Below are 54,658 nucleotides of genomic sequence, written 5' to 3' on the forward strand. Positions count from 1 at the left end.
GCTCGGCGAAGTGATCCTCGAGCCATTGCTGGATCTGCAGGATCTTCGGATCCTGATGCTGCTTCTGGCCGCCGAAGCCGATACGCCCCGGTGTGTAGTTGCGGCGCACTTCATAGAGGATGTCGCGGGCTACGCTCTGGGCTACGCTGGTGCCGCAGAAGCGTTCGATCAGGTAAATGTACAGGTCACAGGCCGAGGTCGGGCCGGCCACGCAGTAGAGGTTGTCGGCGTCGGTGAGGTGCTTGTCCTGATTGAGGATGACCGCCGGGAAGCGCTTGGCGAACTCGCCGAAGAACCGCCAGCAGGTGGTCGCCTCCTTGCCATCGAGGAGCCCGCTGGCGGCCATCCAGAACACTCCGTTGGCTTCCCCGCACAGGCTGGCGCCTGCTGCGTGGCGCTCGCGCAGCCAGTCGAACACGTGCGGGTAGCGGCTGCACAGTGCATCGTAATCGTCCCAGAACGCCGGTAGGATGATCAACTCCGACTCATTGTCGAGCGGGCCGTCCACGGGGAGCTGAACGTCGCTGAAACTGCGCACCGGCAAGCCGTCCGGGCTGACCAGGCGAACCTCGAAGGTCGGCACCAGACCCAGGCCCTGCTGCTTGCCGTGACGCAGGCCGGCCATATGAAAGAAATCTCTGGCTTGCATGAGGGTCGAAGCGAATACGCCGGGCGTGGCGAGGATGCTCACGCGAGTGAGCGAGGATGGCAGGCTGGGCATGGCTGTTGTTCTTATTCGAGTGATTGGGTCAGCCTGATGGTAAAGCCGTCAGGCCATGGCTGAATCGTCTTCTTTTATCCCGGCTGCGTCCAGTCCGGTCTTGTAACCTTTGCCTTGGGAGCCGTCGCCATGATCGCCTTTTCCGAACTCGCCGCCTCGCCGTTTGCCGACTGGGATGGCACTCCGGCCGCAGCGAGAATCCTGCAGAAGCAACTGGCCGAGCAGGTACGCCTGGAGGATGACTATCCACCACTGCGGCTGCTGGCGGGCGTCGATGTCGGCTTCGAGGAGGGCGGCGACATCACCCGCGCTGCGGCGATATTGCTCGATGCCGAGACCTTGCAGCCGATAGCCGAGTGCGTGGCACGAATTCCCACCAGCATGCCGTATGTGCCAGGTCTGTTGTCGTTTCGCGAGTTGCCGGCCTTGATCGACGCGCTGGCGGGGTTGCCACAGGAGCCGGATCTGATCGTGGTCGATGGCCACGGAATTGCGCACCCGCGGGGACTGGGTATCGCTGCGCATCTCGGTGTGGTCAGCGGTCGGCCGACCATCGGTGTGGCGAAGAAGATTCTTACCGGTCATCACGCCGAACTGGGGGAAGAGCGGGGCGACAAGGTCGAGTTGTTCGATCGTCAGGGGCGGCAGATTGGCTGGGTGCTGCGCAGCAAGCGCAAGGTGCGACCGCTGATCGTGTCGCCGGGCCACAGGGTGAGCATGGATCGCGCGGCAGAGCTGGTGTTGAGTTGGGGGAACGGCTATCGGCTACCGGAGCCGACGCGGCTGGCCGACCGACTGGCATCACGGCGTGATACCAAGGGGGCGAAGCTTCTTTAGGCAGGTTTGTATGGCGTGCGGATTTGGTGGGCTGAGGCCCGCCCTACAACGTGTGAGGTTGTAGATACCGTCTTGCCCGTTACCTCGCAAGCGCCAATTCGGCATCAAAAGGCATTCTCGATTTCATTGAGGGTGGACGACGCTTGCCTGCGCGGCCCGATCCGTCCACCGATCCGTAACCGTGGTGGTGGATGAAAACAGCGTCATCCACCCTACCTGACTGCGTTTTCGCATTGCACATTGGTTGGTGGGCGGGGCGGCGATCCGCTTCAGCCCACCGCTCGTCCGGAAAAACCGGTTGCCGTCAGGGCGCCGGATTTGGCTGGGTCTTGTGAATCGCTTCGATACCTTCCAGCACCGCATCGCTGAGTTTCAGCTCGCTGCTCGCCAGGTTGGATTCCAACTGCTGCAGCGAGGTGGCGCCGATGATGTTACTGGTCACGAACGGACGGCTGGTGACGAACGCCAGGGCCATCTGTGCCGGATCCAGCCCATGCTCGCGCGCCAATGCCACGTAGCGCGAGCAGGCCGCCTCGGCCTCCGGATTGCTGTAACGGGCGAAGCGGCTGAACAGGCTCAGGCGAGCGTTTTCCGGGCGGGCGCCGCCTTCGTACTTGCCGGAGAGCATGCCGAACGCCAAGGGCGAGTAGGCCAGCAGGCCGCACTGCTCGCGAATCGCCACCTCCGCCAGACCCACCTCGAAGCTGCGGTTGAGCAGGTTGTAGGGGTTCTGGATGGAAACCACGCGGGACATGCCGCGGCTTTCGGCCAGTTGCAGAAACTTCATGGCGCCCCACGGGGTTTCGTTGGAAAGGCCGATATGGCGGATCTTGCCGGCTTTGACCTGCTCATCCAGCGCGTCGAGGATTTCTTCCACGGGCGTGAAGTCGCTGTCCTGATGGTTGTAGCCGAGTTGGCCGAAGAAATTGGTCGGCCGCTCCGGCCAGTGCAGCTGGTAGAGGTCGATCCAGTCGGTCTGCAGGCGCTCGAGGCTGGCGTCCAGGGCGGCCACGATGTGCTGGCGGTTATGCTTGAGCTGGCCGTCGCGGATATGGGTGATGCCATTGCCGGGGCCAGCGATCTTGCTGGCCAGGATCCAGTCGGCACGGTCACCGCGTTGCCTGAAGTATTCACCGATGATCTGTTCGGTCTTGCTGTAGGTCTCTGCCCGTGGCGGTACCGGGTACATCTCCGCAGTGTCGATGAAATTGATGCCGTAGGCCTTGGCGCGATCGATCTGCGCGAACGCCTCGGGAGCGTCGTTCTGTTCGCCCCAGGTCATGGTTCCAAGACACAAGGCGCTGACATTGAGATCGGTTCGGCCGAGCTGGCGGTATTCCATTGGAGAGTCCTCTGACAAAAAGCGCATACAAGCAGGTTGAAATTTTTTTCGCAATCGGCATAATTCGGCACCTCTTTCTGCGGTGGAAGTGATGCGCCGCCTGCCGAAGAATCTTGCCGTACGCGGACGCGCTGACCCGAGCCCCCGATAGCGCCCGCATCCGGCTGCCTTTGACTTGTCAAAGTACGCACTATTCAGTAAGATCCGCCGTCTAATTTTGCAGGGCGGCCCCTGAGGCTATAAAGAATGAAAACTTTTACCGCTAAACCAGAAACAGTAAAGCGCGACTGGTTTGTGATCGACGCTGCTGGCCAGACCCTGGGTCGTCTGGCTACTGAAATCGCTAGCCGCCTGCGTGGCAAGCACAAGCCCGAGTACACCCCTCACGTTGACACCGGCGACTACATCGTCGTCATCAACGCCGAGCAGGTTCGTGTGACCGGTGCCAAGACCACCGACAAAATGTACTACTCGCACTCCGGTTTCCCGGGCGGCATCAAGTCGATCAGCTTCGACAAGCTGATCGCCAAGGCGCCTGAGCGCGTGATCGAGACCGCGGTTAAAGGCATGCTGCCGAAAAACCCGCTGGGTCGCGACATGTACCGTAAGCTGAAAGTCTATGCGGGCGCTGCTCACCCTCATACTGCTCAGCAGCCCCAAGAACTGAAGATTTAACGGAATAGTTCATTATGTCGGCGACTCAAAATTACGGCACTGGCCGTCGCAAGACTGCAACCGCACGCGTTTTCCTGCGTCCGGGCACTGGCAAGATCTCCATCAACAACCGCACCCTGGACACCTTCTTCGGTCGTGAAACTGCCCGCATGGTAGTTCGCCAGCCGCTGGAGCTGACCGAGACTGTCGAGAAATTCGACATCTACGTTACCGTTATCGGTGGCGGTGTGAGCGGTCAAGCTGGTGCGATCCGCCATGGTATCACCCGCGCTCTGATGGACTACGACGAGACTCTGCGTCCGGCTCTGCGTAAAGCAGGCTACGTGACCCGCGATGCTCGTGAAGTCGAGCGTAAGAAAGTTGGTCTGCGTAAAGCGCGTAAGCGTCCTCAGTACTCCAAGCGTTAATTCGCTGCGGTACTCGAAAACGCCCAGTTTCCTCACGGAGCTGGGCGTTTTTCATTTCTGCTTCAGGCCACGCCTATTCCTGTCTGCTCCGCTCGAGCACCGGCGTTTCAGCCTACTCATCGCTTCGTTGATGCGCGTCATGAGTCGCCCCGCCAGCCTGTGCGAATCTCGCGCCGGATTGCAGCCAAGCTGATCTGGATGCACGAGCATCGGGGGCTTCTGTCCATCAATCCCCTTGGGCGACGCGGCAGGTAATAACCTGCTCCGGCCGTCGGGCTGTGGGAATGGATTAAAGTCCTTGATGAACGTCGAATCGATTGCGGCCCTGTACCGCAGCGTTGCAGCTCACGCTCTGCAAGGGTTTCGAACATCCTTCTCGAAAGGTTTTTCATGACCATCTGGCCGCTTTTCCGCGCGACCAACACTTACTTATTAGAGGCCTGAACAACAGGCCGGAAAGCCGATGGGAGACGACTGAATGAGCAATGACGGCGTGAATGCGGGCCGGCGTCGCTTTCTGGTGGCAGCCACTTCAGTGGTTGGGGCTGCTGGAGCGGTGGGGGCTGCAATTCCGTTTGTGGGGTCGTGGTACCCGAGCGCCAAGGCCAAGGCCGCAGGTGCTCCGGTCAAGGTGAATGTCGGCAAGATCGAACCCGGGCAGCAGATGGTCGCCGAGTGGCGCGGGCAGCCGGTGTTCATCATGCGGCGCACCGAGGCGATCCTGAGCGACCTCGCCAGGATCGAAGGGCAATTGGCCGACGCGAATTCCAAGAACTCCGTACAGCCGGCCTACGTCGACCCCAAGACTCGCTCGATCAAACCCGAGATTCTGCTGCTGGTTGGGCTCTGCACCCACCTGGGGTGCGCGCCGTCGTTCCGCCCCGAAGTGGCACCTGCCGATCTCGGCGAGAGCTGGGTCGGCGGCTATTTCTGTCCGTGTCACGGTTCGCGTTACGACCTCGCCGGCCGGGTCTACAAGTCGCAGCCGGCACCGCTGAACCTGCCGGTGCCGCCGCACACCTACGAGTCGGCTGACGTGATCATCATCGGCGTGGATCAGGAGCAAGCATGATGAGCAAATTCATGGAGTGGGTGGATGCACGTTTTCCCGCCACCAAGATGTGGAACGACCATCTGGCCAAGTACTACGCACCGAAGAACTTCAATTTCCTGTACTTCTTCGGCTCCCTGGCCCTGCTGGTACTGGTCAACCAGTTGCTCACCGGCGTCTGGCTGACCATGAGCTACACACCTACGGCCGAAGGCGCCTTCGCCTCGGTCGAAGGCATCATGCGCGACGTGCGCACTGGCGATACGCCCCACGGCGCGATCCTGCGCTACATGCACTCGACCGGCGCGTCGGCGTTCTTCATCGTCGTCTATCTGCACATGTTTCGCGGCTTGCTCTACGGTTCGTACCAGAAGCCCCGCGAGCTGGTGTGGATCTTTGGCATGCTGATCTACCTGATGCTGATGGCCGAAGCCTTCATGGGTTATCTGCTGCCGTGGGGGCAGATGTCCTACTGGGGCGCCCAGGTGATCATCTCGCTGTTCGGCGCCATCCCGTTCATCGGCGATGCGCTGACCGAGTGGATTCGTGGCGACTACCTGATTTCCGGTATCACCCTCAACCGTTTCTTCGCCCTGCATGTGGTGGCCTTGCCGATCGTCATTCTCGGCCTGGTGGTGCTGCACATCCTGGCGCTGCACGAGGTCGGTTCGAACAACCCGGACGGCATCGACATCAAGAAGCACAAGGACGAGAACGGCATTCCGCTCGACGGCATTCCCTTCCACCCGTACTACACGGTGAAGGATATCGTCGGCGTGGTGGTGTTCCTCTTCGTGTTCTGCTTCGTGGTGTTCTTCTTTCCGGAAATGGGCGGCTACTTCCTGGAGAAGCCCAACTTCGAACAGGCCAACCCGTTCAAGACGCCCGAGCATATCGCGCCGGTCTGGTACTTCACGCCCTTCTACGCGATCTTGCGGGCTATCCCGGACAAGCTCATGGGGGTGATCGCCATGGGCGGCGCCATCGCCGTGCTGTTCGTGCTGCCCTGGCTGGATCGCAGCCCGGTTCGCTCGATGCGTTACAAAGGCTGGCTGAGCAAGATCTGGTTGCTGGTGTTCTGCGTGTCCTTCGTCATCCTCGGCGTGCTGGGTGTCTTGCCGCCGACCCCGGGCCGTACGTTGCTGTCGCAGGTGTGCACCTTCCTGTACTTCGCGTACTTCATCCTGATGCCTTTCTACACCAGGATGGAAAAGACCAAACCGGTTCCTGAAAGGGTGACAGGCTGATGAGAAAGCTATTTGCTGCATGGGTAGTCGCATTGCTGCCTGCTCTGTCCCTGGCGGCCGGTGGTCATGGCGTGGCGCTGGACAAGGCCGATATCGACCTGACCGACAAGGCGGCGCTGCAGGATGGCGCGCGTACCTTCGCCAACTATTGCATGGGTTGCCACAGTGCCAAGTTCCAGCGCTACGAACGGGTCGCCGCGGATATCGGCGTTTCCGAAGAGCAGATGATGGAAAACCTGGTGCTCACCGATGCCAAGATCGGCGATCACATGAACATCGGCATGACCCCCGAAGATGCCAAACGCTGGTTCGGTGCCGCGCCGCCCGATTTGACCCTGGTCGCCCGGGTGCGTGGCAACGACTGGCTGTACACCTACCTGCGTACCTTCTACGACGATCCGGCGCGGCCATTGGGCGCCAACAACCTGGTATTCCCCAACGTCGGCATGCCCAACGTGCTGGGCGGCCTGCAAGGACGTCAGTACATGGGTTGCAAGCAGGTACAGGTGGTGGAGAACGGCAAGAAGCAGTACGACCCACTGACCGGCACGCCACTCACCCACGAAGCTTGTGACCAACTGATGCTCGAGCCCAACAGCGGAAAGCTCAGCCCGCAGGCGTTCGATGACAAGGTGCGTAACCTGGTGACCTTCCTCGCCTACTCGGCGGATCCGAACAAGCTGCATATGCGGCGCATCGGCACCTATGTGTTGTTGTACCTGGCGTTCTTCTTCGTGTTCGCCTATCTGCTCAAGCGCGAGTACTGGAAAGACGTGCACTGACCGCATCCGGTATCATGGCCGACCTGCGCGCTTCCTTGGGGGCGCGCAGGTTTTTTTGTGGCCTGCCATCCCTGGCGGCCACCCTTCGGGCCGTCGCGAGCGACGTCAAAAATCGCTCCTGGCGATTTTTTGTGGCCTGCCATCCCTGGCGGTCGCCCTTACGGGCCGTCGCGAGCGACGTCAACAAGCGCTCCCGGCGATTTTTTGTGCTCTAAGAATCTGGAGGATCGCCTTGGCTGCGACCAATAGGTTGGCCTGTTATTCCGACCCCGCCGACCACTATTCCCACCGCGTACGCATCGTGCTCGCTGAAAAGAGCGTCGTCGCGGAGATCATCAGCGTCGAGCAGGGCCGCTCTCCAACCAAGTTGCTGGAGGCCAATCCTTACGCGAGCCTGCCGACCCTGGTCGACCGTGACCTGGCGCTGTACGAGCCGACGGTGATCATGGAGTACCTGGAGGAGCGTTATCCCCACCCTCCGCTGATGCCGGTGTATCCGGTGGCACGCGGCAACACGCGCCTGCTGATGCACCGTATTCAGCGCGACTGGTGTTCGCTGGTCGACCTGATCCTCGATCCACGCAGCAAGGAGGCCGCTCGCGTCCAGGCGCGCAAGGAGCTGCGCGAGAGTCTGACCGGCGTTTCGCCGCTGTTTTCCGAAAAGGCATTTTTTCTCAGCGACGAGCTGAGCTTGGTAGACTGCTGCCTGTTGCCGATTCTCTGGCGCCTGCCGGTGCTGGGGATCGAATTGCCAAAACCGGCCAAACCGCTGCTCGACTACATGGATCGGCAGTTCGCTCGCGAGAGCTTTCGCCAGAGCCTGTCCGACGTCGAACGTGACATGCGTTAACCCATTCCCGTGCGCGCCGCAGGCGGCGTGTCCAAGCCCAGGAGGTTTGATGAACTCCAGTCGTCCCTATCTGATTCGTGCACTCTACGAGTGGATCGTCGACAACGATTGCACACCCCATCTGCTGGTCAACGCCGAGTACCCGGGCGTCAAGGTACCGCCGGGTTTCGTCAGCGACGGGCAAATCGTGCTCAACGTATCGCCCAGCGCCGTGCGCGAGTTGGCCATCAATAACGATGCGGTGAGCTTCGAGGGGCGTTTCGGTGGCGTCGCGCACAGCCTGTTCGTGCCATCGCCTGCCGTGCTGGCTATCTATGCGAGGGAGAATGGCCAGGGCATGGTCTTCGACCTGGAGCCGCCGGTCGCGCAGAGCGACATCGAGGAGGTAGAAGAAGAGCAGAGCCCGCCTGACGACGAACCACCGCGGCCGAGCGGACGACCCAGCCTCAAGGTCGTCAAATAAGCCGCTGCCTCTGGTCGCGAATCGAAATGCCGGTCAATTGACCGGCATTTTTTATGGCCTGCCATCCCTGGCGGCTCCTTGGCCGTCGCAAGCGACGTTAAAAATGGCTCCCGGCCATTTTTTTATGTTTGCGGCAGACTATTCGCAAGGCCGGCAATTGCTTTAGGGATTTCGTGCAATCTGCCTGAGGCATTTCTCTTCAACATGCAGTTTGCACGGAAAACAGTATTGGGTTTATTTTTAACTTATTGATTTGTATGAGTAATTTATCATTCAAAAACCTGGCACAGCGCTTGCGATAGTAAGGGGGAAGCCACTGCTTACCAGTGTCGGTGGCTCCTTCGAATTAACAGGAGTGATACCCATGAAACAGCCAATCAATAAGTTCGCCTTTGCCGCTATCACTGCGACCGCCCTGAGCTTGTCCGTGGCGGGTACCGCTTTCGCTGACAGTTACAGCAGCACCCAGCCGACCATGCTGGCTGCCAACACCATGGACAAAGCTGAAGAAGCCGTGTCCGACACCTGGATCACCAGCAAAGTGAAGTCTACCTTCCTGGCAGACGATGGCCTCAGCGCCCTGGACATCAAGGTCGAAACCAACAAGGGTGTAGTTGCCCTGTCTGGTGTGGTGGCTACTGAAGCCGAGCGTGATCTCGCTGTCGCCAAAGCCAAAGAAATCAAAGGTGTACAAGCAGTCTCCGCTGATGGCCTGAAAACTGCCGACTGATCATGTTTCCGGGCAGGCTCCATGAGCCTGCTTTCTTCCCTGTGTACAGGAGAGCTGAATCATGAATTCCGACATTATCAAAGGTAAGTGGAAGCAGCTCAGCGGTGATATCAAAGCCCGCTGGGGCAAGCTGACCAACGACGACCTGGATGTCGCCGAAGGCCATAGCGAATACCTGGCTGGCAAGCTGCAAGAGCGTTACGGCTGGACCAAGGAAAAGGCAGAAGATGAGTTGCGCGATTTCCGCAGCAAGTACTGACTTGCCGCTGGCGCTTGATACGCCACCGTTTTCACAAAAAGCCCCGGCCGCGATGCTGGGGTTTTTTGTTTTCAGGCGTCATGGCCGGTAACGCCCGGTTGCACCGCAGGTTCAAGTTTGTCTTCAATGAGCCGATTACATGGGCACATTCGTCAGGCACAGGACGTAGCATGTCGACTATCACGCCCACCACCACGGCGCCCGTCAAGACCTCGCCCGCTCGTGCCCGCGGTGACGCATCCGCGGCAACGTCGAGCGCTGCCAGCGAGCCTGAACAGCAGCGGCCCTCGGTCACCGTTACCCTCAGCGACTACGCGCAAAAGCGCATGAAGACCATGCGCGAAGCGTCGGCCAAGTTGCGCGCCATGCAGGCTAACCAGCAGGAGTCCCGCAAGGATGCCGCCCGCCAGCGCCTGGAAGACATCAAAAAACGCATCGAGATGCTCAAGCAGTTGGTCATGGCCCTAGGGCCGAGCGCTGCGAAGGGGGCACTGCGACAGATCAAGCAGCTGGCTCAGGAGCTTGGCCAGGCGGCCTCAGTGCTTAAAGAGCCTTCCGGCGGCAGCACTGCCAGCGTGAACGCTGGCGCCGCTCAGGCATCGAGCGGTACTCGCGAAGGCGCTCAGGCAACCGAAACGGCCATTGTGGTCTATGCGGCCAGCGAGGTACTGCCGGATGTCGAGGCCGACCCCGAAACCGAAACTGCGATGGGTAGCGCCGTTGCAACGGAAGAACCGTCTACCGAGGATGGCGATGCCGAGGGTGAAGGCGACGGCGATGAGCGGGCGCAACTCCCCATGGAGCGAACCCGTAATAACCGCGACGACCAGCAACGCCGCGCCGATGCCGAAGAACTGAAAAAGGTCGCTCGCCAGCTCAAGCAACTGCTAGCCATGGTCAAGGCGCAGCTCAGCGCCTCGCCGGACGAGGAGAGCAAGAAGCTGATCGGCGATATCCACAAGCAGCTAGCCGACATCGAGCTACCGGTTGGCTATATAGGGCACCTCTAAAAACTCAGTTCTGAACCGGTTACAAGACGTTCAGAGGTGATCAGCGTAAACAGTGCGGGACTGGCCTTGTCGCGACGGGGGCAATGCAGGCCGGAGAAGTCGGCTTGCTACCAGCATCACGCCATTTCCAGCAGGCTCGACATCCGCTTCAGTGCAAAGGGCGAGACACGGCCGCGACAGGTATTGAATGCTCCTTGGTTTTTGCCATGAAGCTGGCCAGCGCCGTGGTGACATACGCGTCTCGTCGGCGAATCAGCACGGTATCGACCAGCCCTTCATTGCCTTTGAGCCTGTGCACCGCCACCCTCCCAGCCTGAACCAGGGTTTCGACGATGGCCACAGGAAGCAGGGTGATCGCCAGCCCCGCCTGCACGCAGCCCAGAATGCCATCAAGGGTGCCCAGCTCCATGCGTTGAATGGTATGGACGCCGTTCTGGATCAGTTGCACTTCCAGCCGCTCGCGATACGCACAGCCGTTGCGGAAGATAGCGATCTTGACGTTGGTGGTGCTCGGCAGCCACGCAGGCCGGTCTTCGACACGTCGCACCCAGGGAGCGGTGACGATGACCAACTCCTCTGTCAGCACCGTTTCAGCGATCAGCTCTTCATGCTCCACGGAGCCTGCAACAAAGGCGACGTCCATGCGTCGCTCGAGCACATCCTCGATCAGACTTCGGGTCGTGCCTGTATTAAGGGAAAGATTCACCGCCGGAAAATGCCCGCTGTAATCTACCAACAGCGGTGGCAATCGGAAGGCCGCTGTCGTCTCCATCGAGCCAATACGCAACTGGCCCGTGGGCGTGGCATCATCGAGGATGACCCGACGCGCTTCGTCGAGCATCTGATCGATCTGATTGGCGTAGGGCAGCAACTGAACCCCGGCGGGCGTCAGGGTTACACCTCTGCCGTGGCGGTGGAACAGCGGAATACCCAGTTCAGCTTCGAGGCGCCGGATGCGTTGCGTCACATTGGACTGCACCGTGTCCAGACGAGCCGCCGCTTTGGAAATACTGCCCACCTTCGCAACTGTTGCAAAAAATTGAAGGTCAGCAGAATCCATCGTGAAGTCCTCGGTCGGGTGACTAATCCCTACGCAAAGAACACGCCAACCCATTACGTCATGATTTCGGGAGTTTCTGAACGATAAAATACCGCAGCTGAATTGTTTTGGTGCAAGTTGCCCTTTATTGGTGCGAATAAAGAGGTGGGCGATGGTATCGTTGAACTCGCTTATATTAGCGCTCAGCAATAAACCCGTGTTTTCAGTTCAATTCAGACTCCGCTATCACAACCACCGATAACAGCTATCTCCAGCACAGCGCGCTGGCATCTTTGGCGCGACACCTGCACTTGCTCCCTCATGCAAAACAATCCTCTGACACCGGAGGCCATTTCATTTGCGGAGGCGACAATGTCAAAACGTGCTGTAACTCATACGGCCGACACGGAAAACCTGAAGTTGGGTATTTACCTGGCAGGTATTCAAATATCAGTGTTTTTCACATTCGTTATTTATTGTGTGTTCCCCACTTACCCAACCCCACTGAGTCTGGATAACGGCATCCCGGCACCCTTCCTGTTCGGGTTGTTCGTCATTGCCTGCGGCACTGCGCTCACGATCCTGTATGTACAACTCACCAATCGCCAGGAGAACCGTGATGTCTGACAAGCGCCTTCTACTGCTGGCGGCGCTACTACCGCTGCCAGCCATGGCCCAAGCGCCCGGCAGCACGGGAGTCTCCAGCATATCGATCACGTGTTTTCTAGCTGTCATCGCCCTGACGCTGGTCATTACTTACTGGGCCGCCCGGCGAACCAAAAGCACCAGTGATTTCTATAATGCGGGCGGGCAGATTTCAGGGTTTCAAAATGGCCTGGCCATTGCCGGCGATGCCATGTCCGCCGGTGCGTTACTGGGTTTGACTGCGCTGGTGTTCAACTCAGGGTTTGACGGTCTGGTGTATGCGATCGGTTATACAACCGGTTTGCCTATCGTGGTCTTTCTCATGGCGGGCAAGATGCGTCGGCTGGGTAAATACACCTTTGTCGATGTGGTGTGTTCGCGACTGCAAGGAAAGTCCATCCGCGTATTTTCCGCGTTCGCGTCATTAAGTATTGTGCTGTTCTAGCTAGTTGCGCAAATGGTTGGCGCCGGTCAGCTCATACAGTTGCTGTTCGGCATTGATTACCTTTATGCGATTATTCTGGTGGGAATACTAATGGTGTTGTATGTCGCGTTCGGCGGCATGATGGCGACCACCTGGGTGCAGATCATCAAGGCCGTATTAATGATCTCGACCTGCCTGCTCATGAGTTTTCTGGTATTGCAGAGCGTGGGCTTCAGTTTCCATCAATTGCTAGTGGAGGCCGTGGGTGTGCATCCCAATGGCGTCGGTATTCTCGCGCCTATCAGCCTGCCCAGTAACCCCGTCTCCGGGATTTCCCTCGGCATTGCCCTGATGCTCGGGACAGCTGGCCTGCCCCACGTGCTGATGCGCTTTTTCACCGTCCGCGATGCCAGAGCGGCGCGCACCTCCGTGCTCTGGGCGACGATCGTGATGAACGCGTTTTACGCCATGGTCTTCATTCTCGGTTTTGGCGCTCTGTACCTGTTGAGAAAGGACGGCAGCTTTTTCGATGCCGCCGGTAACCTGGTGGGTGGCGGCAATACGGCGGCTTTGCACCTGGCTTACGTCCTGGGTGGCGAGCCGTTGTTCGGCCTCCTGTCGGCGGTCGCATTCGCGACGATTCTGGCCGTGGTCTCGGGCTTGACCATTTCCGGCGCCTCGGCCATCAGCCATGACGTGTACGGTGCACTGGCACCCAAACATCGCGACAGCGAAAAACAAGAAATGCGCATCATGAAAGTGGCGGTACTGGCCCTCGGCGCCCTCGCCATCGTGCTGGGGCTGGTGTTCAAGAACCAGAACATCGCCTACATGATCAGCCTCGCGTTTTCGATTTCTTGCTCATCGACCTTTCCGGTGCTGATCCTGGCCATGTACTGGGATCGCCTGACAGCGCGCGGCGCGGTATGGGGCGGTAGCGTCGGCCTGTTGTCCTCTCTGATTCTCACGGTTCTGGGGCCTTCTGTCTGGGTCAAGACACTGGGTTTCGCCAGCCCCATCATCACCCTCGACCCCCCGGCATTGATCACGGTACCTCTGGCGTTTCTGGTCTGCGTGGCGGCTTCGCTGTTGAGCAGGCAGGAAGTCCCGGCCCTGCAAAAATCATTTGGTTGAAAGGCACAGGTTTATCTTTATGAGTACACACGATCTGCACAGCGTTCTCTCCAGCATCGGTTTCAAAGAGCTGATGGATATCCGCAACGGCCCTGCTCTCTCTGATGATGAAGTGACCATCACCGGGGCTGATCCGTTGTACACATCGCCCTTTCGCATCGGCGAGACCGCTGCCGCCGCACTGGCTGCGAGAGGCGTGGCGGCGAACGATTTATGGGCGATGCGCAACGGCTATCGACAGACCGTCAGCGTCGACGTCAAAGCCGCTGCCGCCACCTCACTGTACGGCGGCGACATGACCCAACGCCTCAACGAACAGGGCCTTTACCAACCCATTCCTTACTCCGATGCCATGAAACATATGGTGTCAATGACACAGCCATGGCGCACCAAAGACGACCGCTGGTTGCTGCCCCACACCAATCTTGCGCATCTGGAACGGCGAATTCTGGACGTGATCAACTGCGAGAGCAGCGTCGCCTCGATTCGTGACGGCATCGGCATGCGCGATGCCGCCGAACTGGAGGACGCCATCGCCGAGGCCTACGCGTGTGGCGGGCAGGTGCGCACTCCCGAGGAGTGGCTCATGCATCCCCATGGCGCCTACCTTGCCAGCCGCCCGGTGGTGGAAATTACGCGGATCAACGACGCCCCGCCGGAATCCATGCCACCCGCAGCAGCGCCGCTGTCCGGTATTCGCGTACTCGACCTGACGCGCATTCTTGCAGGCCCCACCGCAGGCTTGGGCATGGCCGAGCACGGAGCCGACGTGTTGATGGTCACCGCGCCACACCTGCCGCAGGTGCCTTCCTTCGTCCGCGACACCAGCCATGGAAAGCGCAGTTGCTATCTGGACATCGGCAAAGCCGACGAGGCAGAGCGCCTGTACGAGCTGGTCAAGGAAAGCGATGTGTTCATCGACGGCTACAGGCCCAACCGGCTGGAGGCCTATGGCTTCGGCGCCAATGAGCTGATCGCACTCAGGCCCGGGCTTGTGCATGTCACGGTCAACTGCTTCGGCTCTGGCGGGCCTTTCGCATCCCGCGCCGGCTGGGATCAGGTAGCACAGGCGGTGACTGGCATCTGCCACACCCAGGGCCAGGCATTGGGCGCCGGGCAGCCGAAACTCACCCCCGTCTTCATGTGCGACTTTCTCACCGGTTTTCTCGCGACCTTTGGCGCGATGGTGGCCTTGGCGAGGCGAGCACGAGAAGGCGGCAGTTATCGCGTGCAAGTCTCGTTGTGTCAGTCGGCGATGTTTCTTCAGCGTCAGGGACTGATCGACAACTTCCAGGATGCGCCCAACAGGCTCAGCCCAGAAGAGTTCGAACCTCTGGCGGTGCTTGATAACGGCACGGTGTATGGCGACCTGAAAACGCTGGGCCCTGTGTTAAAAATGTCGGAGACGCCGTGCGTCTGGTCAGGAACGACGCCTGCACTCGGCAGCAGCGAGGCCGTCTGGTTGCCAAGATGATTCGGGCACGCCGCATCTCAACATGCGTCGCCCTAAATCGGCGGTTTGCGGCGTTTACTCACCCTTGATCACGATTAAGTCGACCCCGGAACCGATCCCCCGCTTGCCCCAGAGTGGTTTTGCAGCGAAGCCCAGCCCTATCCGTCGGCCGCCCTTTGCGGCCGACGCTGTTCCCGCCGTCGATTGTGCAGCCGAGAATCGGCGTCAAAAAGCAGTGCGCCTGAAGACCGTTTAGCTGGGATGCAGGGCATCGCCGGAGTCAGCAGCAAGGCCCTGCAGCGCAACAGCCATGCTGCTCAAGAACACCACCACGGCGATGCCCTACATTCCAACGCCATATAAGCCGATCACGCCCCTGCAGACCGTATCCTATGAAATCTGCCAAGTAGGTTGAGCTGCATGATAGGCAGAAAATTCGCGGGCATATAAATCAGCAGGGCCGTCAGTAGAGCTGGCTCCACTGTGGGTTACGCCAGAATCGAGGCCAGCGCTGCGCGGTCGATATTGGCACCGCTGAGCACAACAGCCGCGCGCTCGCCCTGATTGACCTCGCGTTCCTGGATCAACGCCGCCAGGGCCGCGGCGCCAGCGCCTTCGGCGAGGTTATGGGTGTCTTCGTGGAGGGCGCGAATGGCCTGGCGGATCTCGTCGTCATCGACCCGCACAATACGTGCAGCACCGGCACGGATGATCTCCAGCGCCTCGGGCTGCGGCACGCGGCAGGCCATGCCATCGGCGATGGTGTCGGCGCTGTCGGTACAGATGACTCGCCCGGCGGCGAAGCTCTGCGCGTAGGCATCGGCAGCACTCGATACCACGCCGATCACCTCGGTATCCAGGCCGAGCAGGTCGCGAGTGCGGATCACCCCGCAGATACCCGAGCCCAGGCCAATGGGCACGTAGATGCGTTTCAGCGGCGGTGTCGCCTCGAACAGTTCCAGGGCATAGGTGGCCACGCCGCGAATCAGATCCGGGTGCAGCGAGGGTACGAAATGCAGGCCGCGCCGCTCTGCCAGCTCGGCGGCTCTGGCGCGAGCTTCGTCGAAGTCGCGGCCGTATTCGATCACTTCGGCGCCCAGCGTGGCCATGGCGGCATTCTTCTCACGGGCGTTACCCAGCGGCACCACGATGCTGATCGGCAGCCCGGCCTTGCGTGCGGCCAGTGCCATGCTCTGCCCGTGGTTGCCGCGGGTGGCCGAGACCAGGCCGACGGTGTTCGGCTCGTGGCGCATCAACGCATCCACATAGACCAGGCCACCGCGCACCTTGAAGGCCCCCGTCGGCGTGTGGTTCTCGTGTTTGACCCACACTTCGCAGCCCAGTCGTTCGGCCAGCAGCGGCCAGGCGAACTGTGGCGTCGCCGGGATGCTCGGGCGAATCAGAGTGGCGGCTTGGCGTAGCGCGGCAAGGTCGAACATTTTGGGGGCTCCCGAGTGGCTTTGACCTGATGCTACGGCCCTGTCATTGTATGGGTAAATCTTTATATTGCATGGCAAGCAATGTGGTTACCTGATCTGCAAGGCAGTTCGTTGCCCACCTACCTGGCGCTGGTCGAGGCGATTTCCAGTGCCATCGGCAAGGGCGAGCTCAAGCCCGGTGAGCGCCTGCCACCACAGCGCCGGCTCGCCTGGACGCTGGGCATCAACCCGAGCACGGTGATGCAGGCGTACCGGGAAGCCGCCCGCCGGCACCTGGTGTCCGGCGAGGTCGGCCGCGGCACCTATGTGCTGGCGGATAGCCACGAAGCCAGCCTGTTTCACCTCAAGCAGCCCGGTCAGCCGGCGCAGGGCAGCGACCTGTCGACCAATGTGCCGGTGCATGATGGCGACAGCGATGACCTGTCGCGTACCCTGCAGCGGCTGATCGAGGAGGGCCGCCTCGATGCGTTGCAGGCCTACGCGCCGGCCGAGCTGGAAATGCGTGGGAGACTGGCCGGTAGTCTGTGGCTGCAGCAGCGCGGCCTGCACGCTCCGCCGTCGCGGGTACTGCTCTGCGCCGGTGCCCAGCAGGGTGTTTCCGCCGCGCTGCTGGCGCTGTGCGAGCCGGGCGATCCGGTTTTGGTCGAAGCCTTCACCGCGCCGGGTATCAAGGCCGCAGCACGGCAGTTGCGTTTGCCGCTGCATGCTGTGGCGATGGATGGGCGCGGCATCCTCCCCCAGGATCTCGACCGTCAGGTGCGTGCCACCGGCGCGCGGGTGCTGGTGCTCACTCCTTGCCTGCAGAACCCCACGGGCAGCAGCATGGATGCCGAACGTCGCCAGCGCATCGCCGAGCTGGTGGAGCGCCATGGGCTGTGGCTGATCGAGGATGACGTCTATGGCGCGCTGGGCAGTCAGGCGCCGCTCGCCGCGTCGGTGCCGGCGCATAGTCTGCTGGTCACCAGCCTGTCGAAAACCGTCGCACCAGGGCTGCGGTTGGGCTTCGTGCACGGGCCGGAGGCGCTGCTCAAACGCATCGATCCGCAAGGGCACGCCACCGGTTGGGCGGTTTCGCCACTCTGTCTGGCCCTCGCTTGCGAGTGGATCGAGGACGGTACCGCGGCGCGCAAGCTGGCCTGGCAACGCGACGAATTGCAGCAGCGCTGGCGCCTTGCCACGCGGGTGCTCGGGGCGCGTATGCCCCAGGGCCGTGAGGTTGCGCCGCACCTGTGGCTGGAGGCCGCGGATAGCAGTGACCTGGCTGCTGAATGCCGAACCGCCGGTGTCGAAGTGGTGCCGGCCGAGGTGTTCGCCGTTGGCCCAGCGTCGGCCAGTGCGATCCGCATCAGCCTGGCCGCCGCCCGCAGTCGCGCGGAACTCAAGCAGGCGCTGGAGCGCATCGTTGTCGCCTGGCCGTAATGATCGGCGCACTTGCACCCAGGCTGTAATGCGTGTCAGCTATGTTCCGTGAATTCCACGATAAGGATCCGTGCATGTCACTTTCCATAGACGGCGCTTTTATCGTCGTCAACTCTGCCGAAGAAGCCGTCGAACGTCTGGCCGCGCTGCACCAGCGCGCCACCGAAGGCCTGAGCCAGGCCCTCAAGCGCTACCTCAAGGATCGTATTCGCCCGGATGCCGAGCAGCACGAACTGTTCCGCTACCCCGAACTGCGTCTGACCTACCTGTGCCAGGGGGAGGTACCGACCACGGTGCGCGCCTACGCCAAGGTGCAGGTGCCCGGCACCTACAGCATCACCATCACCCACCCGGCCGCGTTCCGCAAATACCTGCTGGAGCAGCTGCAACCGCTGATGGCGGACTTCACCCTGACGGTCGAAGTCGGCGTCAGCCAGCAGTACATCCCCTATCCGTACGTGGTGGAGCAGGGCGATGAGCTGGCCGGTTCCGGTGTGACGGCGGCAGAACTGGCGCGGGTATTCCCCAGCACCGACCTGTCGGCCGCCACCGATGGCACCGCCGATGGCCTGTACGACTGGGAAAATACCGATCCGCTGCCGCTGGCGCTGTTCGACGCCGCCCGCGTGGATTTCTCCCTGCGTCGCCTGGTGCATTACACCGGCAGCGACTGGCGCCACGTGCAGCCGTGGATTCTGCTGACCAACTATCACCGCTATGTCGACCAGTTCATCCGTAACGGGCTGGATATGCTCAATGGCGAGTCGCGCTTCGAGCGCATGGTGCTGCCGGGCAACGTGGTCATCGAACGCGGTATGCCCGAAGGCGAGATGCAGGCGATCATCGAGACCGTGGTCTGGCACCGCTACCAGATGCCGGCCTACCACCTGCAGGCCGCCGATGGCGATGGCATCACCCTGGTCAACATCGGCGTCGGCCCGTCCAACGCCAAGAACATCACCGACCACCTGGCCGTGCTGCGCCCGCATTGCTGGCTGATGATCGGCCACTGCGGTGGCCTGCGTCAGTCGCAGACCATCGGCGACTACGTGTTGGCCCACGCCTACATGCGCCGCGACGGTATCCTCGACCGGGTACTGCCGCCGCACATTCCGCTGCCGGCCCTGGCCGAGGTGCAGCAGGCGCTGCAGGATGCCGCCGCCCAGGTCACCGGCGAGCGCGGCGACGATCTCAAACGTCGTCTTCGCACCGGCACCGTACTGACCTACGACGACCGTAACTGGGAACTGCGCTGGGCTCAGGAGCGTCCGCTGATCAACCTGTCACGGGCTGTCGCGGTGGACATGGAAAGCGGCACTATCGCCGCCCAGGGCTATCGCCTGCGGGTGCCTTACGGCACCTTGCTATGCGTATCGGACAAACCGTTGCACAGCGAGATCAAGCTGCCGGGCGCGGCGGGGGCCTTCTACGAGCGGGCGGTGACCCAGCACCTGCACATCGGTATCGCCGCCCTGGATCTGCTGCGCGGGCAACTCAACTCGCTGCACTCGCGCAAGCTGCGCAGCTTCGATGAGCCGCCATTTCGCTAGGGTCTGTTGCCGTTTCACGCACGGCCGCGCCGGAGCCCGTTTTGCCGCGAGGCAAGGCACGAGCCGCGAAGTTTAGCGGGCTAAATGAGCCGGCGAGAAACGCAGCATCGCGGCAAAACGGGCCCGGCCCTACGGGTTGCGCGGGAAATCTCGCCATGCGTCGTTGGAGGACTTGAAAAGGGAATGCCATTCCCTGCGTCCTCCGCCTAACCTGGCGAGATTTCTCGCGGCAACGCGGCTCGCGTTGAAACGGCAACAGACCCTAGGGCAGCGGCAAGCCTCAAGCTGCAAGCCCCAAGTAAGAGCAAAAGCCTGACGATGATCTGAGGGTCGCGCCAAGCTAGCTTGCAGCTACTTCTTCGGCTTGCCGAACATCATCCGCCAGCGGTTTCGGTTGAGCAGCACGTAACCGGTGAGTTGCATGCCCGCAGCCACGACCAGGCTGCGGGTCAGATCCGGATCAGCGGGGCGTGGCCCGCTGTAGATGGCGTACAGCGCATACACGACGCCGATCAGGCCGAGGATGAAGAACACCAGGCCGAGAATGGTCAGGCGATGAAGGTTGCGTGGGAACATGGCGGAAATCGTCGTGGATAACGGGGCGGCCAAACTAACCCGGAATCCGCGGTTTCGCCAGTCGCTGTCGTCGCCCGTCAGTCGCTCATTTGCCCACTTGATGCAGCGGCAGTGCCGTGGTCGATTTGATCCGTTCCATGGCGAAGCTGGAACTGATATCGGCAATGCCCGGAATCTCGATCAGGCGTTTGTACACGGCGTCGTAACCTTCGATGTCCGGCACCACCAGGCGCAGCAGATAATCTGTCACCCCCGCCATGCGATAGAAATCGACCACTTCGTCGATCTCGGCCACCTGTCTGTGGAAGTGCTTCAGCCAGTCGGCGTTGTGCTGATTGGTGCGCACGAACGCGAAAACCGTCACTGGCACACCGACCTGTCGTGGATCGAGCAGAGCGACCCGCGCGCCGATCACGCCACTTTCCTCGAGTTTCTGAATGCGCCGCCAACAGGCCGTGTTACTCAAGCCGATGCGTTCGGCGATCTCGCCCAGCGGTTGGGTGCAGTCCTGCTGTAGCAGCGCGAGGAGGGCTCGGTCGAACTTGTCCACGGTCGGGAAAACTCCTGATAAGACGATTGAGGAATATCGTCAGTATGAAACGGGCTAAGTGTGGAAAATAATTTCGATTACTTTAGGAAGTCAGGAAATCTATTCCGTTTCATGGGCCTGCGAACAGCGAAATATCAAAGTTTTTCACGTTCTGCTCTCGTAGCATGTCTTCCCGGACAACGCCGTCTACGCGGCGCCTTTTACCTCCTGCTACGGCCGTTACCCTATGCCAGAACTTTATTTCGATTACGCCGCTACCACCCCCATCGACGACGCGGTCATTCGGGACATGCTGGCATGCATGGGCCGTGATGTGGTTTTCGGCAATCCAGCTTCCTCCTCCCACTCCTTCGGTCAGCGTGCCCGTCTCGCCGTCGAGAAGGCGCGCAAGCAGGTGGCGGCTCTGGTAGGGACGAGCGTGGATCGTCTGGTCTGGACGTCCGGTGCGACCGAATCGAACAACCTGGCGCTCAAGGGCGTTGCCGCGGTTGCCGATACCCGCCGGCATATCATCACCAGCCGCCTGGAGCACAAGGCCGTTCTGGATACCGCCGGGCAACTGGAGCGAGAGGGTTTCGAGGTGACCTGGCTGCAGCCCGATAGCGCCGGCATCATTCAGCCGCAGGCTGTCGCGGCTGCCTTGCGGGACGACACTCTGCTGGTCTCGCTGATGCTGATCAACAACGAACTCGGCACGCTGACCGATATCGCCGCGATAGGCGAGCTGGTTCGCCAGCGAGGGGCGCTGTTCCATGTGGACGCCGCCCAGGCCACCGGCAAGGTGGTGATCGACCTGTCCACGTTGTCGGTGGATCTGATGTCCTTTTCCGCCCACAAGACCTACGGCCCCAAAGGTATTGGCGCGCTATACGTCGGTGAGCGCGCACGTCCGCTGATCCAGGCGCAGATCCACGGCGGTGGACACGAGCAGGGGCTGCGTTCCGGTACTCTGGCCACTCACCAGATCGTTGGTATGGGCAGCGCGTTCGCCCTCGCTGGCGAGCTCATGGCCGAAGAGAACGAGCGCATCGCTCACCTCTGCGCGCAGTTGCGCGAAGGCCTGCTGGCGCTGCCCGGCGTGCGCCTCAACGGCTGTGCCGAGAAGCGTGTGCCGCATACCCTCAACCTGTGCATCGACCACCCCTGGTTCGATGCCGAGAACCTGCTGGGGACGCTGGCGTTCTCGTCCACTTCGGCCTGCAACTCGGCCAGCAGTGCACCGTCCCATGTGTTGCTGGCGCTCGGGCTCGACGACACCCAGGCTTATCGCAGCATCCGCCTGAGCCTCGGCCGCTATACCACGCTCGCCGATGTCGAGCAGGCCATCGATGCCATTCGCCGTTGTCTGCCTGAGTGACGAGTCAGTGATGGCTCGATGAGCATTGTGCGAGAGGGGGCACTGCAGGTCGAAAGCTTCTTCGACCCACAGACATCGACGTTCAGCCATCTTGTCCATGCTGGCGTTGGCAGCGCCTGTGCGGTGATAGATCCGGTGCTCGGCTATGACACCGAGTCTGGTCTGCTCGATAGCGCTCCGGCGGATGCCTTGTTGAGGGCGATAGAGGCCAAGCGATTACAGGTGCAGTGGATCCTGGAAAGCCATATCCATGCCGACCACCTCACCGCCGCGGCTTATCTGCGTGATCGTAGCGGCGGCAGGATCGCTGCCGGCCGGAGTATCCGCGAGGTGCAACGTACCTTTCAGGTGCGCTTCGATCTGCCTGAGGATTACTGCCAGGCGAGCGGGCAGTTCGACCACCTGCTCGCCCCCGGCGAACACTTCACCATCGGCTCGTTGTCGGCCAGGGCGTTGCACGTGCCAGGTCATACACCGGCTGACACGGCCTTCCTGATAGGTGAACGGCAGGCGTTCATCGGTGACACCCTGTTCCAGCCAGATATTGGAACGGCGCGCTGCGATTTTCCTGGCGGCAGCGCTGCTCAGCTTTATCGCTCCATTCGACGTTTGCTCGAGCTGCCGGGCGATACTCGCTTGTTCATGTGCCACGACTATCCGCAGGATCGAGCGCCACAGGCTTGGTGCTCCGTGGAGGAGCAGCGTGTGCATAACCAGCACATGCATGAAGGTGTCAGTGCAGCGCAATTCATCGAATGGCGAGAAGAGCGGGATGCAGGCCTGGAGCCACCCAGATTATTGATCCCCGCCCTGCTATGGAATCTTCGTGCAGGCGTCCTGCCTGCAGGAGAGGTGGCTGGGGTGCGCTATCGCTGGGCATTGCAGGCTTGCTGAGCGGTTTGCGCCATCGTTCGCCGCCGACTTGCCCGCTGTGAAAGAAAAGGCCCCTGATGCTCGATGAGCACCAGGGGCAGGGAGTCAGCAGCATTACTCGGCGGTACGTGCCAGTTCCTTTTCGCCTACGTGGTTGTCAGCACAGGGATGTGCGCACCTTACTCACCTGCTCGGAGACACCGCGGGCAACCCATATCGATACAGCGAGTGACGTCGCGATCAGTCATGCCAGTGAGCGGCGATCACTGCTCGCCAGCGTTTCGTACCGCATTGAGAATCACCTCGGCGACCTCTTCAGGTTTCGACTGCTGTGGAACATGGCTTGTGCGCAGCTCAGTCAAGGTAGCGCCGATACGCTTGGCGGCGGTTCGCTGAACCTCGGGGTGGATCATTCGATCGTCGGTGGCGAGTACGTACCAGGAAGGCTTGGTCTTCCAGGCCGCGACCGTCGTTCTGTCATCGAAGGCGGATGCCTTGATGGGGCCTTGCGTCGCGGCCATGACGGCGGTCTGCTCAGCCGGGAGATCCTGGGCGAAGTCCTTGGCCATGCCTTCCGGGGTCAGATAGAGGAAACCGTTGCCGTCTGCCTTGATCTGACTGATGCCCGGAGGTGTAGGCGCGCCCTTGCCCTGTTCGCCGCTGGCCTGTCCGGCATCGGGCGCGAACGCTGCGACGTACACCAGAGCGCTCACTTTCTCGTGGCTGCCGGCCTCGCTGATCACGGTGCCGCCCCACGAATGCCCGACCAGCACTACTTGGCCCGGCTGGTTGTCCAGCGCTCTTTGCGTAGCGGCCACGTCGTCGGCAAGAGAGGTGAGCGGGTTCTGTACTACCGTTACCGCAACCCCTTCGGCCTGAAGAAACGGCACTACCTTGGCCCAGTCGGAGCCGTCGGCGAATGCCCCATGTACGATCACCACGGAGGGCGTTGCATCTTCGGCCTGACTGACACTGACTACCAGCAGGCTTGCCAGCGCGAAGACGGCGGTGACGATTTGCGATCTGAATGTTTTCATTGGGTAAGCTCCTGTGTAGGGAGCTCAAATTTTGCTGACAGGCCTGCTCAGCGGGTATCGGTCATTTATCCGACCCTGGGGTTTTTCCATGGATAACGCGAAGCGACTCGACATCTCATTAAGCGGAGCGCTGGGGGCTATCTCCCAGGTCGGGGATCTCAGCATGGGGCAACCTCTCGGGCATTCCCGACGCGTTGCCAGGTTGGCGCGAATGCTGGCGCAAGCCGGGCACGGCAAGGGCGACCACCTGGAGGTAGCGGAGCAGGTCGCATTGCTGCGTTGGTCCGGCTGCACCGCTAACGCCGAAGGGTTCGCTCATCTGCTGGGTGACGATGTCGAAGGACGCCGCGCGATGCTCGACCAGACTCTGGGCGCTGACGATATGAACGCGGTGCACCAGGCGACTTCGCTCGCCGTCGTACACTGCGAGGTGTCTGGCGAAATTGCGAAAACGCTGGAGCTCGGTGCCGCTGTCGAGTCAGGGTTGTGTCGGGTGTTCGAAACCTATGACGGAACCGGCCGGCCGTTGGGGTTGGCGCATGAAAGCATTCCGGAAGTGGCCTACCAGGTGGTACTTGCCGGGGATCTGGACATTCTCAGCCGGACACATGGCCTGGACGCGGCGCTGAGCTGGATCGGCAATCAGTCTGATCGACGTTATCCCGCCTCCCTCGTCTCGTTGCTCGTACGAAATGCGGAAGAGTGGTTGGCGGATCTTGAGAGCGCTTCCGAGGGGGCGGACGACGCCAAGGCCGAACGCCCAGTGTCGCTGACACTGGTGGGGGATGTGATCGATCTGAAATTGCCCTGGTTGGCAGGCCATTCCAGGCAGGTGGCGCATGTCGCCACCGAGGCGGCACGTTTGTGGGGGCTGCCCGAGCCAGCCCTGACGGAAATTGGCAAAGCAGCCCTCATTCACGGTCTCGGGCGGGCAGCCGTATCCAATCATCTCTGGAATACCGCAGGGCCGCTGCCATACGGGGCAGCGGAGCGAATACACCTCGTTCCCTACTGGACGCAGAAAGCGTCGAGACAAATCAGCGAGCTGGCCACGTCTGGAGAGATCGCCGCCCATGCTTACGAACGGCTCGACGGCAGTGGTTACTTTCGAGGTGCGTCAGCAGATTCCCAGTGCTCCGAGTATCGGTTGCTCGCCACCACCGTAGCCTGGGTCGCGTTAAGGGGAGCCAGGCCCTGGCGGCCGGCCTACAGCGAAGCGGAGGCGGCGAGGCTGCTCAAGCAGGACGCCAGCCGCGGATTGTTCGACGGTGAAATCTGCGAAGCGGTGATCGCCGCTGCGCGTGGTGAGCGCAGGCGCCCTCAACCCAAGAATCCGTTACTCACCTCGCGCGAGTGTCACATTCTCCTGGAGATCAGCCGTGGTGCCAGCAACAAGGAAGTGGCGCGGCGGCTGGATATCAGCCCGAGTACTGTTCGTACCCACGTGGAAAGCATTTTTCGCAAGCTGGGTTGCTCCACGCGAGCGGCGGCCACATTGAAGGCGCTGACGTCAGGTCTGATCGCCTGATAGCTGTCCTCTGGGCAGCGGATTGCTTTCGGGCCGCTCGTGCAGAACTACGCGGATGGCCGGATGAGTTATGCGAGTCCGCCTTGGCTGCACAGATTGGCGCGGGCCAGGGTTGTAAACGCCTTGAGCGCAGCGGAGGGGTTGCGTCGGTTCGGGTAGTACAGGCACAGGTCATCTCTGGGAGGTGTCCAGCCCTGCAGTACTCGCTCGAACTGTCCGGTCTCGATTTCGCTCTGAACGTCCTGTTCCATGAAAAAGCCGAGCCCCATGCCTTCCTGCACCACAGCCTTGGCGACACTGGGCTCGTCAAGCGTGAGCTGCCCGGCCACGTCAAGCCTGGTCACTTCTCCCGCTCGCTCGAAATGCCAGGGGTAAATTGCGCCATTCGGTAGGCGGATACGTATGCACTGATGGTGGAGGAGGTCGGGTGGCGTAAGGGGCCGGCCGTATTTTTCGAAGTACGCTGGCGTACCGACCACGGCGTAACGTTGCGGCTGGCCAAGGGAGATCACGATCATGTCACTGGGCACGAGATTCGCGGAGCGTACACCGAGATCGAAACCGTCAGCGACTATGTCTACCAAACGGCCTTCGGTCACGAGGTCGATGTGTACCTTCGGGTAACGTCGCAGAAACTCCAGAATCAATGGCAGCAGGGCTGTTCGGGCGGCACTCGCGAACGCATTGATGCGCAGAACGCCCGAGGGCCCGGCGTTGTGGGATCGCACCGCTTCGAGCCCGGCGCGTACATCATGCAAGGCCGGGCCAACCTGCTCCAGAAACATCTTGCCCGACTCGGTCAGAGACACGCTGCGTGTCGTGCGATTGAACAGCCGCGTTTCGAGATTCGCCTCCAGTTTGGCAATGGTATTACTCAAGGCGGTGGTTGATACATCCAGATCGATAGCGGCCTGTCGAAACGAGGCCCTGCGCGCCACGGCCATTACCGCTTCCAGCTCATTGAGGCCAAGGCGAGAGTCAGGCATTCGATTATCCTGATTTTAGGGATTGGTCATTAATGTCTATCCCAGTTGAGCAAATTATCAATTGGGCGGCAAGATCACAGTCGTGAACCCAACCAACTGTGAGAGAGGAGATCAGACTCATGAGTCTTCAACTGCCTGACGCCGTGGAGACATACTTCGCTATCAGCAATGGCGGCGACGTGTCACGCCTGGCGAGCTGTTTCTGCGCGGATGCCACGGTGTTCGACGAAAACAAAACGCATGAGGGAATTGAGTCCATCAAATCCTGGCAGCATGAGGCACAGCAGGCGTTCACCTACCATGTCCAGCCTCTGGAGGCCCTGCACGAAGAGGGCAGGCTGACCGTCATTGCGCGTATTACCGGCAATTTTCCCGGCAGCCCGGTCAAGCTGAGCCATGTGTTTGTGCTGAAGGATGATCGGATCCGCTCGCTGGAGATTACGCCATGATGGATCTCGGCCTGGCCGGCAAGCGGGTGCTGGTCACCGGTGGCACCAAAGGCGTCGGGAGCGCTGTCGTCAAGCTGTTCCGTGCAGAGGGCGCGCAAGTGCTCACCTCGGCCCGGCAGGCGAACACCGACATGCCGGATGCCCTGTTCGTTGCGGCCGATCTCACGACCCTGGAAGGTTGCGAAACACTGCTGGCCGCGACTAAACGGCTCTTGGGCAGTGTGGACATAATCGTCCACGTCCTCGGTGGTTCGTCCGCGCCCGGCGGTGGATTCGCTGCGTTGAGCGAAGAACAGTGGCAACGCGAGCTCGATCTGAACCTGTTTCCTGCCGTACGCCTCGATCGCGCATTGCTACCGGATATGCTGGCGCGAAGGGACGGCGTCATCATCCATGTGACCTCCATTCAAAGTCGGCTGCCTCTGCCTGAGGCTACAACTGCCTACGCGGCTGCCAAGGCTGCGCTTTCGACCTACAGCAAAAGTCTGTCGAAAGAAGTCTCGCCAAAAGGTGTGCGTGTTGTCCGGGTTTCGCCGGGCTGGATTGCAACCGAGGCGGCGGTCGCATTGGCTGAGAGACTGGCTCAGGAAGCAGGTACTGACTACGAAGGCGGCAAGCGGATAATCATGGATGCACTGGGTGGCATTCCGCTCGGCCGCCCTTCGACACCGCCAGAAGTGGCCAGCCTCATTGCGTTCCTGGCTTCGTCCGGCGCGGCATCCATCACGGGGAGCGAATTTGTCATCGATGGTGGAACGATTCCGACAGCCTAGCTGCGGCTGCCTTACTTGAACGCGGCAACCACATACGGCGACGATTGGCGTTTGACTGTATTCGAGCTGAGGTGGACATCAAGCGTTGTCCGCTTCTGACCGGATCCTCCCGCATCACGCTATGCGTTCAGTCCAATCCAGCCATGCACGCCTACATAGATGCCGACCGCGATTATCAACAAGCTGGAAAGATAAGGCGCACGACGCACCACCACGTTCAGCCACGGCCAGCGATTGGATGCCTGTCTGGATGCAAGTGCTGCAGCAGCACCAACGGTCACCAGAGTAATGGCTAGGCCAATGCTGAAACATAGAACCAGAATCGCGCCCAGAGTGACCTCCTTCACCTGAAGGCATAACAGCAATACGGTAATCGCTGCCGGGCAAGGGATAAGGCCGCCCGTTAGACCAAAGAGGATGATCTGCCCGGTGGTCACACTGCGGTTACTGAAGCGTTTGCGAATGTCGTTGGCATGCGTCCGTTCATGAGCATCCTGATAGCCTTCGACGGCAAGTACGACCCCTTGCTGGTCGGGGTGAACATGACCGTGCTCATGAAAGTCAAAATCGTAGTCATGGGAATGACCACCGTGCCCAAGGCTTAGACGAATACGGAACTCGTGCGGCTCGGGGATTGCGCCGACTGACTCCAAATACGATCCCATTTCCAAGAAACGAAACTGACGCATTCGACCATCTGCGCGAGTTGTCTGAAGGGTGACATCATGGGCTGCCCAAGGGCTGCCGGTGACCGCTTGCAGCCGCCATTTTGGGGGAGCGTCTTCCTCAAATATCGACAACTCCACGACACCATGTCCGGTATCGATGCGCCGAGTCTCCGCGTGATCGTGCTGGTGTGTGGCATCCTGCTCTGCGTACCAGGCTCGCTCACCTCGCCAGGTACGCCAGAGCATCCAGAATGCGATGGCAATGATCAGCACGGCCGACGCGAGCTGAAAGTAAGGCTCCGTAGTTTCGGCATCAAGGTTCCGGCCAATGTACATGCCGCCAATAGCTACGAACCAGACCACTGCGGTATGTGAAATGGTTGCCGCAAGCCCAAGTAGCATGGCCTGCTTGACCGTTCCACGAACCGCGACGATGAACGCGGCCATCATCGTTTTCGAGTGGCCTGGTTCCAGGCCATGCAAGGCTCCCAGAAGTATCGCAGTGGGAAAGTAGAACCAGGCCTGGGAACTGCCTTGTTGCAGGACTTCTGCGAAGCTGGACATGGTCGCACCTACAAGTATTTGGTGATCTGTTTGAATTCTTCCAAGGGGGCGTGCTCACCAGTGGTGAGGGTTCCTACGGCATGCTCCAAGCAGTGATCAATGTGATCCCGGATCAAGGTGCGTTTGGCCTGACATACGGCTTTTTCAACAGCATGAAGTTGCTGAGCAATATCGACGCAAGCACGACCGTCCTCGATCATCGTCACGATGCTTCGCAGGTGTCCTTCCGCTCGCTTCAACCTTTTGATGATCTCTTTATGACTTTGGTGCTGATGACCGTGTTCGTGCTCAGGCATATCTTGAGTCTCGTGCGGGGATCAATTGCTCGTATCCTATCCCCCCGGGGAGGATGCGTGTCAAATGCACGTTGCACTCAATGCATCAAACCGTTCTCCAGTACATCGGTGGTATTCGCCCTGACCCTTGCCATCTCACTGGCATGACTTGAGCACACCATGCTGTTTCGGTAATGCCGAGCGAAAAGTCGTGGGGCGATGTGGTGCATACGCATGCCCATTCACATGCAGAGAATGCTGCTTCTGCCCGTCACGATTGTTATGCCGTCGGAGTACGCCATTGACGCCACGGGCGTTGGCCGATCGCTCGGTCTCGCGCAAATAGGAGAAATGAAGAAGACGCTGGCGGAAGAAGCTGACTTTTCAACAGGCGCAGGTGTTTAGAGGTCGAAACAAAACCTGCTTGGCAGGTTTTGTTTGGCATCGATCAGAAGAAGCCCAAAGGATTGATGTCGTAGCTGACCAGCAGGTTCTTGGTCTGCTGATAGTGGTCGAGCATCATCTTGTGGGTTTCGCGCCCGACCCCGGACTTCTTGTAGCCGCCAAATGGTGATCACCTCTTATTGTAAGTTGGCCGCGGTATCGCGACCGAGTGCGGGGCAGTCAGCCTCGCTGACTGCCTCAAATCCTGCGTGCAGGGCTCAGGTGTTCTGAGGCACTTCACCTCTCGACAGGCGTGCGTTGATGTCATCGATCACCGCGGGCAGCTCGGCGATGGTGTCGATCAGGTAGTGCGGACGCGAGCCTTCCAGCATGCGGCCAATGCGAATGCGCTCCTGATCCAGCTTGTCCTGAGGCATGCTCTTGTACTGCTCGTAAGTCACTCCAAGGGCGTTGCCCGAACAGGTCAATGCCACTGTCCACATACCGGCGCTGCGGCCTTCCAGAATGCCAGGCCAGGTGTCGTCGATTTTCACGCAAGCAGCCACATCATTGATGCCGAGCGCGATCACGTTGGCCAGCGATTGAGCCGGGTAGGGGCGGCCATTGGGTACTTCATCGCTGGCCACGACGTGATCCGGCACATAGCCGTTCTGGCGTGCCAGCTCCACGACCTTTTCCATGACCACCGCCGGATAACCGGAGCAGGTACCGATCTTCAGCCCCTTTTCGCGTAACGCCGCGATGGCTTCCAGCGCACCGGGAATCAGCGCCGAGTGCAGGCCGATCTTGTCTATCTGCAGCGGCATGAAACGCTCGTAGATTGCCGTCACGTCGGCATCGGTTGGGGTTCGACCAAATTTCGCGTGGTAGCGCTCAGCAACGGCAGGTAGATCGCAGAGCGTGCGGATGTGATCCCACTTGCCCATACCCATTGGCCCGCGCGCTTCCTCAAGGGAAACCTCGACACCGAACTCGCCAAAGGCTTCGACGAAAATCTGCGTTGGTGCGAAAGAGCCGAAGTCGACAACGGTACCTGCCCAGTCGAGAATCGCGGCTTGCAATTGAGTCGGTTGCTTGTAGTTCATGGTGTATCTCCAAACGAAGGATGAGAGAGGCCTGTCCTCCCCGTCGACAGGGCAGGCTATTGCATTCAGGTGGGTGGCGGTATGCTGCCCTCGAACAGCTCGGCGATCATCGGTCGGTTACGACGGATGCCCAGGCAGCACGGTGGTACTCGATGTGAAACGGATGGTCGACGAAGGTGATCGGCCGGGTGCCAGGCGTCTCTGCATACTCAACCGCTGAAACGAAACCGATGCCGCTTCCCTGAGCAATGGCATGCACAATCGCCTCGCGGCTGTTGAGTTGCATGGCGCAGTCCAGCTCAATACCGGCTCGTTGACACGCTTCCTCCACCAGTTGCCTGGTGCGTGAGCCCCGCTCGCGCAGGATCACCCGCTCACCGTTACCGTTGATGGCCTGCATGCCGGGAATTGCAAAGCCGAAGGTCTGTCGACCGGTGTAGAAAAACAGGTAGCAGAACATCGTCGCCAACAGCATTCGCCACTGAGCCAAGTGAAAGGATGGGGTGGCGGGAACAGCGAGACCAGACAGAGAATGCTCACGATTCATCATATTTTCCTTCTTGTTACGCTCCCTCCAACCAGGCTGCTGGAGGAACGGCACTCTTATTCGGTGCAACAGGAAACAGGCGACCTGAACAGCCGCCCACGTTAGGTAGGCGACGTATCAGGCGGCGCGTGAGCCGATGAAATTCTTTCCACGAGCGCCCTGCATGGCATACAGAACCATCTCCTGCGCCTCGACCTCCGTCACCCCGTAATCGGTGAATTCGGTCTTCACGTCCAGGCGATGGAGAAAACCTCGCAAGCGCTCTTGAGCCTTGGCCAGATCAGGCCCGAAAACCCGCTGTAGCGTCTGATCCCGAGCAGCATCCCGTCCCCATGCCAAGCCCAGCACGTAGGGCAAGGTAAAGGAGCACGCAATGCCGTGAGGCAGACCATGGCGCAGGGTCATTTCGTAGGAAATGGAATGGGCCAGCGCCGTCTTGGTATTGGAAAAGGCCAGGCCTGCCTTCAGAGCCGCCAGGGCCATGCGGGCGCGCAGTTCGCGGCTGCTCAGGTTTTCGCGCAACCGAGGCAGGCAGTCGAGGATGTCTTCGATAGCGGAGATCGCAAAGGTGTCGGAGATCGGATTGGCATTGACGTTCCAGATCGACTCCAGAGCATGGGAGAGGGCATCCAGGCCGGTGGAAACGGTCACGCCGGCCGGCACCGTCAGCATCAGATCCGGGTCGATGATCGCCGCTGTCGGCCAAGTGCATTCCAGGTGCAGCGAATACTTCTTTTGCTGGGCAGCATCCCAGATGGTCGCCCAGGGAGTCACTTCGCTGCCGGTGCCGGCCGTGGTCGGCGCGGCGATCAGCGCCTTGCAGCGCGGTGGCGTAAAGGGTTTGCCGACCGCGAGCAAGCCCAGCAGCTCGTCGAAGCGACCGGATTCAGTACCGACGATCAGCGCCTTGGCGGTGTCGATGGCGCTGCCGCCGCCCACCGCCAGCACGGTTTCGCAGCCGCCGGCCTGTTGCCAGAAGCGTTCGTAGGTAGCCCGCAACTGGGCGACGTCCGGGTTGGGCTGGACATCTTCGACGATGTGGATCAAGCGCTCGCCCAGCAGGGCCTGGATCTTGTCGAGCAGGCCCAGGCCGCGGGCTTCGGGAAAGATCACCAGGGCAACGGTCTGGCCTTCGGTGAGGGAGGTGATCTGGTTCAGGCTGCCGCTGCCGAAATAGGTAGCGACCGGGTTGTGGAACTGGGCAGGCATGGCACTTCCTTTATTGTTGTTTGAATGTGTGGCCATAGTCCCTGTCTGCATATTCCGGCTCAAATCGATTGATTCGAGCTCTGCATCGGTTGAACCGATACTGTCTTGCGTTAGAGAAGCGTGCGTCACCGCTGCGATACTCCACTCGATAAAGTTGCGTGCAGTTACTTGGAGAGACCGTACTGGACGACACGGCCGTTTGGGAGCAGTTGTCGAAACGGTTACTCAGTGCCTACCGCTTTGCTGAATCGAGGCGCGCAGTCGGCTCGAAAGCATGTCGGCGGCAATCACCATCAGCGTGATCACGATGATGCAGGTGGCCGTTTCCTGGTATTTGAACAGCTTGATGCTGCTGACCAGTTCGAAGCCGAGCCCACCCGCGCCGACCATGCCCAGCACGGTAGCCGAACGCAGGTTGACCTCGAAGCGATAGAGGATCACGGCAATCCAGGCCGTGATGACTTGCGGAAGCACGCCGAACACGATCACCTGCAGAGGCCGAGCGCCTGTGGCTCGAAGTGCCTCGAGAGGGCCTTGATCTATCTCTTCGATGCTCTCGGCGAAGAACTTGCCGAGCATGCCTACCCCATGCACTGCGAGAGCCAGGACACCGGGAAATGGCCCCAGGCCAACAGCGGAAACGAAGACCAGGGCGAGGATCAGCTCATTGATACTGCGAATGACATTGAGCGTTTGCCGGGTTCCCTGGTACAGCCAGCGATTGCTCTGCAGATTGCGAGCAGCGAGAAAGGCCAGAGGTACAGCGAAGAGGATGCCCAGCAGTGTGCCCCAGATAGCGATCTGCAGGGTTTCCAAGGCCGGTGCGATCAGCTTGGGCAGGATATCCAGATTTGGCGGCACCGAGCGCGAGAGAAAATCGCCAATTTGCGGGAGGCCTGACGCCAACTCCCCCCAACTGAGCTGCGCGCCATTGGCGCTCCAGTGCAGCACGACCACCAGCATCAGCACCAATGCAGCAGTCGAGGCCCAGCCGCGCAGACTGTCCGGGGTTTTCACCATCCAGCGATAATTTTGGGTGCGCATGTCAGCCTCCCAGGCCATTGGTATAACGCAGCTGCAAGGAGCATTCGGTCTCGGTCTGGCTGTCTTCGTTCGCGCCGGGATAGATGCGATGCAACGTGGGCTGGTCGAGACCATCAGCGTCGCCGTCGTAAACAAGGCGACCATGTGCCAGACCGATGATGCGGTCGCCAAACTCGCGGGCGAAGTCCACCTGATGCAGGTTACAAACCACGGTAATCCCCAGATCCCGACTGGCATCACGCAGGTACTGCATGACCAGACGCGCAGTCTTTGGATCGAGGCTCGCGACGGGCTCATCGGCGAGGATGACCTTGGGTTGCTGGGCGAGTGCACGAGCGATACCCACCCGCTGCATTTGCCCACCTGAAAGAGAGTCGGTGCGAGCTTCAGCCTTGTGCATCAGCTCGACCCGACGCAGACATTGGTGCGCCAGCTCCACATCGGCTCGACTGAAAAGCTGCAAGATCGAGGCAAGCGTCGACAGCGATCCCAGACGGCCGGTGAGCACGTTCTTCAGCACCGAGAGGTGTGGTACCACATTGTGGTGCTGGAAAATCATCGCAACCTGGCGGCGCAGGGCACGCTCATCGCGTGCTTGCATGGCATCGATTCCAGCGACCTGGAGTTCGCCGCCATCTGCCTGAGCCAAGCGGTTCATGCAGCGCAACAGAGTGGATTTTCCCGCGCCAGACTGACCAAGCACCACGACGAATTCGCCAGCACCGATCTGCAGATCGATTCCTCTCAGCACGGGATTGTTCCCATAGTGCTTGGTGAGCCGGTGGACGCTGATCATTTCATTTTGCTCAGATCGAGATCGAGCACCTTGGCGGTGTCGCGAACCACGTCATAGGCACTATCGCGGGTCGGCTGAAAGCCGTCGAGCATGCCCTGATCACCCCAGGGGATATCCTTGACCTCGGCGAGTGCTGCAGCCAGCTTCTGCTTCAGCGCCGGATCCAGATCCTTGCGCCAGACCATCGGCGACTCGGGGATATCTGAAGAGCTCCAGACGACGCGCAACTCGTCCGGTTTGACCTGGCCCTGCGCCGTAGCGGTGGCAAGAATGCGGTCAGCCACAGCGGCGGCATCCACCTTGCGATTGGCCACTGCCAGGATGCTGGCATCGTGCGAGCCAGAGAAAATCACCCGTGAAAACAGCTCGTCTGGCTGATAGCCGGCCTGCTCGATGCCTGCTTTGGGGAAGAGGTGACCGGAGGCGGAGCTTGGATCGACGAAGGCGAAAGTATGGCCTTTTAGATCGGCCAACGATTGGATACCGCTGTCGGGGCGAGCAACGATAAGACTGCGGTAAGCGCTCTTTCCGGTCTTCTTCGTCACGGCTACGGCGAAGGCCTCGACATCGGCCACCTGGCTTGCGAGCACGTAAGAGAACGGCCCCAGATAGGCGACATCCAGCTTCTTGGAGCGCAACGCCTCGATCACGCCGTTGTAGTCGGTAGCCACGAACGGTTTAACCGGCATGCCCAGCTTGGCCTGCAGTTGATCGAGCACTTGCTGGCTGCTCTCGATCATCGACTGCGAGTCTTCAGAGGGGATAAGGCCGATCCTGAGTGTCGTCTCGGCAAACACTTCACCACTGATCAACAGCGGTAACGACACACTGACAGTGCACAACAGCTTACGGAGCGTTTTCATGGCATATCCGAGTTGTGGTTGGAATGCCGCTTACCCTAGTTTTGTAATGTGACCGTCATGCCATCGATTCAATATTGGATTGCTCGCAAAACTATTGAAGGAATCTATGGATGTCGAACAGTAAGCTGCGCGCCTTCCTGGCTGTGGCACGACAGGGCAGCTTCAGCGCGGGAGCACGATCACTTGGGCTCAGCCAACCGACCGTGACCACTCAGATACAGGCATTGGAGCGCCTGCATAATCTCGAACTTTTCCACCGCCGTGGTCGCCGTGCCGAGCTGTCGACGGTTGGTCGGCAGCTATTGCCCATCGCGCAGCAACTGATGGCCCTTGAAGCTGAAGCACACGGGCTGTTACGTGATTCCGGAACCTTGGTCAGGGGCCAATTGCGGCTAGGTGCGGTTGGCCCGTTCCACGTCATCGAGATGGTCGATGCCTATCGTCGCGACTTCCCCCAGGTCGAGCTGTCGATCCGTGTGGGTAACTCGGCGTCGGTATTGGCTGACCTCGAAAACTACGTGACGGATATCGGTGTGTTAGCTGGGCTGCATGAAGATCCCGCTTTCCACTCGACGCTGTACGCCCGCCATCGCATCATCGTGTTCGCCCATCATGAGCATCCCTTGGCCCAGCACGATACCGTGCGGCTGGAAGAGCTGCAGGGGCAGCCGATGTTACGACGCGAGCAAGGTTCGACTACGCGTTTGGCGTTCGAGCAGGCGCTGGCCGATCGTGAGGTGACGCCGCGTATGGTCATGGAGATTGGTAGCCGTGAGGCACTGCGCGAGGCGGTGGCGCGAGGCATTGGCTTGGGCGTAGTGTCAGAAGCCGAGTACATCCCCGGCCCCAACCTCAAAGCCATCCGTCTGGAAGGCGATCCGGTGCACACCGAGACGTATCTGTATTGCCTGGCCGAGCGCCGCAGCCAGGTGATCGAGACGTTCCTCGCCTGTGCAAACCAGGCCCGCCTCAAGCGCCCCAGCGACTCGGATTAGCTACGGCTGCGTCCCCATTCACCCGTTGGTTTCAGGAGACCTTCGTTTCCCCCAGAATTCTTCCTGCGTCTCTCGCAGGAGGAAGGCCAAATACCCGCGCATAATCCCGGCTGAATTGCGTTGGGCTTTCATACCCCACCTCGAAGGCCGCGGCCGTGACATTTTTGCCGCCGGTCACCATGAGCATTCGCGCCTGGAGCAAACGAACACGTTTTTGATACTGCAATGGACTCAAGGTCGTCACCGCTTTGAAGTGACGGTGAAAGGCCGAGACACTCATCGCCGCTTTCTGCGCCAGGAATTCCACCCTGATGGGGTCGGCAAATTCTCGCCGAATCCACTGGATGGCCAGGTTTACGCGAGCCATGGCGGTATCCGGTGCGGCGATTTCCCGCAGCATCCAGCCATGGGGGCCTTGTAGCACGCGAAACAGAATCTCGCGTTCGTACGCAGGCGCGAGGGCCGCGATGGCATTGGGGTCGCCCATCAATCGCAGCATACGCACCCAGGCGTCCATCAGCTCGGGCGTAACGGCGGCCACCGAGAAGCCAGGATCGTTGTCATGGCGTGAAACGGGTTTGGGCAAGTCCGTGAGCAGGGTGGATAACACTGTCGGATCAAGTGTCAGGCTGACGGCCAGATAGGGTTCGCCTGATGCGGCAGGGTGCACCGTACCCACCGCTGGCAGCTCGATGGACATGACGAAATAGGTCGCCGGGTCATATCGCAGCGTGCTGTCGCCCACTGTCATGGTTTTGCTGCCTTGCAGGATCAGATTGATCATCGGGTCATAGACCGCCGCCAGCATATGCTCTGGAATCTTGCCCTGAACCATGGCGACGCGCGGAATGCCCGTCTCTGTGCGGCGGTTTTCGGCCTTGGCGGCTAGAGCGCGGAGTTCATTCAGTTGCTCGTTCATGCTGGCAATGCTGTATGCAGGATGAGGTGCAGTGCAAGCAGAAAGCAGAAACAGGCAGGTTTCGAGTAGGAACCGCTGCGTTGGCGATGACGATGCTCCGTAGTGTGGCGGCTTATTCAGTTAGCCATGGAGCACATCATGGGCGTTATCGTCATTACTGGAGGCAGCCGAGGTATTGGTGCCAGTGCAGCGGAACACGCTGCCCGACACGGCATGGGCGTCATCCTCACGTACAACCATCATCCAGAGGCCGCAGCTGAGGTGGTGCGAAGCATCGAACGAGCGGGAGGTAAAGCCGTTGCGCTCAAGCTCGATGTCGCAGATGTCAAAAGCTTCGAGGCTTTCCGGGAGGCGGTCGTCGCTGCACTGCATGAGACTTGGGGCACGAACACGCTCGCAGGCTTGGTGAATAACGCAGGTTACGGCCTGTTCGTCCCGTTGGCATCTGTCAGCGAGGAGCAGTTCGATGGTCTGTTCAATGTTCATCTCAAAGGCCCCTTCTTCCTGACGCAGACCCTGCTGCCGTTACTGGAAGAAAACGCCAGCATCGTCAACCTGACTAGCGCTACCACGCGCGTGGCCACTGCTGGGGTTGCGCCTTATGCGGCGTTCAAAGGTGGCCTGGAGGTGCTCACTCGCTATATGGCCAAGGAATTTGGCGATAGGCGCATACGTGCCAATGCTGTTTCCCCTGGAGCGATTCGAACTGAGTTGGGCGGCGGGCTCAATGACGAATTCGAGGCGATGCTGGCTGCGCAAACGGCGCTGGGCAGAGTCGGTGAGCCAGAAGATGTGGCACGGATCATTGCCATGTTGCTGTCGCAGGAGGGCGCCTGGATCAATGCCCAGAGCATTGAAGTCGCTGGCGGATACATCATCTGAACAACCGAGGGCTTTGCCATGCTGGATCACATTTTTTTGTCTGTGAGCGACCTTGAGCGCTCGATCCGTTTCTATGAGGCTGCCCTGGCACCGCTCGGTATCACCGTGCGCCTGGATTACGACGGTAAGGACGGCCCACCAGGGCATCCCGACCTGAAAGGCTTTGGCGCCAACGGTCGGATGTTCTTCTGGCTGCGCAAGGGGGACGCTGGTGGGAGAGCGCTGCATGTTGGCTTTGTGGCAAACAGCAGAACCGAAGTCGAGGCCGCCTATGCGGCCGCGTTGAGCCATGGCGCGACCGAAAACGGCGCACCGGGGGTACGTCTGCACTACGACCCGGACTACTACGCCGCAAATGTCCTGGATCCTGACGGGTACAGCCTGGAATTTGTCTACAAGAACTGGCAGCACGTCCAATGAAGAGATTGATGATCTATGGCGCAACCGGCTACATGGGGCGCATGGCGGCCGAGTACGCCGTTGCGCAGGGACTGGCCATTGTCCTTGCCGGGCGCAATCACGACAGGCTGCGGGCTCTGGCTGCACAATTGAATGTTCCGTATCGCCTGTTCACGCCCGATACCCAGGCAGCACAATCCCTTGAAGGCATCAGTGTGCTACTGAACCTCGCCGAACCTTTTGCGCAGACAGCCGATGCATTGATGCAGGCCTGTATCGAAGCTGGCGTCGACTATCTGGATATCACGGCCGAGATCAATGTCTACCGGTTGGCCGAGCGATTGGGCGCTAAGGCGGCCGAGTCCGGCGTCATGCTCCTGCCTGGCGTCGGCTGGGACGTGGTGCCGACAGACTGCCTGGCGGTGCATGTCGCTCGTCGGGTGCATGCGCCGCAGTCGCTTAATATTGCACTTCAGGTTGCGGGTTCGATGTCGCGTGGCTCCGCCCTGAGTGTCAGCGGAATCATTGGTGCAGGGCTTCTGGCGCGGATTGACGGGTTGTTGGTTGCAACTCCCGATGCGCAACCACGGCACTTCGATTTTGGCTACGGCCTGGAACTGTGTGCGCCGTTGTCTTTCGGTGATCTGGTCACCGGCTGGCACTCCACCGGCATTCCCAACATTTCCATGTTCGTGCATTTCTCCGGCAATCCCTTTCCCGAAGGCGATCTCTCACAGCTTCCTGAGGGCCCGGACGCGCAACAACGCGAAGCTCATCGCGCCCGAGCAGTAGCCGAAGTGACCGGCGCCGACGGCACAGTTGCGCGTTCAGTGATCGAGACCGTCAACGGCTACACCTACACACCGATTGCTGCCGTGGAGGCTGCGCGCCGGGTATTGGGTGGCGAACGACGGCCGGGTTTCGAGACGCCGGCAAAGCTGCTGGGAGCTGGGTTCGCCGAGAGCATCGCCGGTACGACCATCACCGATCGCTGAAGTCTCCCGGGCGATAGCGGCATTATTCAGTCCTCGGCTGGGCCGGCGGCGTCATACGCCATCATTCAGGCTAGATTCCAGCACGCAGCCGCTATAGCACATGTGGGCTATGGAACACTGGCTCAGCCACGGCTACGGTGCCGACCGAGGTTGTCTCCCAGATCAGTTCGGGTGGACGACGCTTCACCCTTTACGCCACTCCACCACCGCAATGGCAGATGCCGCGTGGATAACACCAACGTCTGTCCCGCCCCGCTATGCTGCCTTTTTTCACATCGATCAACAGGGAGTTCCACATGCTATCGCTTACCCGGATGTTTTCCACCGGCCTGCTTCTCGCGTTCGTAGCCACCAACGCGACCGCGGCGGAGATCGATGACATTTTTCGTTCGGAGGATAGCAACGGCGATGGCGCAATTTCTGTCGAGGAAGCCCGGGCTGCGGCACCGGCGACCTTCCGTACCATCGACCGTGATGGTAACGGCATCCTCACCGTAGACGATATCGCCGCGCATATGGTCGTCGAGAGTGGTTCTGACATGGTTTGGCCGGCCGAGGTGTTGGCTTCGGTGGCACAGAAGACGCTGGAGTACTGGGATGGCAACCGCGACGGCAAAGTAACCGAGCAGGAGTACGTGGAAGCTGCGATTGCTCTGATGCTGCTAGCCGATATGGACGGTGACCGCCGGGTGACCCGTGAAGAGTTGCAGCGCTTTCGTGGTGAGTCAGTCACGCCCTGAATGAGCCAGAGTCAGCGATTTGCAGAGCGGCTGAAAGGGGCTGATTGAGTCTCTTCGATCAGCTAGAGCTGCCGGGTACCAGCCATGTGGTCGATGACCATAGCTACTCGATCACCCGCTCCGCACTTGGCTGCAGGTGCTACGTTCTTGGCGTTATGGTTCGACAGGTCGATGAAGATCGGCCGGGTTTGGAAGCATTCTCCTTTTCCCAGCACAGGCAGGTTATCGGCCAAGAGCAGTCAGTCGTGGCAACGCTGACGGCGCACCACAGTCGCCACTTTCGCTAATCCCTTGCACTCTCATACGTCGTCGAATCGAACGCGCGCTGCGCGAAAATCTTCTGTGTGTTCCAACAGCCAGGTCCATAGCGGCACCATGTGCACCAGAAAGCTTCGACCCAGCGGGGTCAGCTCGTAATCGACACGTGGCGGCACCTCGCCGTGATCGCAACGCGCGATCAATCCGTCTCTTTCAAGTTGCCGCAAGCTGCGGGTCAGCATGCGCTGGGTGATACCAGGCAGGCGACGGCCGATTTCGGCGTGTCGCAGTTTTCCCGCCACCCCCAGTGTGTGGACGATCCCCAGCGACCAGCGATTGCCCGCATGGGTCAGAACCTCACGCTTGAGACCGTCGTCCTCGTCACTGAGTGCGTCGCACGTGGCTTGTGACAAGCGGATCACTTCTTCTTCAGTCATCGTGTTCATGCGGTATCACTCGTGTGCCTTCTTCTGAATGTTCGCCAATGGTGACAGGATAAAAACAATCATCGTCGATCATTCACCGGGAGTAACCGATGCACCCGCACACCCTTGCAGAAACCGACAATATTCTCGTTCTGGGCGCCGGCGAACTCGGCATGGCCGTGCTCCGCGAACTGGCAGCCCAGCCGACAGCGCGGGTAACCGTCATGCTGCGACCATCCAGTCTCGGCACCACGTCTGAAGGCAAGCGCCAGACTCTCAAGGAACTGAATACCCTGGGCATCGAGGTGGTGTCTGCGGATGCCGTAAACGATTCCGAAGAACAGCTCGCCACACTGTTCAGTGGCTTCGACACGCTGGTCAGTTGCCTGGGATTCGCCGCAGGTACAGGGATACAACTCAAACTGGCCCGCGCAGTAATGCAGTCGGATGTGAAACGTTATGTGCCCTGGCAATTCGGCGTGGATTACGACGTGATCGGCCGCGGCAGCCCTCAAAACTTGTTTGACGAACAACTGGACGTGCGTCAATTGCTGCGCGGCCAGTCACGCGTGCAATGGTTGATCATCTCCACCGGCATGTTCACCAGCTTTCTGTTCGAACCTGCCTTCGGGGTAGTCGATCTGGATCAAAACATCGTACGCGCCCTGGGTAGCTGGGACACCGCCGTGACGGTTACCACGCCAGAAGACATCGGCCGCCTGACGGCTTCCATCCTGTTCGAGCCAGAGCAGGTCAATCGAGTCGTCTTCACTGCGGGCGACACTCTCACCTACCGGCAATTGGCGGATACTGTCGATCAATTACTCAACCGCAAGGTTGAACGCGTGGAGTGGACGGTGCCAGCGCTCAAGGCCGACCTGGCCGCCGCGCCCGATGACTCGATCCGCAAGTACCGGGCGGTGTTCGCCGAAGGCAAAGGCGTCGCTTGGGCAAAGGCGGATAGCTACAACGTCGAACGGCAGATCGAAACCACCACCATCGGCCAATGGATAGAACAGCATTTGCTCTGATTACGCGGCGCCGTGCATTTCGACTGCTTTCGGCCTGAAGCGGGCAGGAAAGTGCCATCGCTTGGGGCACTCGGTATGGCAGGAGGCGAGGGTGCCTGCGCGACACCAGCAGCGCTTTCGCGTCATGTTTGCTGCAACTGCCGACGGGCAAGGCGCCAAGTTGCTGCTCAGCACGAAGGGAAGATGTTAGCGGTCGACGATCCGGGCAGCCTCCCGCGAGCCGACCATGCTGCGAATCTGCTGCGCTGGCCGGCCACTCCTCGCTCGACCTGAACGATTTGCAAACCCGCAACCTCTGAACCGAAACGGACGCACGAAGACGTCCTGAATAACCGGAGGTTGCCCCCATGAGCGAGACCCGCACGAACGGCTTCGAACGTCTTGAAATATCTCTGTCCCTGAACGGAGCTCCCTTGCAAATCGAGGTCTATCCCTGGATCACCGCCCTCGACCTGCTACGTGAGCAACTCGATCTGATCGGCACCAAGAAGGGCTGCGATCATGGTCAGTGCGGTGCCTGCACCGTGCTGCTGGACGGTCGCCGGATCAATGCCTGTCTGACGCTGGCGGTAATGCTCGATGGTCGTGAACTGACCACCATCGAGGGCCTGAGCGAGGGCGGCGAACTGCACCCGATGCAGCGCGCCTTCGTCAAACACGACGCCTTTCAGTGCGGCTACTGCACACCGGGGCAGATCTGTTCCGCGCTGGGGCTCGCCAACGAAGGGCGCATCGGCGGCGCCGCCGACATTCGCGAGCGCATGAGCGGCAACCTCTGTCGCTGCGGAGCCTATACGAACATTCTCGCCGCCATTGAAGAAGCCCTGCCGGACTGTGAAACGGAGGTTCGCCAATGACCCCGTTCGCCTATAGCAAACCGCTGCACGTCGACGAGGCTCTGGGCCTGGCCGGCCCCGGAAGCCTGTTCATCGCCGGCGGCACCAACATGGTCGACCTGATGAAGGAGAACCTGCTACGGCCCCAGCGTCTGATCGACATCAACGCCTTGCCCCTGCGCGAGGTGGAGCCGACGGAGGAGGGTGGCCTGCGTATCGGCGCACTGGTCAGCAATGCCGACCTGGCCTGGCACCCCGAGGTCGAGCGCCGCTATCCGCTGCTGAGCCAGGCGTTGCTGTCGGGTGCGTCGCCCCAACTGCGCAATATGGCCAGCGTCGGTGGCAACCTGTTGCAGCGCACCCGCTGCCACTACTTCTACGACAGCCAGACGCCTTGCAACAAGCGCGAGCCTGGCAGCGGTTGCCCGGCGCGCACCGGTCTCAATCGCTACCACGCGCTGTTCGGCGCCAGCGAGCAGTGCGTCGCGGTGCATCCCTCGGATCTCTGTGTGGCACTCGCGGCGCTCGATGCCCAGGTACTGGTCGCCGGCACCCGGGGCCAACGCCGTATAGCCTTCGCCGACTTTCACCGCCTGCCTGAGGACGAACCGCAACGCGATACCCAGCTCGCCAGCGACGAGCTGGTGCTGGCCGTGGAGCTGCCCGCAGCCGGCTTCGCAGCGAACAGTTCCTACCTCAAACTGCGCGACCGTGCCTCTTTCGCCTTTGCTCTGGTGTCGGTCGCCGCGGCGCTCGACTTCGACGCCGACGGCCGTATCCGTGAGGCGCGTCTGGCGCTGGGTGGCGTGGCCCACAAACCCTGGCGGCGGGCGGACGTGGAGCGCAGCCTCGCGGGTCAGTTGCCGCTGGCGGCAAACTTCCAGGCGGCCGCCGACCTGATGCTGCAGGACGCACGACCACTGACGCACAACGCCTTCAAGGTAGAACTGGCGCGTCGCGCCATCGTTCGTGCCCTGACTACCGCTGCCGGAGGGATAGCCCCATGAATGCCCCGATACTTGGCCGTCCGCTCGACCGGGTCGACGGCCCCCTCAAGGTGACCGGCCAGGCCCGTTACGCAGCTGAGCACACTGCTGCCGGACTGCTGCATGGCAGCGTGATCTGCAGCCCCATTGCCCGCGGCCACATTGTCGAGATAGATGCCTCCGCTGCGTTGGTTCTGCCTGGAGTGACACTGGTGCTTAGCCACCAGAATCGTCCACCGATGGCGGCGGACGACGAAAGCTACGAGGACGACGATGCGGCGGATGGCTCGCCCTTTCGCCCCCTGTTCAACGCGCAGGTGCACTACAGCGGGCAACCGGTAGCCCTGGTGGTGGCCGAGACCCTTGAACTCGCCCGGCACGCCGCTTCCTGCGTGAAGATTCGCTATGACGAAGAACCCCATGCCACCGATCTGCAACAGGCGCTGGGCAGAGCCCACCAAGCGCCGGCCGAGTTGCCGGAGCCCAGAGGCAATGCCGAAGAGGCCATCGCGGCCGCGGCCATTCGTCTGGAACTGGAGTACGAACTGCCTAACGAATATCACCATCCGATGGAGCCCCACGCGTCGACGGTGATCTACCAGGCCGACGACAGCCTGTTGATCCACGATAAGACCCAGGGGCCGCAGAACAGCCAGCAGTACCTGTGCAACGTGCTCAAGCTGGAAACCTCACGAGTCAGGATACTGTCCTCCTTCGTGGGCGGTGCATTCGGCTCCGGCCTGCGCCCGCAATACCAGCTTCCGCTGGCCGCCATGGCCGCCCTGAAACTGCACCGCTCGGTGCGGGTTACGCTCACCCGCCAGCAGATGTTCACCTTCGGGTATCGGCCGCGCACCATCCAGCGCATGCGCCTGGGTGCGTCGAGCGACGGCAAGCTGCAGGGCTTGGTGCACGATGTCATCGGCCAAACCTCACGCTTCGAGGACTTCACCGAACATGTCGCTGAATGGTCGGGGATGCTCTATCACTGCGACAACCTGCGCCTGAGCTATCAGCTGGCGCCTCTGGACGTCTATACCCCGCTGGACATGCGCGCTCCAGGCGCCGCCACCGGCCTTTTCGCTCTCGAGTCGGCGATGGACGAGCTGGCCTGGGCCGTTGATGTCGACCCTGTGCAACTGCGCCTGCTGAACTACAGCGAAACCAACCAGAACGAGGGCAAGCCTTACTCCAGCAAGGAACTGCGTGCCTGCTATCAGCTTGGTGCCGAGGCTTTCGGCTGGAAGCGCCGCATCGCGCAGCCACGCAGCATGCGCGAGGGCGACCAGCTGATCGGCTGGGGCATGGCCACCGGCGTTTGGGAAGCCATGCAGATGCCTGCCAGCGCTCGCGCTACGTTGAGTGCCGACGGTCGTCTGCTGGTCGCCAGTGCGACCTGCGATATCGGCCCGGGCACGGCCACCGTGATGACCCAGATCGCTGCCGACACGCTCGGCCTGGATCCCGTCCTCGTCACCTTCGAGCTGGGTGATTCGAGCCTGCCGAAGGCGCCTCTGCAGGGTGGTTCCTTTACCGTTTCGTCGGTGGGCAGCGCAGTGCGCCTGGCTTGCCTGGAACTGGCGCAGCGCCTGTGCGATGCCGCGCGCCAACTACCTGATGCACCCTTCACCGACGCCAGTCAGCTGCGCTGCATCGACGGACGAATCGAGCAGGCCGATGACAGTAGCCGCGCCATCGAACTGCGCGATCTACTGATGCGCCACGGCAGCTTCGAGGCGCAAGTCGAGGCCAAACCGGGCAAGCTGCGCGAGCAGTTCGCCAGTGCCACCCACTCAGCGGTATTCGTCGAGGTACAGGTAGATGAGGCATTGGGTAGCGTGCGGGTCAGGCGCGTGGTCAGTGCCATCGCGGCCGGTCGGGTGGTCAATCCAAAGACCGCACGCAGCCAGATTCTCGGCGGTGTGGTCTGGGGCATTGGCATGGCCCTACATGAAGAAGCCATGATCGATCACCAACTGGGTCGCTGCATGAACCACAACCTGGCTGAGTATCACCTGCCGGTTCACGCCGACATGGGTGACATCGAGGTCATTTTCGTCGAGGAGCATGATGAGGTGGTGAATCCGCTGGGCTCCAAGGGTGTCGGCGAGATCGGTATCGTCGGCGTCGCCGCAGCAGTGGCCAACGCGGTCTATCACGCCACCGGCAAACGCATTCGTCGACTACCCATTACCCGGGACAAATTGCTTTGAACTGGCAGGCGGCCTCACTGCACCCGTCGCTGGGAAAAACAACGTGAAGCAGATCGTGCCTGGCTGGGGCTGTTTCACGTTCACCTTGCCTCCATGCAGTTGCATGATCGCCGCGACGATGGCCAGGCCCAGGCCGTTCGAGTCGGAGCGTTGATGGCGCGAAGCATCGCCCCGATAAAAGCGGTCGAACAGCTTGCCCAGCGTCGCATCGGTCAGCACCGGCCCCCGATTCTCCACATCGATTCGCCAGCCATCGTTGGCAGCTGTCGCGCGCATCAGAATCTCGCTGCCTTCGTCGGCGTAGCGAACCGCGTTCGCCACCAGGTTGCTCAATGCTCGGCGTAGCAGTAGCGGGTCAGCGTCCAGGGTGCCATTGCCGGTGGCATGCAAGGAGAGCTGCCGCTCTTCGGCCAGGCCTTCGAAGTAACCGGCGATACGCTGTAACTCATCATGTAGCGACAATGGCTGACGCTCGATCACCGATTGCGCTTCGTCGGCGCGCGCGAGGAACAGAATGCTTTCGACTATGCGTGAAATGCGCTCCAACTCCTCCAGGTTAGAAGCCAGCAGCGCCTGGTATTCGTCGGCGCTACGCGACTGACGCAGGGCGACCTGGCAATGCCCCATCAACGAGCCCACGGGCGTGCGTATTTCGTGAGCCAGGTCGGCGGAAAACTGCATCAGGCGCTGATAGCCGTTGGCGAGACGATCGAGCATGGCGTTGTAGGCATCACTCAATTGTTGCAGTTCAACCGGTGTGTCTTCGCTGTCCATTCTGCTGTCGAGCCGCTCGGGCGTTATGTTTGCGGCATGCGCGGCCATTTTGCGCAACGGACGCAGGCCGCGATGCAGCAGCATGTAACCGAGCGTCGCAGTGAGCAGAAACGCCAAGGTCACCGCCAGGTAAATACGCTTGCGGAATGCCTCGAGCATGGCCATCTCCTTGACCATGATGTGCGCGGCAGTGAGGCGTACTTCGCGGCCGCCGGACGTCGTCAGCACGGTAGCGGCGCGCAATGGCACGCCCGAGTCGGTCATGCCGCTGCGCAGGTCGTTCACGCTCAAGGCCGTCCCTGGTTCGATCACTGGCAGATCCGGCAGCGTTGCGTTCAGCGGGTTGACCATGATCACCGGCTGTTGGCCCGGCTCACCGATGATGAAGATGTCTTCTTCGCTGTCGAGCATGTTCTTGAAGATCTGCGGGCTGTCGCGCAACTTCTCCAGGGCCAGCTCGTAATGCAGCAGTTTGCGAAAGTGATCCAGACGCCCCAGCACCGCATGATCGCTGTTCGTTAACACCGAGGCTTTCATCGACCCATACAAATAAAGACCGGCACCGGCCACTGTGAGCATTGCCACCAGCGAGAAAGCCAGCGTCGAGCGCAGGGTCAGGGATGGCTGGCGTCGGGGCCGCATGGCCTCACCTCGCACACATAGCCGATGCCGCGTACGGTATGGATCAGCTTGACCGGGTAAGGCAGATCGATCTTGTTGCGCAGGCGTTTGACCGCCACATCCACCACGTTGGTATCGCTATCGAAATTCATATCCCAGACTTCCGAAGCGATCTGCGCCCGGGACAGGACATCGCCCTCACGGCGCAGAAACAGATGCAGCAGGGCGAACTCCTTGTTGGTCAGCACGATCACGTGCTGCTGGCGAGTGACCCGACGACGCAGCAGATCCAGCTCCAGGTCGGCGATATGGAAGTGGTCGGCTTCCCGAACCACCCCACGCCGCAGGATGGTGCGAATGCGCAACAGAAGCTCGGTAAAGGAAAACGGCTTCACCAGATAGTCGTCAGCCCCCAGCTCCAGGCCGCGAATGCGGTCATGCAATTGATCGCGGGCGGTAAGAAACAGCACGGGTACGTCTTGCCTGGCGCGCAACAGCTCGATGATCTGAAAACCATCGATGCCGGGGAGCATCACATCCAGCACGATCAGGTCATAGGACGTTTGCAGCGCCATGTGCAGGCCATCGGCACCGTGCTGCATCCAGTCGACGTTGTAGCCGGACTCACCAAGCCCCTTTTTCAGGTACTCGCCGGTCTTGGTGTCGTCCTCGATCAGCAAAATATGCATTCAGGAGCACTCGGGTCTCACCGTGATGGGTTTTGGCCTGCGGCTGGGCTCGGGTAAGTGTCGAATCACTGCAAGCCGCGTCAGGGTTGCAGTGTAACCAGCCGTGGGAGCGGTGTTGGTTACATTTTTGTCATTCATGGGGCGTGGTTGCGAATGACGAAAATGTAATCTGGCGGTCATCGTGGGGTTCCGGTCGGGAGCAGAGGATGGCAGCACATAAACCCGCGAGGAATCATCACGATGAAAATGAAGGCTGCTCTTTCCACCACGTTCGGCTTGCTGATGTTCAGTGCCGCTGTCATGGCCACCGCGGCCGATATGCCAGTGGTCAAACCTCTGCGCGGCACCGTTGAAAGTGTCAGTGACAACACGCTGACCTTCACCACCCGCACTGGCGCACACGAGACTATCGGTCTGACTGACAAGACCGGTATCGCCCGGGTGTCGAAGGCTGAGATCGATTCGATCAAAGCCGACAGCTTCGTCGGCTCGGCAGCCATCCCGCAGGCTGACGGCTCGCTGAAGGCCCTGGAAGTCACCGTATTCGAGTCCAGCCTCAAGGGCAGCGGCGAAGGTCACTACGGTTGGCAGAACGCCGATGGCAGCACCGGCACCATGACCAACGGCACCGTGGGCAAGTTGTCCAATGCCAATGGCCGCACGTTGACCGTCACTTACAAGGGCGGCGAGAAGCAACTGGTCGTGCCGGATGATGTGCCAATCGCTTACGTAGAACCGGGCAAAGCCGATGAGTTGGTCAAAGGCGCCAAAGTCGTCGTATTCCCAGCGGAAGATGGCAAAAACGCACGCGGTATCGCGGTCGGTAAAGATGGCTTTCAGCCGCCTATGTAATAGGCCACACCTGTTGCAGCGAGGCTCGAGGGGCCTCGCTTCAGCAGGGTTCGCCTTTCCCTGTACGGGAGGGAGAAACATGAAAAGAACACGTATCCATCCCTGGCCTGTGCGCCTCACACATTGGCTCAACGCCATTTGCATGGTCTGTATGTTCATGAGCGGCTGGGGAATTTACAACGCCTCCCCGCGGTTCGCCTTCAGGTTCCCGGCTGAATTGACGGTCGGGGGCTGGTTGGGTGGCTCACTGGCCTGGCACTTTGCGTTCATGTGGTTATTGCTCATCAACGGCCTCATCTATGTGTCGTATGGGTTGATCAGCGGTCATTTCAAACGCGATTTCTTGCCGGTGACGGCCCGGGCGGTGAAACGTGACCTGGCCGATGCGCTGCGTTTTCGACTGGTGCATGAGAAGGGCGTTTACAACGCGGTGCAGCGCCTGATGTATGGATTGGTGCTGGCGGCAGGGGTGCTGGTCGTGGTCTCGGGGGTAGCGATCTGGAAGCCCATTCAACTGCAAGAACTGGTAGCCCTATTGGGCGGCTATGACATTGCACGTTACGTGCACTTCGTGGCGATGGCGGCCATTGGCGCCTTTGTCGTCGTGCATCTGGCGCTGGTGCTGCTGGTGCCGAAAACGCTGTTGCCCATGATCACGGGCGGCGTACGGCCGATTGAAAGCGGAAAACTCGATCATGATTGAACCCAAGAAACGAGCGATTCAGCGCATCGGACTTGAGCCCGCGCAGCAGCTTCAGCTGGAAAGCATCCAGCGCCGCAATTTCCTGCGCGGCGGCTTGACCGTCGGCGCCATGGCGATGCTGAGCGGTTGTAACTTGCAGGACGGCGATCAGGTGGACAAGGTGCTATGGGCCATGTCGCGCTGGAACGACCGGGTTCAGGCCTGGCTGTTCAGTGGACAGAAACTGGCGCCAACCTTCACCAGGGCGCAAATGACCACACCATTTCCATTCAACGCGTTCTACGGCCAGGACGATATCCCGGAAGTCGACCTGTCGGGTTACACGCTCGCCGTTTCCGGCCTGGTACGGGACAAGGCGCCCTGGACGCTCGAAGGCCTGCGCAAACTGCCGCAGCGCACCGACATCACGCGCTTGATCTGCGTCGAGGGCTGGAGCGCCATCGGGCAATGGGGTGGGGTGCCACTGAAGACCTTTCTGGAACACATCGGTGCAGACACCACCGCCAAATTTGTCGGCTTCAAGTGTGCTGACCGCTATTACTCCAGCCTGGATATGCCGACCGCGTTGCATCCGCAAACACTGCTTGCACTGGATTACGGCGAAGTCGCTTTACCACCGGAGTATGGCTATCCACTGCGGGTTCGAGTGCCAACCAAATTAGGCTTCAAAAACCCCAAACATATCGTCGAGATATTCGTCAGCAATGATAATCCGGGCGGGTATTGGGAGGATCAGGGGTATAACTGGTTCAGCGGGATATGAGGGGGCAAGTCAAAAGCGCCGCTGTAGCTGTAACGCAGCATGGCGTCTGGTAACTCCGTGTTGGTCGATTTTCTCAAACCTACCCCGCAAGGACTCCCGACGCTTAGACCTACAGGGGGCGCGCGATCTGGAAGGTCACTATATAACAACTACAAAAGCTGTCATTACGCTGGCATAACCCAGCCAATTCAGGCCATTCAGGCACAAAAAAGGCACTGTAGCTATTCGCTAAGTGCCTGATTTGTAACAGGTGTTTGGTGGGCCGGGGTAATCTGAACAGGCTACATAACAATATGATAAATAAGATAAAAATCCGGTTTTAATTTTTAATGGAATACGTTTTGGAATACCGGCCATGCTGGATTTGAACTCGGGATGTCGAGCATGGCTTGCATTGGTATTCTGGTTTTCACAGCTCGCTACGTGGGGCGCTCGTTGGTCAGGTCGTCTCTGAAGGCGATATAGCCTATAGCGTCTTTGAGATCCTTCATTCTGGGTTCAACAAGCCGTGCGATCTCTTCGTCGCTGGCGGTAGGTGGCTTTTCGTCTGGCCACATCAGCTCCCACCGGGCAAGAAGCTGCAGATATCGCTCTGCATGTTTCAAGGCCTCGTCCCGTTGTTCCTTCAAGGATGCGGCTACCTGATGAGCAATTTTACGCTCCCTTGAGATTGATTCCTTGAGCTGCTTTTCATAATCCCTTTCTGCTTCGACAGCTTGCCCCTCTCTTGCTATCAGTGCAGTGATCACTGCCGTCTCGGTTGCCTTATGCCGTTTAGCAATGGACGTTAGGTTGGTGATGGTTTCTTTGCTAAGCGTGAATGTCAGAGGCCTTCTGCCGTTGCTGTCGGATCGGTAGCGACGCTGCCGGATAGCTCCCTGCAGTTTTATGACCAGGCCCAGCCTGTCCTCCTGGATCTGCCTGATAGCAGCAACGACGTTCTCGTAGGTCGAAAACCGGGTAAACGCATCGCCCTTGAGCTTCCTCATGTACTCGGCATCGAGCCGGTGCCTGAGGTAATCGGCCGCCCATTGCCACTCATCATCCTGCCTGCGCAGCCACTTCAGCGGTTTCTCATTTTCTGACATTCCATCCTCCAGGCGGGCCGTTTGGGTTATGTACCTAAGCCCGACGCATGAGGTGAATTTATATCGTTACCGTAACGATACGCAACCGTTAGTTGATTCGTTAGTAGGTCGTCACCGTTCTGTTGCAAGGTCGTTAAATTTCGTTATTTGACTTGTTACTGTTACAGAATATCGTATATATGGGGTATATTTTCGATGCAAAAATTAGGTTACTTCGGGAGGATATATGCTTTCTCGGCCTCTTGGCTTAAGGCTAAGATTCTGCGAGCCGGATTCTAAGTTTTTCTTCGTGGCATTCTGGGCGCGTTATGGTGCCGAGACGTCTAAGCCTTGTTCGCTGAAGCAATTGGCTGAGAACCTGAGGCTTTCGGCGCAGGCCGTCTCAAAAGCTGTCGCTCAGCTAGTTGACATGGCGGTGTTGCGTGTTGTCACTCAACCTGAAGGAAGGGGCCGGCCAAAGTGCTCCTACGCGGTGAGCAAAAGCGTTCAGGTGGAGCTGCGGGAGGTCGAGGAAAGGGAGCTGATCCATCTCGGCTTGATAGAGCAGGTTTTGGGTGGCGCACGTATCAGAGCAATCTGGCCTGGCTGAACCGGCGATGCGCAGGTTGCGTCAGAGCCTCGTGCCCGCTCGCAGGGCGAGAAACGAGCTGCGCCAGTGCGGGCCGGGCAACTCAGTTTGGCAAATCGTTTGCTGCTCATGATCTTACTGAGTCGCGCAGATCCGTTCGGGATTGTCAGGGGGCTGAGCAGCAAGGAGATCTGCTCGCTCACGGGGATGGACGGTGCTGCTCTGAAGCAGCGCTTGCGAAGGCTTACGCAACTGGGTTTTATCCGGAGGCAGATACCAGGGGTTGCGAGCCCGGTTTTTGCCGAGAAGCTCAAGAGCATCTATTTACTGAACCTGAACCACCTTCAGCTTTCGCCTGCTCGCGATGTGGTTTGCACCGCAGTGCATCAGGGATTCGACGATTCGGAAATCGACTGTAAGTTTATGACCCGTGTCCGCTTTGATCGTGACTCCTTCCTGAAGCGGGCGGAGTACTCGACACGGGTCAGTGTGCTGCGCCTTTTGAGGCGTGCGCCCGATCATGTGTTTGATCAGCTTGAGTACTTTATCTGTGACTGTGTGTTGGGCTTTTTATCGCGTCATTGGGTTGGTGTTGATCCTGTCGCGTGGAGAAAGGTGCGCGGTGTTGACTCCGCTGTGAAGGAGCGAGTAGAGGCTTTTTTTCGGATGCCGATGCTTGATCCGAAGGGCAAGGCAGTATTGGATCACGACGATATTTTCGACTTTTTTCAGAGACTGATTTTCGAGCTGGCTGACGAGTTTGTTCGGCGTTTTTCGCAGCTATCGACCGTTTCCTTTGCCGCGGCCAGCTACATCTTGGTGCCGGCGCATGTGTCGATTGGCCATCAATGCATCGCCCTCTTGATTCTAAGACCTGCGGGTTCTGGCCTGGCTAGTCATTGGACAATCATTAAGGGGTACGGCGAGCCGGTGGTGAAATGTGTATCGAGGGAGGTGGATATTCCATTGGAGCTGCGTGAGCGGTCGGGGCTGCTCATGCGGGCACGAGCAGTTGAGTAACAGACAGTTTTTTTCTACCGCCCTTGCAGATCCTCTGAACGAATACGAGGAGCCCGTTCATGAGGATCATCCGTTTGAAAGATGTCATCGACTCGACCGGCCTTGCCCGGTCGACCATCTACAAATACGTCGCGGAAGGCACCTTCCCGAAACCGGTATCACTGGGAGACCGTTGTGTCGGCTGGGTTGAAAGCGAGGTGCACGACTGGATCCTGGCCAGGATCGAGGAGCGTGACTTGGCAGAGGGAGTTGCAGTGCGCTCCACCGGCCACCTGAGTATGGCCAGCTAGAAATGAACATCTGCGCCATGACTGGCTACGGCTGGTCATGGCGCTTATGCCGCTTGGGAAGATCCTGCATTCTCAGCTAACTCTCCCAAGATGCGATTCGGCAAATCTCTCGGCAGGCTTAGCAACGTTGTTCCCCATTGCCTGGTCTCGCTGGGATGGTTGGTAATGGGCTCGGCTGCTTCTAGTGATATAGCTACTGACTATCAATGTTCAATTATCCAATAGTCCGTATCACTCGGTATGCACGGCACCTACTACCCAGTCAAGGATAAGCGGCTGGTTAAAAAACACACAACACGTACCTGGTATGTAAACAACCAACCAGGTACCCACCATGATCAATCGTAAGATCTACACCCACCTTTCCCAATCTGGCATAGCCCTCCAGATCGAACGACTCGTCCAAGCCATTGAGCAACATGACAGTCCTGCATTTCGATTCAGGCAAACCCATACAGGTTACGAGCGTGTCGAAGAGACCAGGCTCTCCCGGTACTTTACACGCATCCGGCAGATGATTGACCTCTTCGATGACCGTGTTGAGTACAGCTACAGCGAGCACCTACAAGCGTTCAGGGAGGCCTGCCAGGACATAGGACTTGAGCGTCATCCAGATGGCCCTGTTTGTCTGAATGAAAGGGGTACGGCCTATCTGGATCATCACCGCAGCATGAACGTGCTGGTGGCTCGGATTCGTCAGTTGACCTGTGAGCTATGGTACCGGCGTAAGAGAGGTGACCGTCGTGATCAGGCCGAAGAGCAGGAGATTCGAGTCTGCGACTACGTCGAAGCCTTATGTGAGCTTTACTCGCGCATCACCATTGTTAGGGTCAATCTCTATTACCGTTTGGAGGCCCAGGCCAGGCTACGTGTTGAGCGCGTATTCGATGACCTGAAGCAGTTGGTTGCCGAGCATAGGAGCAACTCGATCTTCGACCATCTCATCGGTCATATCTATGCGGTGGAGCAAGGGGATCGGGATGATGGCAGGGGCTACCACATTCACGCTGCCTACTTCTTCAATGGCAACGAGGTGCGTGGAGATGTCTACAAGGCCATCCAGCTAGGCGAGCTGTGGGAGGACATTACGCATGGTCAGGGCTACATGCACAGCTGCAATCACGATAAGGAGCAATACGGTGATGAGTGTGGTATCGGCCGCATCCTGCGGAGTGATCAAGCGATTCGTCGTCATGTCTACAAGGCGGTGAAGTATCTCGTCAAAGATGCCCAGCACCTGCGCTTGAGGCCGGAGGGCGCTCGGTGCCTGCGCACGGGCCACCTGAAGCGTCGTCGACGGTGAAGGTGCCTGAAAGACACTGGCGTGCTAGCTACTTGCTCAAGGTCGTAACGGAGTTCTGCGGAGAATTTCAGGGAGGGGGCGGCGCTGGCAGGGGCAGTGAGTCCGTACTATCTGCGCGTGGCAGAGCTGCACTGCCTAACGTCCGCTGATAGACTCCAGTCGACTTTAAACGACTATGGCAGCTTGAGCGCAACCACCATGATTACTGAGCCCTGGGTCACTGCCGAGCAGGTTGCCCTTCACTTA

At 60.0% G+C, this 54,658-nt stretch carries 56 protein-coding genes and 6 pseudogenes (2 of these 62 only partly in view); 38 read left to right on the forward strand and 24 right to left on the reverse strand.

Annotated elements, in window-relative coordinates; translation table 11 throughout:
• On the reverse strand, positions 1 to 721 hold the 5' portion of the coding sequence (locus tag DNK10_RS18300; RefSeq protein ID WP_131192535.1) for a GlxA family transcriptional regulator. The gene continues 302 nt to the left of window position 1, outside the view; 721 of the gene's 1,023 nt are visible here — the first part of the coding sequence; the start codon lies at positions 719 to 721; the stop codon falls past the left edge of the window.
• A 129-nt stretch (positions 722 to 850) separates the two neighbouring features.
• On the opposite strand from DNK10_RS18300, the gene nfi reads away from it, so the two are divergent.
• On the forward strand, positions 851 to 1,558 hold the full coding sequence (gene nfi / locus DNK10_RS18305; protein ID WP_131180208.1) for a deoxyribonuclease V: 708 nt from the start codon (positions 851 to 853) through the stop codon (positions 1,556 to 1,558).
• Between the two features lie 304 nt (positions 1,559 to 1,862).
• Here the strand turns inward: nfi and DNK10_RS18310 are convergent, their stop codons facing one another.
• Positions 1,863 to 2,900, reverse strand: a complete 1,038-nt coding sequence (locus DNK10_RS18310) for an NADP(H)-dependent aldo-keto reductase (RefSeq protein WP_131192536.1) — start codon at positions 2,898 to 2,900, stop codon at positions 1,863 to 1,865.
• 246 nt (positions 2,901 to 3,146) lie between these two features.
• On the opposite strand from DNK10_RS18310, the gene rplM reads away from it, so the two are divergent.
• The 10 genes from rplM to DNK10_RS18360 all read left to right on the forward strand — a co-directional run bounded on the left by rplM (position 3,147) and on the right by DNK10_RS18360 (position 10,374).
• Complete coding sequence (gene rplM / locus DNK10_RS18315; protein ID WP_042556349.1) at positions 3,147 to 3,575, forward strand: 50S ribosomal protein L13; 429 nt, start codon at positions 3,147 to 3,149, stop codon at positions 3,573 to 3,575.
• A 14-nt stretch (positions 3,576 to 3,589) separates the two neighbouring features.
• Positions 3,590 to 3,982: a 30S ribosomal protein S9 gene (gene rpsI, locus DNK10_RS18320; protein WP_013789890.1), complete on the forward strand. Its 393-nt coding sequence runs from the start codon at positions 3,590 to 3,592 to the stop codon at positions 3,980 to 3,982.
• Between the two features lie 478 nt (positions 3,983 to 4,460).
• Entirely contained in the window at positions 4,461 to 5,054 is a 594-nt protein-coding gene (petA, locus tag DNK10_RS18325) for a ubiquinol-cytochrome c reductase iron-sulfur subunit (RefSeq protein ID WP_131192537.1), read from the forward strand.
• The gene (locus tag DNK10_RS18330) at positions 5,054 to 6,280 is read left to right on the forward strand and encodes a cytochrome b (RefSeq protein WP_131180211.1); all 1,227 of its coding nucleotides are present in this window, start codon (positions 5,054 to 5,056) and stop codon (positions 6,278 to 6,280) included. The genes petA and DNK10_RS18330 overlap by 1 nt, the downstream gene beginning before the upstream one ends.
• Entirely contained in the window at positions 6,280 to 7,062 is a 783-nt protein-coding gene (locus DNK10_RS18335; RefSeq protein WP_131192538.1) for a cytochrome c1, read from the forward strand. Before DNK10_RS18330 ends, DNK10_RS18335 begins: the two co-directional genes overlap by 1 nt.
• 232 nt (positions 7,063 to 7,294) lie before the next feature.
• Positions 7,295 to 7,912, forward strand: a complete 618-nt coding sequence (locus tag DNK10_RS18340) for a glutathione S-transferase N-terminal domain-containing protein (protein WP_131192539.1) — start codon at positions 7,295 to 7,297, stop codon at positions 7,910 to 7,912.
• Positions 7,913 to 7,961: 49 nt separating this feature from the next.
• Positions 7,962 to 8,375 (forward strand): ClpXP protease specificity-enhancing factor, encoded by a 414-nt coding sequence (locus DNK10_RS18345; protein WP_131180214.1) that lies wholly within the window; start codon positions 7,962 to 7,964, stop codon positions 8,373 to 8,375.
• A 364-nt stretch (positions 8,376 to 8,739) separates the two neighbouring features.
• Positions 8,740 to 9,105, forward strand: a complete 366-nt coding sequence (locus DNK10_RS18350; RefSeq protein ID WP_131180215.1) for a BON domain-containing protein — start codon at positions 8,740 to 8,742, stop codon at positions 9,103 to 9,105.
• Positions 9,106 to 9,166: 61 nt separating this feature from the next.
• Complete coding sequence (locus DNK10_RS18355) at positions 9,167 to 9,364, forward strand: CsbD family protein (RefSeq protein WP_131180216.1); 198 nt, start codon at positions 9,167 to 9,169, stop codon at positions 9,362 to 9,364.
• A gap of 170 nt (positions 9,365 to 9,534) precedes the next feature.
• A complete protein-coding gene (locus DNK10_RS18360) occupies positions 9,535 to 10,374 on the forward strand; it encodes a hypothetical protein (RefSeq protein ID WP_131192540.1) in 840 nt (279 codons plus the stop codon).
• A gap of 148 nt (positions 10,375 to 10,522) precedes the next feature.
• On the opposite strand, the gene DNK10_RS18365 is transcribed toward DNK10_RS18360, so the two are convergent.
• The gene (locus DNK10_RS18365; RefSeq protein WP_131192541.1) at positions 10,523 to 11,434 is read right to left on the reverse strand and encodes a LysR family transcriptional regulator; all 912 of its coding nucleotides are present in this window, start codon (positions 11,432 to 11,434) and stop codon (positions 10,523 to 10,525) included.
• 351 nt (positions 11,435 to 11,785) lie between these two features.
• Between DNK10_RS18365 and DNK10_RS18370 the strand changes: the two genes are divergently transcribed.
• From DNK10_RS18370 to DNK10_RS18380, 3 genes and pseudogenes are all read left to right on the forward strand, one after another.
• A complete protein-coding gene (locus DNK10_RS18370; RefSeq protein WP_131192542.1) occupies positions 11,786 to 12,040 on the forward strand; it encodes a DUF485 domain-containing protein in 255 nt (84 codons plus the stop codon).
• Positions 12,041 to 12,083: 43 nt separating this feature from the next.
• Positions 12,084 to 13,616: pseudogene (locus DNK10_RS18375) on the forward strand (sodium:solute symporter family transporter).
• 73 nt (positions 13,617 to 13,689) lie between these two features.
• The gene (locus DNK10_RS18380) at positions 13,690 to 15,090 is read left to right on the forward strand and encodes a CoA transferase (RefSeq protein WP_131192543.1); all 1,401 of its coding nucleotides are present in this window, start codon (positions 13,690 to 13,692) and stop codon (positions 15,088 to 15,090) included.
• A gap of 324 nt (positions 15,091 to 15,414) precedes the next feature.
• Here the strand turns inward: DNK10_RS18380 and DNK10_RS18385 are convergent.
• Positions 15,415 to 15,539, reverse strand: a pseudogene (locus DNK10_RS18385) (paraquat-inducible protein A); the annotation flags it as partial.
• Positions 15,540 to 15,557: 18 nt separating this feature from the next.
• The gene (locus tag DNK10_RS18390; protein WP_131192544.1) at positions 15,558 to 16,508 is read right to left on the reverse strand and encodes a threonine dehydratase; all 951 of its coding nucleotides are present in this window, start codon (positions 16,506 to 16,508) and stop codon (positions 15,558 to 15,560) included.
• A gap of 81 nt (positions 16,509 to 16,589) precedes the next feature.
• On the opposite strand from DNK10_RS18390, the gene DNK10_RS18395 reads away from it, so the two are divergent.
• Both DNK10_RS18395 and amn read left to right on the forward strand, forming a co-directional pair.
• Entirely contained in the window at positions 16,590 to 17,927 is a 1,338-nt protein-coding gene (locus DNK10_RS18395; RefSeq protein ID WP_131192545.1) for an aminotransferase-like domain-containing protein, read from the forward strand.
• 86 nt (positions 17,928 to 18,013) lie between these two features.
• The gene (amn, locus tag DNK10_RS18400; protein WP_131192658.1) at positions 18,014 to 19,477 is read left to right on the forward strand and encodes an AMP nucleosidase; all 1,464 of its coding nucleotides are present in this window, start codon (positions 18,014 to 18,016) and stop codon (positions 19,475 to 19,477) included.
• 351 nt (positions 19,478 to 19,828) lie between these two features.
• Here the strand turns inward: amn and DNK10_RS18410 are convergent, their stop codons facing one another.
• Positions 19,829 to 20,053 carry a hypothetical protein gene (locus DNK10_RS18410; protein WP_131180220.1) on the reverse strand — a complete coding sequence of 75 codons (225 nt, stop codon included), beginning with the start codon at positions 20,051 to 20,053 and terminating at the stop codon, positions 19,829 to 19,831.
• 85 nt (positions 20,054 to 20,138) lie between these two features.
• A complete protein-coding gene (locus DNK10_RS18415; protein ID WP_131192547.1) occupies positions 20,139 to 20,603 on the reverse strand; it encodes an Lrp/AsnC family transcriptional regulator in 465 nt (154 codons plus the stop codon).
• A gap of 226 nt (positions 20,604 to 20,829) precedes the next feature.
• Here DNK10_RS18415 and DNK10_RS18420 point away from each other — a divergent pair, with 226 nt between their 5' ends.
• Together DNK10_RS18420 and DNK10_RS18425 are read left to right on the forward strand one after the other, a co-directional pair.
• Positions 20,830 to 21,960, forward strand: a complete 1,131-nt coding sequence (locus DNK10_RS18420; protein ID WP_131192548.1) for a cysteine desulfurase family protein — start codon at positions 20,830 to 20,832, stop codon at positions 21,958 to 21,960.
• An 18-nt stretch (positions 21,961 to 21,978) separates the two neighbouring features.
• Positions 21,979 to 22,854 (forward strand): MBL fold metallo-hydrolase, encoded by an 876-nt coding sequence (locus DNK10_RS18425; protein WP_207389984.1) that lies wholly within the window; start codon positions 21,979 to 21,981, stop codon positions 22,852 to 22,854.
• 242 nt (positions 22,855 to 23,096) lie between these two features.
• Here DNK10_RS18425 and DNK10_RS18430 read toward each other — a convergent pair whose 3' ends face one another.
• Positions 23,097 to 23,870: an alpha/beta hydrolase gene (locus DNK10_RS18430; protein ID WP_131192549.1), complete on the reverse strand. Its 774-nt coding sequence runs from the start codon at positions 23,868 to 23,870 to the stop codon at positions 23,097 to 23,099.
• A gap of 88 nt (positions 23,871 to 23,958) precedes the next feature.
• Here DNK10_RS18430 and DNK10_RS18435 point away from each other — a divergent pair, with 88 nt between their 5' ends.
• Entirely contained in the window at positions 23,959 to 25,398 is a 1,440-nt protein-coding gene (locus tag DNK10_RS18435) for an HD domain-containing phosphohydrolase (protein ID WP_131192550.1), read from the forward strand.
• A gap of 68 nt (positions 25,399 to 25,466) precedes the next feature.
• Here DNK10_RS18435 and DNK10_RS18440 read toward each other — a convergent pair whose 3' ends face one another.
• Positions 25,467 to 26,384, reverse strand: coding sequence for a LysR family transcriptional regulator (locus DNK10_RS18440; protein ID WP_131192551.1), 918 nt, complete (start codon positions 26,382 to 26,384; stop codon positions 25,467 to 25,469).
• A gap of 119 nt (positions 26,385 to 26,503) precedes the next feature.
• Between DNK10_RS18440 and DNK10_RS18445 the strand changes: the two genes are divergently transcribed.
• Positions 26,504 to 26,833, forward strand: a complete 330-nt coding sequence (locus tag DNK10_RS18445; RefSeq protein ID WP_131192552.1) for a nuclear transport factor 2 family protein — start codon at positions 26,504 to 26,506, stop codon at positions 26,831 to 26,833.
• Complete coding sequence (locus tag DNK10_RS18450) at positions 26,830 to 27,606, forward strand: SDR family oxidoreductase (protein ID WP_131192553.1); 777 nt, start codon at positions 26,830 to 26,832, stop codon at positions 27,604 to 27,606. The genes DNK10_RS18445 and DNK10_RS18450 overlap by 4 nt, the downstream gene beginning before the upstream one ends.
• Positions 27,607 to 27,725: 119 nt before the next feature.
• On the opposite strand, the gene DNK10_RS18455 is transcribed toward DNK10_RS18450, so the two are convergent.
• Entirely contained in the window at positions 27,726 to 28,838 is a 1,113-nt protein-coding gene (locus DNK10_RS18455) for a nickel/cobalt efflux protein RcnA (protein ID WP_131192554.1), read from the reverse strand.
• 8 nt (positions 28,839 to 28,846) lie between these two features.
• The gene (locus DNK10_RS18460; protein ID WP_131192555.1) at positions 28,847 to 29,134 is read right to left on the reverse strand and encodes a metal-sensing transcriptional repressor; all 288 of its coding nucleotides are present in this window, start codon (positions 29,132 to 29,134) and stop codon (positions 28,847 to 28,849) included.
• A gap of 243 nt (positions 29,135 to 29,377) precedes the next feature.
• Here DNK10_RS18460 and DNK10_RS18465 point away from each other — a divergent pair.
• A pseudogene (locus tag DNK10_RS18465) lies at positions 29,378 to 29,491 on the forward strand (transmembrane anchor protein); the annotation flags it as partial.
• A gap of 70 nt (positions 29,492 to 29,561) precedes the next feature.
• Here the strand turns inward: DNK10_RS18465 and DNK10_RS18470 are convergent.
• From DNK10_RS18470 to phnD, 8 genes and pseudogenes are all read right to left on the reverse strand, one after another.
• A pseudogene (locus DNK10_RS18470) lies at positions 29,562 to 29,681 on the reverse strand (hypothetical protein); the annotation flags it as partial.
• 94 nt (positions 29,682 to 29,775) lie between these two features.
• Positions 29,776 to 30,603, reverse strand: a complete 828-nt coding sequence (gene phnX, locus DNK10_RS18475) for a phosphonoacetaldehyde hydrolase (RefSeq protein WP_131192556.1) — start codon at positions 30,601 to 30,603, stop codon at positions 29,776 to 29,778.
• Between the two features lie 65 nt (positions 30,604 to 30,668).
• Positions 30,669 to 30,979 (reverse strand): annotated as a pseudogene (locus tag DNK10_RS18480) (LysR substrate-binding domain-containing protein); the annotation flags it as partial.
• A 15-nt stretch (positions 30,980 to 30,994) separates the two neighbouring features.
• Positions 30,995 to 31,150: pseudogene (locus DNK10_RS26350) on the reverse strand (MFS transporter); the annotation flags it as partial.
• 117 nt (positions 31,151 to 31,267) lie between these two features.
• Positions 31,268 to 32,359: an iron-containing alcohol dehydrogenase PsrA gene (gene psrA, locus DNK10_RS18490; RefSeq protein ID WP_131192557.1), complete on the reverse strand. Its 1,092-nt coding sequence runs from the start codon at positions 32,357 to 32,359 to the stop codon at positions 31,268 to 31,270.
• A 225-nt stretch (positions 32,360 to 32,584) separates the two neighbouring features.
• Positions 32,585 to 33,403, reverse strand: coding sequence for a phosphonate ABC transporter, permease protein PhnE (gene phnE / locus DNK10_RS18495; protein ID WP_131192558.1), 819 nt, complete (start codon positions 33,401 to 33,403; stop codon positions 32,585 to 32,587).
• A gap of 1 nt (position 33,404) precedes the next feature.
• Complete coding sequence (gene phnC, locus DNK10_RS18500; protein WP_131192559.1) at positions 33,405 to 34,199, reverse strand: phosphonate ABC transporter ATP-binding protein; 795 nt, start codon at positions 34,197 to 34,199, stop codon at positions 33,405 to 33,407.
• Positions 34,196 to 35,062, reverse strand: coding sequence for a phosphonate ABC transporter substrate-binding protein (gene phnD / locus DNK10_RS18505; protein ID WP_131192560.1), 867 nt, complete (start codon positions 35,060 to 35,062; stop codon positions 34,196 to 34,198). Before phnD ends, phnC begins: the two co-directional genes overlap by 4 nt.
• 110 nt (positions 35,063 to 35,172) lie before the next feature.
• On the opposite strand from phnD, the gene DNK10_RS18510 reads away from it, so the two are divergent.
• Entirely contained in the window at positions 35,173 to 36,057 is an 885-nt protein-coding gene (locus tag DNK10_RS18510; RefSeq protein ID WP_131180233.1) for a LysR substrate-binding domain-containing protein, read from the forward strand.
• A 31-nt stretch (positions 36,058 to 36,088) separates the two neighbouring features.
• Here DNK10_RS18510 and DNK10_RS18515 read toward each other — a convergent pair whose 3' ends face one another.
• Positions 36,089 to 36,976 (reverse strand): AraC family transcriptional regulator, encoded by an 888-nt coding sequence (locus tag DNK10_RS18515; RefSeq protein ID WP_131192561.1) that lies wholly within the window; start codon positions 36,974 to 36,976, stop codon positions 36,089 to 36,091.
• A 138-nt stretch (positions 36,977 to 37,114) separates the two neighbouring features.
• Here DNK10_RS18515 and DNK10_RS18520 point away from each other — a divergent pair, with 138 nt between their 5' ends.
• The 4 genes from DNK10_RS18520 to DNK10_RS18535 all read left to right on the forward strand — a co-directional run bounded on the left by DNK10_RS18520 (position 37,115) and on the right by DNK10_RS18535 (position 39,992).
• Entirely contained in the window at positions 37,115 to 37,858 is a 744-nt protein-coding gene (locus DNK10_RS18520) for an SDR family NAD(P)-dependent oxidoreductase (protein WP_131180235.1), read from the forward strand.
• Between the two features lie 18 nt (positions 37,859 to 37,876).
• A complete protein-coding gene (locus DNK10_RS18525) occupies positions 37,877 to 38,278 on the forward strand; it encodes a VOC family protein (RefSeq protein ID WP_131192562.1) in 402 nt (133 codons plus the stop codon).
• The gene (locus DNK10_RS18530; RefSeq protein ID WP_131192563.1) at positions 38,275 to 39,252 is read left to right on the forward strand and encodes a saccharopine dehydrogenase family protein; all 978 of its coding nucleotides are present in this window, start codon (positions 38,275 to 38,277) and stop codon (positions 39,250 to 39,252) included. Before DNK10_RS18525 ends, DNK10_RS18530 begins: the two co-directional genes overlap by 4 nt.
• A gap of 296 nt (positions 39,253 to 39,548) precedes the next feature.
• A complete protein-coding gene (locus DNK10_RS18535) occupies positions 39,549 to 39,992 on the forward strand; it encodes an EF-hand domain-containing protein (RefSeq protein ID WP_165496011.1) in 444 nt (147 codons plus the stop codon).
• Between the two features lie 299 nt (positions 39,993 to 40,291).
• Here DNK10_RS18535 and DNK10_RS18540 read toward each other — a convergent pair whose 3' ends face one another.
• Positions 40,292 to 40,687 carry a winged helix-turn-helix transcriptional regulator gene (locus DNK10_RS18540; protein ID WP_131192659.1) on the reverse strand — a complete coding sequence of 132 codons (396 nt, stop codon included), beginning with the start codon at positions 40,685 to 40,687 and terminating at the stop codon, positions 40,292 to 40,294.
• 98 nt (positions 40,688 to 40,785) lie between these two features.
• On the opposite strand from DNK10_RS18540, the gene DNK10_RS18545 reads away from it, so the two are divergent.
• The 4 genes from DNK10_RS18545 to DNK10_RS18560 all read left to right on the forward strand — a co-directional run bounded on the left by DNK10_RS18545 (position 40,786) and on the right by DNK10_RS18560 (position 45,741).
• A complete protein-coding gene (locus tag DNK10_RS18545) occupies positions 40,786 to 41,706 on the forward strand; it encodes an aromatic alcohol reductase (RefSeq protein WP_131192565.1) in 921 nt (306 codons plus the stop codon).
• Between the two features lie 347 nt (positions 41,707 to 42,053).
• Positions 42,054 to 42,563, forward strand: coding sequence for a (2Fe-2S)-binding protein (locus DNK10_RS18550; protein WP_131192566.1), 510 nt, complete (start codon positions 42,054 to 42,056; stop codon positions 42,561 to 42,563).
• On the forward strand, positions 42,560 to 43,549 hold the full coding sequence (locus tag DNK10_RS18555) for an FAD binding domain-containing protein (RefSeq protein WP_131180241.1): 990 nt from the start codon (positions 42,560 to 42,562) through the stop codon (positions 43,547 to 43,549). The genes DNK10_RS18550 and DNK10_RS18555 overlap by 4 nt, the downstream gene beginning before the upstream one ends.
• Complete coding sequence (locus DNK10_RS18560; RefSeq protein WP_131192567.1) at positions 43,546 to 45,741, forward strand: xanthine dehydrogenase family protein molybdopterin-binding subunit; 2,196 nt, start codon at positions 43,546 to 43,548, stop codon at positions 45,739 to 45,741. The genes DNK10_RS18555 and DNK10_RS18560 overlap by 4 nt, the downstream gene beginning before the upstream one ends.
• Here DNK10_RS18560 and DNK10_RS18565 read toward each other — a convergent pair.
• On the reverse strand, positions 45,712 to 47,157 hold the full coding sequence (locus tag DNK10_RS18565; RefSeq protein WP_131192568.1) for a heavy metal sensor histidine kinase: 1,446 nt from the start codon (positions 47,155 to 47,157) through the stop codon (positions 45,712 to 45,714). The two genes, DNK10_RS18560 and DNK10_RS18565, sit on opposite strands and share 30 nt — an antisense overlap.
• Positions 47,130 to 47,825 (reverse strand): heavy metal response regulator transcription factor, encoded by a 696-nt coding sequence (locus DNK10_RS18570; RefSeq protein ID WP_131180244.1) that lies wholly within the window; start codon positions 47,823 to 47,825, stop codon positions 47,130 to 47,132. Before DNK10_RS18570 ends, DNK10_RS18565 begins: the two co-directional genes overlap by 28 nt.
• Positions 47,826 to 48,071: 246 nt before the next feature.
• Here DNK10_RS18570 and DNK10_RS18575 point away from each other — a divergent pair, with 246 nt between their 5' ends.
• The 3 genes from DNK10_RS18575 to DNK10_RS18585 all read left to right on the forward strand — a co-directional run bounded on the left by DNK10_RS18575 (position 48,072) and on the right by DNK10_RS18585 (position 50,143).
• Positions 48,072 to 48,677: a hypothetical protein gene (locus DNK10_RS18575; RefSeq protein ID WP_131192660.1), complete on the forward strand. Its 606-nt coding sequence runs from the start codon at positions 48,072 to 48,074 to the stop codon at positions 48,675 to 48,677.
• Between the two features lie 79 nt (positions 48,678 to 48,756).
• Positions 48,757 to 49,380, forward strand: a complete 624-nt coding sequence (locus DNK10_RS18580) for a cytochrome b/b6 domain-containing protein (protein ID WP_131192569.1) — start codon at positions 48,757 to 48,759, stop codon at positions 49,378 to 49,380.
• Positions 49,373 to 50,143 (forward strand): molybdopterin-dependent oxidoreductase, encoded by a 771-nt coding sequence (locus DNK10_RS18585; RefSeq protein WP_131180246.1) that lies wholly within the window; start codon positions 49,373 to 49,375, stop codon positions 50,141 to 50,143. Before DNK10_RS18580 ends, DNK10_RS18585 begins: the two co-directional genes overlap by 8 nt.
• Before the next feature lie 419 nt (positions 50,144 to 50,562).
• Here the strand turns inward: DNK10_RS18585 and DNK10_RS18590 are convergent, their stop codons facing one another.
• Complete coding sequence (locus DNK10_RS18590) at positions 50,563 to 51,231, reverse strand: hypothetical protein (protein WP_131192570.1); 669 nt, start codon at positions 51,229 to 51,231, stop codon at positions 50,563 to 50,565.
• Between the two features lie 697 nt (positions 51,232 to 51,928).
• Between DNK10_RS18590 and DNK10_RS18595 the strand changes: the two genes are divergently transcribed.
• The 4 genes from DNK10_RS18595 to DNK10_RS18610 form a co-directional block, all read left to right on the forward strand.
• A complete protein-coding gene (locus DNK10_RS18595) occupies positions 51,929 to 52,819 on the forward strand; it encodes a hypothetical protein (RefSeq protein ID WP_165496012.1) in 891 nt (296 codons plus the stop codon).
• A gap of 59 nt (positions 52,820 to 52,878) precedes the next feature.
• On the forward strand, positions 52,879 to 53,109 hold the full coding sequence (locus tag DNK10_RS18600) for a helix-turn-helix transcriptional regulator (protein ID WP_131192571.1): 231 nt from the start codon (positions 52,879 to 52,881) through the stop codon (positions 53,107 to 53,109).
• A gap of 334 nt (positions 53,110 to 53,443) precedes the next feature.
• A complete protein-coding gene (locus DNK10_RS18605) occupies positions 53,444 to 54,412 on the forward strand; it encodes an inovirus-type Gp2 protein (RefSeq protein WP_131192572.1) in 969 nt (322 codons plus the stop codon).
• 198 nt (positions 54,413 to 54,610) lie between these two features.
• On the forward strand, positions 54,611 to 54,658 hold the beginning of the coding sequence (locus DNK10_RS18610; protein WP_131192661.1) for a helix-turn-helix domain-containing protein. It continues 171 nt past the right edge of the window; the window shows 48 of its 219 coding nt (coding positions 1-48); it begins with the start codon at positions 54,611 to 54,613; its stop codon lies off the right edge, out of view.

The sequence above is a fragment of the Phytopseudomonas daroniae genome (genome assembly GCF_004327275.1).
Classification (GTDB): domain Bacteria; phylum Pseudomonadota; class Gammaproteobacteria; order Pseudomonadales; family Pseudomonadaceae; genus Aquipseudomonas; species Aquipseudomonas daroniae.

Excerpts from the sequence above, each read along its gene's own strand:
- nfi (WP_131180208.1), top strand. The coding sequence starts at position 851 with ATGATCGCCTTTTCCGAACTCGCCGCCTCGCCGTTTGCCGACTGGGAT.
- DNK10_RS18310 (WP_131192536.1), bottom strand. The coding sequence starts at position 2,900 with ATGGAATACCGCCAGCTCGGCCGAACCGATCTCAATGTCAGCGCCTTG.
- rplM (WP_042556349.1), top strand. The coding sequence starts at position 3,147 with ATGAAAACTTTTACCGCTAAACCAGAAACAGTAAAGCGCGACTGGTTT.
- rpsI (WP_013789890.1), top strand. The coding sequence starts at position 3,590 with ATGTCGGCGACTCAAAATTACGGCACTGGCCGTCGCAAGACTGCAACC.
- petA (WP_131192537.1), top strand. The coding sequence starts at position 4,461 with ATGAGCAATGACGGCGTGAATGCGGGCCGGCGTCGCTTTCTGGTGGCA.
- DNK10_RS18330 (WP_131180211.1), top strand. The coding sequence starts at position 5,054 with ATGAGCAAATTCATGGAGTGGGTGGATGCACGTTTTCCCGCCACCAAG.
- DNK10_RS18335 (WP_131192538.1), top strand. The coding sequence starts at position 6,280 with ATGAGAAAGCTATTTGCTGCATGGGTAGTCGCATTGCTGCCTGCTCTG.
- DNK10_RS18345 (WP_131180214.1), top strand. The coding sequence starts at position 7,962 with ATGAACTCCAGTCGTCCCTATCTGATTCGTGCACTCTACGAGTGGATC.
- DNK10_RS18350 (WP_131180215.1), top strand. The coding sequence starts at position 8,740 with ATGAAACAGCCAATCAATAAGTTCGCCTTTGCCGCTATCACTGCGACC.
- DNK10_RS18355 (WP_131180216.1), top strand. The coding sequence starts at position 9,167 with ATGAATTCCGACATTATCAAAGGTAAGTGGAAGCAGCTCAGCGGTGAT.
- DNK10_RS18360 (WP_131192540.1), top strand. The coding sequence starts at position 9,535 with ATGTCGACTATCACGCCCACCACCACGGCGCCCGTCAAGACCTCGCCC.
- DNK10_RS18365 (WP_131192541.1), bottom strand. The coding sequence starts at position 11,434 with ATGGATTCTGCTGACCTTCAATTTTTTGCAACAGTTGCGAAGGTGGGC.
- DNK10_RS18370 (WP_131192542.1), top strand. The coding sequence starts at position 11,786 with ATGTCAAAACGTGCTGTAACTCATACGGCCGACACGGAAAACCTGAAG.
- DNK10_RS18380 (WP_131192543.1), top strand. The coding sequence starts at position 13,690 with ATGGATATCCGCAACGGCCCTGCTCTCTCTGATGATGAAGTGACCATC.
- DNK10_RS18390 (WP_131192544.1), bottom strand. The coding sequence starts at position 16,508 with ATGTTCGACCTTGCCGCGCTACGCCAAGCCGCCACTCTGATTCGCCCG.
- DNK10_RS18395 (WP_131192545.1), top strand. The coding sequence starts at position 16,590 with ATGTGGTTACCTGATCTGCAAGGCAGTTCGTTGCCCACCTACCTGGCG.
- DNK10_RS18410 (WP_131180220.1), bottom strand. The coding sequence starts at position 20,053 with ATGTTCCCACGCAACCTTCATCGCCTGACCATTCTCGGCCTGGTGTTC.
- DNK10_RS18420 (WP_131192548.1), top strand. The coding sequence starts at position 20,830 with ATGCCAGAACTTTATTTCGATTACGCCGCTACCACCCCCATCGACGAC.
- DNK10_RS18425 (WP_207389984.1), top strand. The coding sequence starts at position 21,979 with ATGAGCATTGTGCGAGAGGGGGCACTGCAGGTCGAAAGCTTCTTCGAC.
- DNK10_RS18430 (WP_131192549.1), bottom strand. The coding sequence starts at position 23,870 with ATGAAAACATTCAGATCGCAAATCGTCACCGCCGTCTTCGCGCTGGCA.
- DNK10_RS18435 (WP_131192550.1), top strand. The coding sequence starts at position 23,959 with ATGGATAACGCGAAGCGACTCGACATCTCATTAAGCGGAGCGCTGGGG.
- DNK10_RS18440 (WP_131192551.1), bottom strand. The coding sequence starts at position 26,384 with ATGCCTGACTCTCGCCTTGGCCTCAATGAGCTGGAAGCGGTAATGGCC.
- DNK10_RS18445 (WP_131192552.1), top strand. The coding sequence starts at position 26,504 with ATGAGTCTTCAACTGCCTGACGCCGTGGAGACATACTTCGCTATCAGC.
- DNK10_RS18450 (WP_131192553.1), top strand. The coding sequence starts at position 26,830 with ATGATGGATCTCGGCCTGGCCGGCAAGCGGGTGCTGGTCACCGGTGGC.
- DNK10_RS18455 (WP_131192554.1), bottom strand. The coding sequence starts at position 28,838 with ATGTCCAGCTTCGCAGAAGTCCTGCAACAAGGCAGTTCCCAGGCCTGG.
- DNK10_RS18460 (WP_131192555.1), bottom strand. The coding sequence starts at position 29,134 with ATGCCTGAGCACGAACACGGTCATCAGCACCAAAGTCATAAAGAGATC.
- phnX (WP_131192556.1), bottom strand. The coding sequence starts at position 30,603 with ATGAACTACAAGCAACCGACTCAATTGCAAGCCGCGATTCTCGACTGG.
- psrA (WP_131192557.1), bottom strand. The coding sequence starts at position 32,359 with ATGCCTGCCCAGTTCCACAACCCGGTCGCTACCTATTTCGGCAGCGGC.
- phnE (WP_131192558.1), bottom strand. The coding sequence starts at position 33,403 with ATGCGCACCCAAAATTATCGCTGGATGGTGAAAACCCCGGACAGTCTG.
- phnC (WP_131192559.1), bottom strand. The coding sequence starts at position 34,199 with ATGATCAGCGTCCACCGGCTCACCAAGCACTATGGGAACAATCCCGTG.
- phnD (WP_131192560.1), bottom strand. The coding sequence starts at position 35,062 with ATGAAAACGCTCCGTAAGCTGTTGTGCACTGTCAGTGTGTCGTTACCG.
- DNK10_RS18510 (WP_131180233.1), top strand. The coding sequence starts at position 35,173 with ATGTCGAACAGTAAGCTGCGCGCCTTCCTGGCTGTGGCACGACAGGGC.
- DNK10_RS18515 (WP_131192561.1), bottom strand. The coding sequence starts at position 36,976 with ATGAACGAGCAACTGAATGAACTCCGCGCTCTAGCCGCCAAGGCCGAA.
- DNK10_RS18520 (WP_131180235.1), top strand. The coding sequence starts at position 37,115 with ATGGGCGTTATCGTCATTACTGGAGGCAGCCGAGGTATTGGTGCCAGT.
- DNK10_RS18525 (WP_131192562.1), top strand. The coding sequence starts at position 37,877 with ATGCTGGATCACATTTTTTTGTCTGTGAGCGACCTTGAGCGCTCGATC.
- DNK10_RS18530 (WP_131192563.1), top strand. The coding sequence starts at position 38,275 with ATGAAGAGATTGATGATCTATGGCGCAACCGGCTACATGGGGCGCATG.
- DNK10_RS18535 (WP_165496011.1), top strand. The coding sequence starts at position 39,549 with ATGCTATCGCTTACCCGGATGTTTTCCACCGGCCTGCTTCTCGCGTTC.
- DNK10_RS18540 (WP_131192659.1), bottom strand. The coding sequence starts at position 40,687 with ATGACTGAAGAAGAAGTGATCCGCTTGTCACAAGCCACGTGCGACGCA.
- DNK10_RS18545 (WP_131192565.1), top strand. The coding sequence starts at position 40,786 with ATGCACCCGCACACCCTTGCAGAAACCGACAATATTCTCGTTCTGGGC.
- DNK10_RS18550 (WP_131192566.1), top strand. The coding sequence starts at position 42,054 with ATGAGCGAGACCCGCACGAACGGCTTCGAACGTCTTGAAATATCTCTG.
- DNK10_RS18555 (WP_131180241.1), top strand. The coding sequence starts at position 42,560 with ATGACCCCGTTCGCCTATAGCAAACCGCTGCACGTCGACGAGGCTCTG.
- DNK10_RS18560 (WP_131192567.1), top strand. The coding sequence starts at position 43,546 with ATGAATGCCCCGATACTTGGCCGTCCGCTCGACCGGGTCGACGGCCCC.
- DNK10_RS18565 (WP_131192568.1), bottom strand. The coding sequence starts at position 47,157 with ATGCGGCCCCGACGCCAGCCATCCCTGACCCTGCGCTCGACGCTGGCT.
- DNK10_RS18570 (WP_131180244.1), bottom strand. The coding sequence starts at position 47,825 with ATGCATATTTTGCTGATCGAGGACGACACCAAGACCGGCGAGTACCTG.
- DNK10_RS18575 (WP_131192660.1), top strand. The coding sequence starts at position 48,072 with ATGAAGGCTGCTCTTTCCACCACGTTCGGCTTGCTGATGTTCAGTGCC.
- DNK10_RS18580 (WP_131192569.1), top strand. The coding sequence starts at position 48,757 with ATGAAAAGAACACGTATCCATCCCTGGCCTGTGCGCCTCACACATTGG.
- DNK10_RS18585 (WP_131180246.1), top strand. The coding sequence starts at position 49,373 with ATGATTGAACCCAAGAAACGAGCGATTCAGCGCATCGGACTTGAGCCC.
- DNK10_RS18590 (WP_131192570.1), bottom strand. The coding sequence starts at position 51,231 with ATGTCAGAAAATGAGAAACCGCTGAAGTGGCTGCGCAGGCAGGATGAT.
- DNK10_RS18595 (WP_165496012.1), top strand. The coding sequence starts at position 51,929 with ATGATCTTACTGAGTCGCGCAGATCCGTTCGGGATTGTCAGGGGGCTG.
- DNK10_RS18600 (WP_131192571.1), top strand. The coding sequence starts at position 52,879 with ATGAGGATCATCCGTTTGAAAGATGTCATCGACTCGACCGGCCTTGCC.
- DNK10_RS18605 (WP_131192572.1), top strand. The coding sequence starts at position 53,444 with ATGATCAATCGTAAGATCTACACCCACCTTTCCCAATCTGGCATAGCC.